Here is a 43994-nt window from a genome sequence, read left to right as displayed (position 1 = left end):
TAAACCAGGAACCCTTGTCACCATTGGCATGGAAATATTTGTCGCCAAACTCGGGATAAATACACAAAAAAATGTTCTGTTTATTGCAATTGAAGTCGAGGGTGTAAAATAATACAATAAACACAGAAATGATTTTGAATACCGGTGGATAGAGATGACTGCTTCGACAGCGCTGTACAGGAGCTATGCCGACCACCTCCGGGAAAGGTACGGCGAAAAAGTGTATAAACTCCCCGTAAACCTCCCGGGCACATGCCCCAACCGCGACGGAGTCCTGGGGACGGGCGGCTGCATTTTTTGCGACGAGGAAGGTTCCGGCTTTGACGCCCTGCCGAACACCATGAGCGTCAAAGAACAGCTCGAAGAGAACAAGGCGTTTTATACCAGGCGTTTTAACGCCCGCCGGTTTATTGCCTATTTCCAAGCCTTTACCAATACCTACCTGCCGCTGGAGAGTTTCAAGGAGAATATCCGGGCCGCCAGCGAAGTGGAAGGGCTGGTCGGCATATCCGTATCGACCCGGCCCGACTGTGCCGGGGAAAGCTATCTTGAGTTTCTTGGCGAAATCTCGCGGCAAAAAAAACTGGACATCACCGTGGAACTGGGACTGCAGACGGTCAATTACCACACGCTGAAAAAGATAAACCGCGGGCACACCCTGGCTGAGTTCATTGATGCCGTCCTGAGAATAAAAAAGCATGGTTTTGCCGTCTGCGCCCACCTTATCCTCAATCTTCCCTGGGACGACGAGACGGATGTGGTGGAGAACGCCAGGGTACTATCGGCGCTGGAAATAGAATATGTCAAGCTTCATTCGCTTTACATCGTGAAAGGGACGCCCTTGGGGGACATGTACGAGAAAGGCGAAATCAGCTTGATCAGCCTTGACGAGTACGCCGGCAGGGTGGTCCTGTTTCTGGAAAACCTGCGGCCGCAAACGGTTATCCAGCGCCTCGCCGGGAAAGGGCCCAGGGACGGCGTGCTTTTCTGCAACTGGGACACGAGCTGGTGGAGGATTAAAAATTTGATTGAAGAAAAGATGAAACGGCTCGGCACATACCAGGGAAAGGAGTTCAATTACCTGTACGGGAAGGCCTTGGAGAAATAATTAAATAAGATGCAGCGAAAGGAGAGATGGCCTGATGCGAGATTACCAGCCGTGGGATGATTCCTGGCGCGAGCAGCTTGTTTATATCATGCTCCCTCATGAAATCGAAGCTCCTGTGGAAATGCCCTCCAATTTTACTTACCCCATTTTCCTGGACGCCTTCGAGAGGAGGGTAGGAGGCGATGACTTCTGGAAGGCCATTGCCGGCTCCATGGTCTATGTTCTGGGGCACCAGCCCGGGCACGCCGATGCCGCTTCCTATATCCACTGGCTCAATGCCTACAACCCGAACCTGGCCAAAGAACTCATTTACGACGGGGCTGAACAGTTTTCCCGCAACAACCTGGAATCGGCCGTCTGGCTTTTCCAGGCCGCGGTCCTGCTTGATCCCCAGCGGGCCGAGGCGCACTTCAACCTGGGGCTGGCGTACAACCAGATGGGGCGTAACTTAAAGAAGAAGAACAGGGAAAAAGATGCGGAAAGCTGCTTCAGGCAGGCCGTGCAGTACCTGGAAAACGCCGTGGAGATCGATCCGGGCTTTCGGATGGCCTGTTGCAGCCTGGACCTTGCCTGTGAGCACCTTGGTCTTGAGGAAGAAAGCAGCAGGCGCATGGAGAAAAGGACATGAGAACGGAGGTTTGACGTGGGACAGAAAGGTTATGTGCAGGTTTACACCGGAAACGGCAAAGGCAAGACGACGGCAGCCATCGGCCTGGCCATCCGGGCGCTGGGAGCGGGGAAAAAGGTGCTTTTTCTCCAGTTCATGAAGGCCAGGGCATATAGCGAGCACAAAGTACTTCCGGGAATATCGCCCAATCTCACCCTGGAGACGGTGGGCAAGCCGTTTTTTGTGGTCAAGGAAGGGTCGATGCCTGAGGAAGAGCTGGCCAAATGGCGCGAGAAGGCGGTTATATTCCCGCCGGGTCAGCCTCCACGGGAATACGTAGAACTGATTAACCGGGGAATGGAACGGGCCGCGCAGGCCGTGAAAAGCGGCGAATACGACATGGTGGTGTTGGACGAACTGAATGTGGCCCTGCATTTTGGCCTGGTTGACTGGGAAAAGGTAAAGGACCTTATCGAGAAACGGGCCGAAGGCGTAGAGCTTGTCCTGACGGGGCGCGGCGCTACACCGGAGCTGATTGAGAAGGCGGACCTGGTTACGGAGATGAGGGAGGTTAAGCACTACTATACCAGGGGTGTGGAAGCGAGAAAGGGTATCGAAAACTAGCGTGGACAGCACCCGGGCAAGGAGGAGCAGAAATAATGGATTTGCTGATCAGAAAGGCCAGAGCCTTTGGTTATCAAGGGATTGTGGATATTGCCGTCAAAGGGGACAGGATAGCGGATATTGGCGAGAACCTGCAGGTTGCCGGGAAAAGAGAAATAGACGCGGGGGGAAAATTTGTTTCCCCGGGGCTGGTCAATCCCCATGCCCATCTTGACAAAGCCCTGCTTTATGACCGTTTTTCTCCTAATCTCAGGCGCGGCACCCTGTCGGAAAAAATCGTCGCCACCCGGGAGATCAAAAAGACGATGACGGCGGAGGATGTCAAAAACCGCTCCCTGCAGGTGATAAAAATGGCCGTAAAAACCGGGACTACGGCGATCAGGACTTTTGTCGAAGCGGATCCCCTGGTGGAAATGCGGGCGGTTGAAGGCATGCTCAGCGCCAAAAAGGAAGCAAAAGAATGGCTGGACCTTCAAACCATCGCTTTTGCCCAGGAGGGCTGGTTTAATTCCCCAGGCTCCATGGAAATGGGATGCGAAGAGTATGTTATCGAAGCACTGAAAGCAGGGGCCGATGTAATCGGCGGTAATGTCAACAGGGGAGTATGGCCGTCAAGCCCGGAAAAGCAGGTTGACCGGATGTTTCAAATAGCCAGGGAGTTTGACTGCGATGTCGATATGCACCTGGACAACGCGGACACCCCCGAGGCCTTCGCCCTGCCCTATGTCGTGCAAAAAACGGTTGAATGCGGCTACCAGGGAAGGGTGGCGGCAGGACACGTCATAGGAATTGCCCATGTGGAAAAAAAGGTGAGAGACGAGACAATAAAGAAGGTCAAAGAAGCGGGCCTTTCCGTCGTTGTGCTGCCCCAGCGCATCAGGCTCACCTGCGTGCGTGAACTGGTGCAGGGCGGCGTCAATGTCGCCGTCGGGACCGACAACATCCGCAACACTTTCGCCTTTTTGGGCAGCGCCAATCTTGTTTATTTCATGCTGCTGCTGGCGGAACTGCTGGGAGTTCAGACGGATGAAGAGCTTGTGGAAATCTACAAAATGGGTACGGTTAACGCGGCCAGGGCCATGAGGCTGAAGGATTACGGCCTGGAAAAGAATAAAAAGGCGGACCTGGTGGTATTTGACGCTCCCTCTGCCCAGGAAACAATCATCAACCAGGCCCAGTGCCTTTATGTGATCAAAAACGGCAGGCTGCTGGTGGACGGCGGCCGTTGCCTGATCTGAACTCAAGGCCCAAAACACAAGCGTTATTTAGCAAGGCCGGGTTTATGCTTCCCGGTTCTTCTTTTTTGCAGCAGCCAAACAACGGCAAGCAAGATGAGACCCGCTATGTCGGTATGGGCGCCCGGGTCGATCAGGGAAACGCCCCCGATAAAGAGGAGCAGGCGTTCATACCAGCGGCCGTTGGTGACAAAATACCCTGTTGTCGCCCCGCCGATGCCCAGCATCCCGATCAGGGCGGTGGCCAGCGCTTTCAGTATCAGGAGGAGGAAAACCAGGGTTGTCGCGCCTTCCGGCCTGACCAGCACCAGGACGGGAGACAGGACAAAAATGTAGGGGACAAGGTAGGCCGCGGCGCCGAGCTTGGATGCCTCTACCCCGGTTTTTAAGGGGTTCGACTGGGCTATTCCGGAACCGGCAAAGGCGGCCAGGGCCACGGGAGGAGTGATGTCAGCCACGATCCCGAAATAAAAGACAAACAGGTGGGCGGCAATGGGGGCTGCTCCCAGCTTGACCAGGGCGGGTGCGGAGACGGTGGCCTGGATGATGTAGTTTGCTGTCGTCGGCACGCCCATACCGAGGATAAGAGAGGCGATCATCGTCAGGAACATGGTCAGGTGAATGCTGCCGCCCGCCAGGGAGAGGAGGCCGCCGCCCATCTTTAAGCCCAGCCCGGTCAGGGTAATGACGCCGACGATGATCCCGGCCGTGGCGCAGGCCGCAACGACGGGCAGGGCAGACCTGGCTCCCTCTTCCAGGGCTTTGATGATATTCCAGAGCGATATCCGGGTCTCTTTGAGGATCATTGACGCGCCTATGCAGAGCAAAACGCCGATAAACGCGGCAATCATAGGAGTGTACCCCTTTATCAGGAGCCATACTATCCCGATGATGGGAGTGGATAGAAACCATTTTCTTTTTAATTCCCGTTTCCAGTCGGGAAGTTTTTCCCTGGCAATGCCGGTGAGCCCCGTTTTTACTGCTTCCAGGTGCACAGTGATGAAAATGCCGGTAAAGTAAAGAACTGCGGGGATGGCGGCCGCCAGGGCGATCTGGCCGTAAGGGATGTTCAGGAATTCGGACATGACGAAGGCAGCGGCTCCCATGATCGGGGGCATCAACTGCCCGCCTGTTGAGGCGGCTGCTTCAACCGCCCCGGCAAATTCCGGGCGATAGCCGATGCTTTTCATGAGGGGAATGGTCACCGAACCGGTTCCCACCGTGTTGGCGACGGAGCTGCCGGAAACCGTGCCCTGGGCGGCGCTGGCCACTACCGCCGCCTTGGCCGGCCCGCCGACCGCGCCTCCGGTCACTCCCACGGCAATGCTGGTCAGCCAGTCCCCGATACCGGTCTTTTTAAGAAAGGTCGCAAAGAGCATAAATAAAAAAATGAAGGTGGACGAAACGGCAATGGGAATTCCCAGGATGCCTTCGGTGCTGATCCACTGGAACACGGCAATCCTTTTGATGCTCAGTCCCTTGTGCGCCATAAAACTGGGGAAGTAGCTGCCGAAATAAGCGTAGAGCAGGAAAAAGACCGCCAGGGTGACGATGACCGGCCCGGCGATTCTTCTGGTGGCCTCCAGGACAAGCAGGACGGCGATTACGCCGACCGCTGCGTCCAGCTGCGTGTAAACTCCCGCCCGCCAGACCAGTTCCTCGTAAAAGACGACGTGGTAGGCGGAGACTGCAAAGCCCAACAAGGCCAAGATATAATCATAAAAAGGTATCTTGTTGCTCGTGGAACCCCTTTTGGCCGGGTACAGCAGGAAAATCAGCATTAATGCGGCCCCGACGTGCGGGGCTCTCTGCAGCGTGGAGGGAAACACCCCGAAAGCCGCTGTGTATAACTGGGCAAGCGCCCATAACACCGCCAGTATAAAGCAGAATGTTGCCACGGGTCCTTTCAAGCGGCGGTACGCAAATTCACGGTCATACTTGGCCAGAATTTTTGCTGATGTTTCTTGATCGATCATCTCGTGGTTAGTCATTTCTCCTGGAGATTGCTCAACCAATTTCTGAGCCATATTTCAACCTCCTTAAGTAAATACTGGAACGGGGGGGTTCTTACCAGGCCAATATGCACGTATCCTCCCGGCCGGTATACGTCTTTAAGCCGGACTTCTTTTCCGTCATACCTGAGGGTGTGATTGGCGGTGATAGCCCCGATGACGACAGGGACCCTTTCAAAGTACCGGTCATAGTTGGTAACGATGTACTTACCGCCGGAGATGGTCCACTTTTGATTGAACTCGGGACGTGCCGGAAGGTTGGGCCCAAAGTCGTCAAAAACCATCCGGACGAGCGGGATCCTGCCGGGCGCTTCCAGTTTATAGGTTTCAATCACGGGCTGCAGGGTCACCGAGTGGGTCCAGGCCACGTCAAAAATTTCTCCTTTTTTTGCCGGCTGCTGGTAAACAAGCTCCTCAGTGCCGTCAACCCTTACCTCTAATACATATATGGGCCAAAAGCATATTATTGTCAAGACGATCAAGGCAGGTATAATAAATACTTTTTTCATAAATAGGAGGCCGGACATAGAAGTTGCCCGGCCTCCACCCCCTGTCAGTTTAGTCAATAGGTTTAATGCTGTCAGGGACTTTTATTCCCTTCTCGACGAAGTATTTGTAAGCGCTTTTGTGCAGAGGCGTTGTGATGCCGGAGAGAGCGGTTTCCAACCTGCCGGCTTTCAGTTCGTCGGCCATCCATTGAGCGGCGGCGTGTGCTTGAGCCACTTCGGCAGTTTTTTCATACCAGATTTTGGTGATGTCGTACACGACATCTTCCGGCAAATCAGGCTTTACATACAGGGCGGCCATACAGTTGATGGTATACTTGTCTTCCGTATTGCCGTACGTTCCGGCCGGAATTTTATACTGGCTGAAAAACGGGTACTTGGCCTTGATCTTGTCAAACAGTTCGCCTTTGATTTCAATGATTTCTATCTTGCGGGCGGTCATGATGTCTTGAATCGCGGCGGCCGGGCAGCTCAAGACCCCGAAGTTGGCCTGAAGCTGGCCGTCTTTCATTTTGTTGGCCGCATCGCCAAACGCGGCGAATTCGGCTTTGATATCCTTCTTGATGTCAATTCCGGCTTCGGCGAACACCGCTTCGCTTAAGACGGCCGTGCCGCTGCCGACGGGACCGACGGCAACCTTTTTGCCTTTAATGTCCTTAAGACTTTTAATCCCGCTTTCTTTTAAGGCAACGCCCTGGTAAACCTCGGGATAAATGACCCCTATAGTCCTGAAATTCTTCAGGGGCGACTTGAACGAACCCTTGCCGTTCCAGGCGTCGTCAGCAATGTTGTTCATTGCCATGCCCAGGTCGACTTCACCGGCGTTAACACGGTTGATGCTTTCCACCGATGCCCCGCCCGGCTGGGATGTTATCTGGGCATTGGTGAGATACTTGCTCCAGGTATTGGCCATGGCCCCGCCCAGGGCAAAGTATGTTCCGCCCGTAGAGCCGGTTATAATGTTGAGCTGCAGTTTTTTGGGCGCTTCTGGTTTGGGTTCCTCCTTTTTAGCCGGGGCGCTGCCGCTGCAGGCGGTAACAGCTATGCTGGCGATAAACAGCAGGAGCACAAGCACGGCCATTTTTCTTTTGGACATAAAGATACCTCCTCCTCCCAAGATTTATTTGTGAATCATATACTTCATTATACAATAAAGGATGCAGGAAATCCATCTTGTTTTAAAAAATTCTTAATATGAAAAAAAGACCTGTAAAACAAGTCTATTCTTTTAAAATTGACAGAAGTAAGAGCATAAGAGAAGAAGTCGTAAAAAAATAATAAATTTTTAATCTGATGATGGAATTCCTTCATAATATAATGTATAATGAAGGAAAAGTAATCATGCCGGGAGGAAGAGTGTTATGGATAATGTTTTTTACCGCAACCTGAAAAGGAATTACCCTGAGATCGCCTGCGGGAAAGGCATATACCTGTATGATAAGGAGGGGAACCGCTATATCGACGCCTGCGCCGGTGCAGCCGTTTCCAACCTGGGCCACGGTCATCCCCGTATTATTAAAGCCATGACCGAACAGGCGGAAAAGATTGCTTTCTGTCACCTTTCCCGGTGGACTTCGGCGCCAATTAAGGAGCTTGCGGACCTTGTCGCCAGCCTGGCTCCCGGCACACTGAACAAGCTGTACCTTGTTTCCGGGGGATCAGAAGCGACGGAATCCGCCCTGAAAATGGCCCGGCAGTATTACCTGGAGCGGGACGGGAAGTCTGCCAAGTACCGCATCGTCTCCCGCTGGCACAGTTATCACGGGAACACCATCGGCGCTCTTTCCATGACCGGCGACAGGCGCCGGAAAAAATACACGCCGCTCCTGCTGGATTTCCCGCACATCGCCGCGCCGTATTGCTACCGCTGCCCGTTCGATAAGCAGGTGGAGACCTGCGGAGCGCATTGCGCCCTTGATCTGGAGAGGGTATTAAAAACGGAAGGCGCAGATTCAATAGCGGCCTTCATTGCCGAGCCGGTGGTGGGCGCGGCGAGCGGCGCGCTGGTGCCTCACAGGGACTATTTCAGGGTTATCCGCCAGATCTGCGACCACTACGATATACTCTTTATTTCCGACGAGGTGATGGCCGGGTACGGCAGAACGGGTTTCATCTTTGCCATTGAGGATTTTGGCGTAATACCGGATATGATCTGCTCGGCCAAGGGAATGAGCGCCGGATATTCTCCCCTGGGCGCTGTCCTGGCCAAAGACGAGATTTATGACACATTCAAGCGTGGGTCGGGCGCTTTTGTCCACGGGCACACGTATGGAGGGAACCCGCTTTCCGCAGCTGTGGCGGTAGCGGTCATCAAAACGCTCATCGAGGATAATATACTGGAAAACGTGCGCGCTGTAGGGGATTACATGCTCAAACAATTGCAGGAAAAACTTCTTCCTTTTTGGTTCGTGGGCGATGTGCGCGGCAAAGGACTGCTGCAGGGTGTTGAATTGGTCAAAGACAAGGCGACAAAAGAACCTTTTCCCGCATCGCTGGGCCTGGCGGAAAAGATTACCGTTACCTTGATGAAGCACGGGGTTGTCGTTTATCCCGGCGGCGGGATGGCCGACGGTGAAAACGGTGACCAGTTCCTGCTCGCGCCGCCGTTGATTATTACGAAAGAAGAAGTTGACGAGCTGGTGGAGAGGATGGAGGCGGGTTTTGCCGAGTTCGCGAACACACTTGCCGGATACAGGTGATAAACAAGAAACAAAGGAGGGCCTTGTGGATGGAGAACAAGGTAATCATTACGGTTGCGCCTACGGGGAATGTCCCGACCAAGGAAATGAACCCAAATTTACCCGTTACTCCGCAGGAAATAGCCGACCAGATTTACGAGTGCTGGGAGGAGGGGGCCGCGGTGGCCCATATACATGCCAGGGACAGGGAAGGCAAGCCGACTTCGGATGTCAACGTGTATCGTGAAATACTGGCCTGCCTTGAGGCGAAAAGAAACTGCGATATTATTACCCAGCTTTCCACCGGCGGGCGCGCGGGCAAATCATATCAAGAAAGGGGCCAGATGATCTGCCTTGCGCCGGAGATGGCCAGCCTGGCGACCGGCTCGTCGAACTTTCCTACGTCGGCCAATTTCAACGACCCCGAAACCATTGCCTACCTGGCTGGTGAGATGAAAAAATACGGCGTCAAACCGGAGATCGAGGTCTTTGACACCGCCATGCTGTTCAACGCTTTGCAGCTGGTAAAAAAGGGTGTGCTTGAATGGCCTCTCCAGATCAACCTGGTCCTGGGCGTCCCGGGTTCCCAGCCGGCGAGCGCGAAGCAGCTCTTTTTCCTTTACGAAAATTTACCCGAGGGTGTGACCTGGACCGTCTCCGCCATTGGCAAAGACCATGTTTCTCTTTCCGCTGTAGCCCTTGCGCTGGGCGGGAGCGTTCGTGTAGGGCTGGAAGACAACATTTATTACCGCAAGGGGGTTCTGGCCACAAATGTTGATCTGGTTCGCCGGGTAAAAAAAATCGCGCTGGCTATGGGGCGTGAAATAGCAACTCCCGCGGAGGCCAGGCAAATACTGGGCTTGAAAAAAAGGCAGCACTAGTCGCCGTTGCCCGTGTAGTAGATTTTGAAAGTATCCCATATTTCTTCCAGCATGCTTAAAGCCTGCGCCGTTTTTTCGCTTTCCTGGGTGCCGACCGCGATAATGAGGGCGTTGATCACGCTTAAGGGTGCGACAAAAGAGTCGATGAACGAAGTCATCGCGCTGTGGGCGGTAAGAACGTAGTGCGCGTGTTCAGCCAGCGGGGACGTTACCGAATCGGTTATGGCAATGGTGCGGGCCCCTTTTTCCCTGGCGTATTTCAACCCTTCGATGGTTTGCCTGCTGTAGCGGGGAAAGGAAATGCCGATGGCCAGGTCTTCGGGTCCTATTGCTACCAGTTCTTCGAAGAATACCGACATGCCGCTGACAACCCGGCAATTTTTCAGGATGAGGTTAAGGTAAAAGTGAAGAAACTGCCCCAGCGAAGTGGCGCTTCTCAGGCTGATAATGTAAATGCTGCGCGCTTCGATGATTTCATTGACCGCCTTTTTAAAATCCTGCGGGTTAATCTCTTCCATTGTGCGCCTGATATTGTTTATGTCCGTGTTAAAAACCCTTTCCAGGATATTCCTTTGCTTGCTTTCCAGGGAAAGGTGCAGCCTCTCAACTGTAGAAATCTTGTTTTTTACCATGCACTGGAGGTCTTTTTGAAGCTGGGGGTAACCGTCATATTCGAGGGAGGTGGCAAAGCGAATGACGGTTGATTCGCTTACCCCAAGGGTTTCACCAAGCTGCTGCGCGGTCATGAAAGCAGCCTGGTCATAGTTCTCCAGCAGGTAGCCGGCGATCAGTTTATGGTTGCTGCTCATTTTCTGGTAATGGTTTTGAATGCGTTTTCTCAAAGTTGTGTCCATATTGGCGCTCCTAATTTAATAAATCATGATTATGCGCTTATCGGTTTAAAACCGGGGCTGCCATGAATTTTTCTTTTTAAGTATCAACATGAGAACCACTCCCGAAAGAAAGCCGCCTATATGCGCCCAGTAAGCCACGTTGTTTCCCATGATGCCAAGGCTTGCCACGCCGTTTATGACCTGGAGCAAAAACCAGAACAGGAGAAAATAGATAGCGGGAATATCGCGGATCGTTATAAAGAAGAAAATAAAAAGGAGCGATGTAATCCTGGCCCTGGGGAAGGTTATGATATAGGCTCCCAGGACGCCGGCTATGGCGCCGCTGGCCCCTACCAGGGGGATTGGTGAACCGGGATTCAACAGGATATGGGCAAGATTGCCGGCAATACCGGCCAGTAGATAAAAGAGGATAAAGCGCGGCCGCCCAAGCCGGTCCTCGATGTTGTCGGCAAATATCCAGAGATAGAGCATGTTGAAGATTACGTGAAACCAGCTGCCGTGGAGAAAAGTTGACGTGACCAGCGGGTGATGGAAGAAGACGGCCAGGGGATTGAGCCGCAGTTGTTCGGTAAACCGCGCGGGGACAAGGGCGTACTGGGAAATGAACCTTCCCAGCTCCGCCTGGGTGCTTGTGTCCTGGAGGTAATATACGTACAGGTTAATTGCGATCAAGGCGACCGTGATCACGGGAAAAGAACGGGAACGGGTACTGTCGCGAAGAGGGATCATAAATTATCAACTCGCTTTGCTGGTTCTCTATGACAATATTATACACAAAAAGCCCGGTTTTGCTTTCAAAAAGATTAATTTTGCAAAAAATGAAGAGCGATCACTTTCGCTCTTCATTTTTTTCGTCAAATAGTGTTTTCTCTGTACTTTTTTCTTGCGGTGACAACTGCCTGCAGCTGTATATCCAGTCGCATGTTTTGGCGTATTCAGCCGGCGGTTTTGGAACCCGGTATTCTTTTTTTACCCAAATCCAGCCTTCCATGACAACGCCTCCTTAGTTCGTGAGGTTTGTTATTTCTCTACCATCATTATATGAATCAAGCCGGGCGAAAGGTGCAAGGGGGTTTATCCAGGCATGGTTTTTTGAAAAACAGCCGGAAAATTTGCAAAATATAGCAGTAAATTTTTTTAATATTATACTTTACAGGCAAGACTGCGATGTTTTATAATCAATACCAAATCATAATCAAAACAAATCATTTGGTAAGTGCCAATCAGTTGTGAGCTGAGCTGAGTTGAGATGAGTTTAGACGAGTTAAGGCCAGTTACGGGGATTTGAGGACTGCGTACCGCTGTCCGCCGATTCCTCCATAAGTGTTTCTCGCTAAATGTAATCCAGGATGTTCAGTCCCGGATTATTTTTTTTCACCGGGCTGACCGCTTACCAGGAAAGAGGGAATCGAAATGGATGCTCTTAGCAAAGAAGAATTCCTGCGCAGGGCTGAGAAAGGGAGCGTCGTTCCGGTCTTCTGCCAGTATTCGGCGTCGTTTGACACCCCGCTCTCCATTTACTTAAAGATTAGAGAGGGTCCATACAGCTTTCTTTTGGAGAGCGTGGAAAGAGGCGTCCAGGTGGGCCGGTACTCCTTTATAAGCGCCGAACCGCGCCTTGTTTTCAAGGCTGTTAACGGCAAGGTCACCCTGCTGGAAAACGGCCGGGAAACCTCTTTTCATACTGAAGACCCCTTGCGGGAATTGGAAGGGCTGATGGCGGAAAGCCGCAGCGTCAGGGTTCCGGGTCTTGCCGGTTTTTCCGGCGGCGCTGTGGGCTACCTGGGATACGGGATGGCCCGCTATTTTGAAAAGCTGCCTCCCGGCAAAAACTGTGAAGAGGATTTTCCCGACTGCGTGTTTATGTTTGCGGACACCCTGGTAATTTACGACCATGTGCGGCAGGTTATCCAGGTCGTGTCAAACGCCAGGATCACAGGCGATCCTGAGCAGGATTACGAGCAGGCCGTGCAGAGAATCAAAAGCATTGCCCAGAAGCTGCGCCGGCCGGTTTGCACAGGCGAAGCAGGCCGGCCCGAAAACCGGCCTTCCGGCAGCCCATGCCGGGTTAGCTCCAACATGACCGCCGGGGAATTTGTGGAGATGGTTAAAAAGGCCCAGGAATACATCAGGGCCGGGGATATTTTCCAGGTTGTTCTTTCCCAGAGGTACATGACGGAACTGGAATGTGAGCCGCTCGAAATATACCGCAGCCTGCGCGCGATCAATCCTTCCCCGTACATGTTTTTTCTGGAGATGGATGACCTCAAGCTGGTGGGGTCGTCTCCGGAGGTGCTGGTCAAAGCAAGCGGGGGGGAGGCCGAGGTCCGGCCCATTGCCGGCACGCGGCCGCGGGGAAGAGATGATGCCGAGGAGCGCCGGTTGGAAGAAGAACTGGCCGGTGACGAAAAAGAAAAGGCTGAACACCTGATGCTGGTTGACCTGGGCCGCAACGACCTGGGGAGGGTTTGCGAGTACGGCAGCGTGAAGGTGGAAAAATTCATGGAGATTGAAAAATACTCCCACGTGATGCACCTGGTATCCAGGGTCAGGGGAACGCTGGCGCCGGGAGTCAACAGCTTTAAGCTGCTGCGGGCCTGTTTTCCTGCCGGCACTGTCTCCGGGGCGCCGAAAATCAGGGCCATGGAAATAATAGAAGAACTGGAAAAAACCCCAAGAGGGCCTTACGCCGGGGCGGTGGGGTATTTCGGCTACAGCGGGGATATGGACACCTGCATTACCATACGGACCGCCGTGATCAAGGGGAACCGGGTCTATGCGCAGGCCGGGGCAGGGATAGTAGCCGATTCCGACCCCCAAAAAGAAGACCTGGAATGCAAAAACAAGGCGAAAGCCATGCTCAGGGCCATCCAGGCGGCCGGGAAGGGGGAATGAGATGTGATCCTGGTTATCGACAATTATGATTCCTTTACTTACAACCTGGTGCAGTATTTCGGCATTTTGGGAGCGGAGGTCCTGGTGGTGCGCAACGACCAGATAGACGTCAAAAAGATAGAGCAACTTTGCCCCGAAAGGATCGTCCTTTCTCCCGGACCGGGAACACCCGCCGATGCGGGCATATGCACCGAAGCGGTGAGGCATTTTTCGGGGAAGGTGCCCATCCTGGGGGTTTGCCTAGGGCACCAGTGCATCGGCGAAGTTTTCCGGTTTCGCGTTGAGCCGGCAGGCGAACCCGTTCACGGCAAGACCTCGCTCATTCGCCATACAGGGAGAGGGCTGTTTGCCGGTATTCCCCGGGAAATAAGGGTAACCCGCTACCATTCCCTGGTCTTGCGGGAAAACGCCGGGTCCAATGACCTGGAGATCACGGCCAGGACGGAGGACGGCATTATCATGGCGGTGCAGCATAAACAGCATCCCACCTACGGGGTGCAGTTCCATCCCGAGTCGATCTGCACGGAATACGGCCTGGATATGCTAAGGAATTTTCTTGATGTCCAGCCTGTTCGGCGCCAATAGTTTCCAGAGGAGAGGAGAAAGTTGAGTGTGTTGAAAGAGATGATTGGTAAAATTGTAAGCGGGGAGGACCTCCAGTTCCAGGAAGCGCGCCAGGTCATGCTCCAGGTTATGAATGGGGAGGCAACCGGCGCGCAGATAGGGAGCCTGCTTACGGCTTTAAGAATGAAAGGTGAGACCGTGGAGGAGATCTCGGGGTGCGCCCAGGCCATGAGGGAAAAAAGCCTTTCCTTTTCTTGCCGGCATTCGCTGCTTGTCGATACATGCGGCACGGGAGGCGATTGCAGCGGGACTTTCAATGTATCCACCACCGCTGCTTTTGTGGTGGCGGGAGCGGGGGTTCCGGTGGCCAAGCATGGGAACCGTTCGGTTTCCAGTAAAAGCGGGAGCGCCGATTTGCTGGAGGCGCTCGGTGTGAAACTGGACCTTTTGCCCGGTGAAGTGATGTCCATCCTGGACCGGATAGGGATAGGTTTCCTGTACGCGCCTGTTTTTCATGTGGCCATGAAACACGCCAGCGGGCCGAGAAAGGAAATAGGGATTCGCAGCATTTTCAACATCCTGGGACCGCTGACTAACCCCGCCCGGGCCAATGTTCAGGTGCTTGGTGTTTATGAACCCGGCCTGACGGAGGTGATGGCCCGCGTCCTGGAGCGGCTGGGCGTAAAAAGCGCCTACGTCGTCCACGGGGACGGCGGTCTGGACGAGATTTCCAATACGGGACCGACGAAGGTGAGCTGCTTGAACAACGGCAGCATTAAGACGTTTTACATCCACCCGGAGGAACTGGGGTTTACCAGGGCAACCCTCAGACAGCTGCAGGGAGGAGACGCCAGGGAAAACGCCGGGATCACGCGCCGTGTTTTGAGTGGAGAAAAAGGTCCTCATCGGGACATAGTGCTGCTCAATGCCGCGGCGGCCCTGGCGGCAAGCGGGGTGGTCCGGGACCTTCCGGAGGGGGTCAGGGCTGCCGGGGAGAGCATTGACTCGGGAAAAGCCCTGGAAAAATTGGAGCAGCTTGTTGCGGCCACCGGCGGGACCGGCTCGGCAGCCCCTCTTCCCTGCTAGGCGGTGCAGAGCATGATCCTGGACGAGATCATCGCCTTTAAACAAGCAGAAGTGGCCAGGCATAAGGAACTGTTCCCGCTTGCCGAACTTGAGAAGAAGGTGGTTTTCAAAAAGAGGCGGGGGTTTAAGGAAAGCCTGGAAAAAGAGGGGGTCAGCCTTATCGCCGAGGTCAAGAGGGCTTCGCCTTCTAAAGGCTTGCTCTGCCGTGACTTTGACCCTGCCGGGATTGCGGCGTGCTATCATCAAAACGGCGCTGCAGCCGTATCCGTCCTGACTGACGAGCGTTTTTTCCAGGGCAGCCTGGCCCACCTGGAACAAGTCGGGGCGGCGGTTCCACTGCCCTTGCTGCGTAAAGATTTTATCATCGACGCTTACCAGGTCTGGGAGTCTTGCCTTTTTGGCGCGGACGCCGTTTTATTAATCGCGGCCGTGCTGCCAAGAAGAGAACTGGTTTCACTGCTTCGCCTGGCTCGCGAGCTTGAACTGGATGTCCTGGTTGAAGCGCATACCCGCCGGGAACTGGAAATGTCGCTCGAAGCCGGAGCGGTTGTTGTAGGTATAAATAACCGGGATCTGCGGACCTTCAGGACGGATTTGAACACAACCCTCGAACTGGCGGAGCTTGTACCGGATACCTGCCTGTTAGTCAGTGAAAGCGGCATTTCAAGCGCCGCGGACATCAAGCTCCTGGCCCAGGCCGGCGTGGATGCCGTCCTGGTGGGCGAGGCCCTGGTGACCAGCGCAGACATGGCTCAAAAAACGCGTGAAATTGCGGGAAGGTTGTGAAACTGTGGTTTGGGTAAAAATATGCGGGATCACCAACCCTGGCGACGCCGTTGCAGCGGCGGCGGCAGGGGCCAATGCCGTGGGCTTTGTCTTTGCGCCCGGCCCGCGGAAGGTCGACCCGGAGAAGGCAAGGGAGATTGCCGGGATGCTGCCGCCTGGAGTTGAAAAGATCGGGGTTTTTGTAAACGAAGCTCCCGGCTTGGTGGAGGAAATAGCGCGCTGCTGCAGGCTGACAGGCCTCCAGTTCCACGGCGGCGAGTCCCCGGAGTACTGTCTTGGTTTTCCAGGTTACCAGGTGATTAAAGCATTTTCCGTTCGCGCTAAACTGGACGGCGCCGCCATAGGGGAATACATACTAAAGGGAGCGGCCGACAGGGTCCTGCTTGATGCTTATGTTCCCGGGAAAAGCGGCGGCACGGGGATGACGTTTCCCTGGGAAGCCGCGCTGGATTATGACTGGAAAGGGACGCCGCTTATTGTGGCGGGAGGACTGACGCCCGGCAACGTGGGCCGGGCCGTCCGGATGGGCTGTTTTTTTGGCGTTGATGTGAGCAGCGGGGTGGAAAAGGAGCCCGGGATAAAAGATGCCGGTAAAATTGTGCAGTTTATCAAAGCGGCGAGGAGGGCTGCAGGTGAATAAGGTTGATAAATATTTCGGCGAATTCGGGGGACAGTTTGTCCCGGAAACACTGATGCCTGCTCTTGAGGAGCTGGAAGCGGCTTATTTAAGCCTGGCCAAAGACGGCGAGTTTCAGAAGGAACTGGCCTACTACTTGGAAGCCTACGCGGGGAGGCCTTCGCCTTTGTATTTTGCCAAAAGGCTGACAGAGTACCTGGGTGGGGCCAGGATTTACCTGAAAAGGGAAGACCTTAACCACACCGGATCGCACAAGATTAATAACAGCCTGGCGCAAACCTTGCTGGCCAGAAAGATGGGCAAGAGGAAAGTGATAGCCGAAACGGGAGCCGGGCAGCACGGAGTGGCCACGGCGACCGCCGCGGCTCTTTTAGGCTGCGAATGCCTGGTTTTCATGGGCGAGGAAGACGCAAGGCGCCAGGCGCTGAACGTTTTTCGCATGAAGCTGCTGGGCGCCGAAGTCGTGGAGGTGGCTTCCGGTTCCGGCACGCTGAAAGACGCGACAAACGAGGCCCTGAGGTACTGGGTGGCCCATGTTGAAGACACCTATTACTGCATAGGTTCGGTGGTGGGGCCACATCCTTATCCCAGGCTGGTGCGGGATTTTCAGAGCGTGATCGGGGAAGAGACGAAAAATCAGCTGGCGAAGCTGGAAGGCCGCCAGCCCGACTACCTGGTAGCCTGCGTGGGCGGCGGCAGCAACGCCATGGGCATTTTCCATCCCTTCGCCTGTTCGGACCAGGTCAAAAAGATCGGGGTGGAGGCTGGAGGATGCGGCCTTGACAGCGGCCGGCACGCCGCCGCCCTGACCGCCGGCAGCAAAGGCGTCCTGCATGGGGCCTTGAGTTATCTTCTCCAGGACGAAGACGGCCAGGTCATACCGGCGCATTCCGTTTCCGCCGGCCTCGATTACCCGGGGGTTGGGCCCGAGCACAGTTATTATAAGGAAAGCGGCCTTGCCCAGTACGTTGCCGTTACCGACAGGGAAGCGCTGGCGGCTTTTGAAACACTGGCCCGCCTGGAAGGGATCATTCCGGCCCTGGAAAGCGCTCATGCCCTGGCCTACGTGATGAAGCTGGCGCCTGGCCTGGAACCCGAAAAAATCGTGGTTGTCAACCTGTCGGGGCGCGGGGACAAAGATGTGGAAACCGTAAGCAAACTGAAAAAGGGGGAGAGACTGTGAATAAGACACCGATCACCCAAACGTTTGAAAACCTGAAAAAAAACGGCCGGAAGGCGCTGATCCCTTATGTGTCCTGCGGCGACCCCTCGCTGGAATTTACGGAAAAGCTGGTTTTGGGCCTGGAGGAGGCCGGGGCCGACCTGGTCGAACTGGGCATTCCCTATTCCGACCCGGTGGCGGACGGCCCCACCATCCAGAAAGCCTCCCAGCGCGCGCTGGCGGGAGGAGTGACCCTGGAAAAGGTCATGAGGACGGCAAGCCGCATCCGGCAGCAAGCCAGGCTACCCCTGTTGTTCATGGCTTACTACAACTCCATTTACCGTCCCGGCCCGGAAAGGTTTGTCGTCCAGGCTGCCGGGGCCGGAATAAGCGGGCTTATCGTGCCGGACCTGCCGCTGGAGGAAGCGCTGCCGTTAAAACGGGCTGCAAGCGGCGCAGGGATTGATCTCATCTTCCTGGCGGCTCCAACCAGCACCGCGGCGCGCCTGCAGAAAATCGCGAAACTGGCGGGAGGGTTCGTTTACTGCGTTTCCGTGACAGGAGTGACAGGCAGCAGGAAAGAGATGCCCGGCGGATTGGAGGAGTTTTTGTCCAGGGTCCGCGCCAGCACGGACCTGCCCCTGGCCGTTGGATTCGGCGTTTCCGGCCCCGAAAGCGCCGCCCGCATGGGAAGTGCCGCCGACGGCGTGATAGTGGGCAGTTCCCTCATTGAAAGAATTGAAAAAAATTTGCACCTTGTTCAAGAACAGCCGCAGCATGTGCTTGACGAGGCCTGCGCGTACATTAAAAGCTTGAGAGAAGCCCTGGACAGGGTTTAGTGGAATCAGACAGCCTGAAGGCTTAAAATCGATCCTTGGCCGCAAGACAAAAAGTTGTTGGGAAGAAAAATCTGTTTTACTTTATTACTGATTTGGAGTATAATGCATCCTAAAAGGATTTGAACAGGCGCAAATTTTGGCGGACCAGGATTAATGATGAGTGAAGAAAAACTCCATTCCATAGGAAAGAAAGCGCTTTTTTTGGCGCTCACCTCGTCGAAACCGGAAGAAGACGCTTTAAAAAAACGGCTTTTTGAAGAGGGCTATTCCTGTGCCGTTACCGGGGCGGGCGGAAACGTGACGGAAATGAAGCAAAAGATCGTCTCCGCCGTAATAGGGGCCTGCCTGAACAATAACGTGATTAATAAACAGCCTGAAGAAATGCACGCGCTTATTCATGCTTGTATTGAGGCGAAGGAAGGGATGCTCCTAGGAGCACCCAGTTCTTCCAATATGGCGGTGAAAATCGCCGCCGTCCGCTATGAAAAATGGCTGGCTGTTGCCATATACGGGCATTTTGCCATGCATACCATGACCAACCACGAGACATCGGGCCTGGGAATTATGCATATCTGAAACGGTAAAATAGTTATTCCAGTACTGCGAGTAAATTTTTTCAAGGAAAAACAAATATGATCAGGGGGTAAAAACCCTGGTAAGTAAGTGAGTATTTTGAGGAAACCGGAGGTTTACTTGGAATACTCATTTTTTTGCGATAAGGAGGTGGAAAGGAGAAGCGATTTAAACTGTCTCGTTATCTTGGAGGGTAGCATTGTTTGAACAGGTTGAAAAAGAGGAGGAGCAATCGAAATGGAAAAAATGGTGTTTGGCCTAACAGTCACAGCAATTGGGATGGGTGTTGTTTTTATCGAGCTGATTTTCCTGGTTTATGTAATCAACGTGATCAGCTGGACATCAAAAAGAATGGATGGTAAAAAAAATGCGGCCCAGGTTAAAACGGTGAAAGCGGAGTCACAAGCGGAAGTTTCCGCTGCCGCTCTTGATACGGAGAAGGATGATGAAATAGCGGCCGTTATTTCTGCGGCGATTGCTTACATGACACAGGGGAGCACGGTGATCAAGGTAATCAGGCGCTTGCCGGGAGCAAACGCGCCTGCCTGGAGCGGAGCCGGACGCATGGAAACCATGAATTTGAGACAGATATGAGTTACTTGTTCTTGGCGTGTTTTTGCCGCCGTTCAGGTCAAAAAGCGCGGCGGCCTTCCCGTATCCTGTTGTCTCCCGCCGCTGTAGAACACCCCCGCTTCCAAAAGGAAACTGTTCCGCAAAAGGCTTGCTTCCCCGAAGCGGTTTTTGATGTTGCCGACGGCTCATCAATGGAGCTCCGGTTCCAGGACCTGCGTGACGCTGGCGAAAAAGGCGTTCATGTCGGCCAGGAGGATGGTGCGCGTACTTACCGGCCCCTTTTAAAAGGGTGTTGTGATCCCAGTATAAGTGAGCGAACATGTGTTCGTCAAGCGGGAGAAAACTGGAAAATTTAAAGGGAGGGATTTTTCAATCAATGTGGAATTCTAATAAATATAAGTAAGAAAACGGCTTAACGGTGAATTAACAAACGCCGGGAGGGGAACACCCGTGGCAAGCAAAGCGGCGGTTAATAAATTCTTGAGCCAGCGAAAGCTGGCCGTAATTGGTGTTTCGCGGAACAAAAAAAAGTTCGGCAGCCTGGTTTACCGGGAGCTCAAGGCCAGAGGCTACCGGGTATTTGCCGTCAACCCGAATGCGGAAAGCGTGGAGGGCGACCGCTGCTATGCCGGTATCAGGGAACTTCCCGAACCTGTTGACGGGCTGGTGGCGGTTGTGCCGCCGGCTGCGGCCGAAGAGATTGTGCGGGAAGCATATGCGGCCGGGATAAAAAATGTCTGGCTGCAGCAGGGGGCTGAATCGGAGAGAACGGTCCGTTTTTGTAGAGAAAAAGGCATCAACTGCGTTTATGGCCAGTGCATCTTAATGTTTTTGGAGCCGGTGCGCTTTCCCCACAGCCTGCACCGCTGGGTCTGGAAGCGGGTAGGCAGGTTCCCGCGGTGATTTTTACTTGAACGTCCGTAATTGCTCAAGCTGCTCAAGCAAGGAAAGGGGCCGTATGGGGAATGGCTGGAGAGAAAGTGCTGGGGGTCATTTCCGACACGCACGGGCTTGTCCGGCCCGGCGTGCTGGATTTATTCAAGGAAGCGGACCTGATCATACATGCCGGCGACATCGGCGGCGAAGAGGTCATCGAAAAACTGGAGCGCCTCGCTCCGGTGGTTGCTGTCAGGGGCAACTGCGACAGGGGCTGGTGGGCGCTCAAATTTCAGGAAACCGAAGTGGTCGATGCGGGCGACGGGCTGCTGTTATACGTATTGCATAACCTGGCCAGGCTGGAGATAAACCCTGCGGCTGCGGGATTCGGGGCCGTCATCTACGGTCATTCCCACCAGCCGGCGGAAATGCGAAAAGACGACGTCCTCTACCTGAATCCCGGCAGCGCCGGGCCGGTAAGGTTTACCCTGCCGGTAAGCGCCGCGCTTCTGGCGGTTAAAGAAGGCAGTATTAAGGCGAAGTTTTTTCACCTGCAGTATTGATTGCTCTGCAGGCATAACCTTAAAGAACGGCAGGCCCTGGAGTTTTTCAGTTCCAGGGCCTGCCTGTCGAATGTTTTATTTTGCGGATCAAGCCGGATGGCCGCGGCAAGGCCTTGCTGGCCGGCCTTGTTTAGAGGAACATCAGGCAAAGCCCGATTATAATCCCGCTGAACAGCATGGCCACCACGCAGTAGCCCATGATGTCGCGGGCGCCAAGACCGGCAATGCCCAGGGCGGGCAGTGCCCAGAACGGCTGGATCATGTTGGTCCAGGCGTCTCCCCAGGCCACCGCCATGGCGGTTTTGGCGGTGGAAACGCCGAGGTCAATACCGGCAGGAACCATGATGGGGGCTTGGACCGCCCACTGCCCGCCGCCGGAAGGAACGAAGAGGTTGACTATCCCCGCGCTGAGGAAGGTGAAGAGTGGGTATGTGAGAGGGGTAGAGATGTTTACAAACCACTGGGAAATAATGGCGGCCAGGCCGGATTTGGTCATCATCCCCATGATGCCGGCGTAAAAGGGGAACTGGAGGATGATGCCGGCCGTGCCCTTGGCCGCCTCAGCCAGGGCGTTGAGGAACCTGCGGGGGGTGCCGTGAAAGATGATGGCCAGGAAGAGGAAGATGAAGTTGACGATGTCAAGGTTGAGGCTGAAGCCCTTGGTGGCGAAATACCAGGCGATGTAGACGAGGCCCATCAGACCGGTCAGCCAGGAGATAACGGCGCTGTTCTCAATTTTGTCGGCCGGGGTGAGGGCGGCTTTCTGGACGGCGGCTGCCGGTTCAACGCCAGCCAGGAGGGCGGGGTCGATAGCGATTATTTTGTCTTCATCGGGCATCATGAACTTGCACAGGATGGGCAGGGTCACCAGCAGAATGATGACCGGCACCACGTTGAACATGGCGAAGATGGTTTCGGAAGTGGGGATGATGCCGATCGTCTTTTCCAGGAAATGCCCCTTGGTGGCAATGGTGAGGGGTACCGAACCGGAAAAACCGGCGTGCCAGATTAAAAAGCCGATGTAGCCGCAGGCGATGATCATCGGGTAGTCTATGCCCTTGACTTTCCTGGCCATTTCTTTTGCCAGCAGCGCTCCGATAACCAGGCCGAAGCCCCAGTTAATCCAGGCTGCGACCAGCGCGACCAGGGTGGTGGTCATGACGGCCTGCCCTGGGTTTTTCATCGCGCCGGCAATGGCGCTCAGGAGCTTTTTGAAGGGGGGACTGCTGGCCAGGGTATGCCCCGTGACCAGGACGAGGGCCATCTGCATGGAGAAGGCAAGCAGGCTCCAGAAGCCGTCGCCCCAGTGCAGGACCATCTGCAGGGGAGTCTTGCCGGCGATGACCAGACCCATAATGAAGACCAGGAAGGTTAGGATTACGGCAAACAGGTAAGGGTCTGGCAGGTAACGCTGGACCATTACGACACAGGCTCTTGTCAGTTTTTTGATCATTATTGTTGTTCGACCTCCTTAAAATTTGAATTTCGCCGCTTGTAATTGCAATAACCGTGCCAAGGCGGTCGCCGCGCCGGGCATGAAGCGCTCAGCCGCTGAATGCCGGGGAAAAAGGGAACATTACCTTGATAAAACGGTATAAAAGACGGCCGGAGTGCGCATTTATTTGCACACTCCGGCCGTTTCCACGAGAAGTTATTTGCATCACTCTTCCTCTGACAGCCCGTACTCGACAAGCTTGTAATACAAGGCCCGGCGGCTTATCCTCAGCCTTTCGGCGGCCCGGGAGCGGTTGCCGCCCGTTTCCTCCAGCACTTTCCTGATGATCTGTTTTTCGATGTCCGCCATCACGTCTTTTAAGGAACGTTCCCCCGGTGAAGGCAGTACTTCGGGCGGGCTGTTCTTGTACTTGTAAATGTTCTGCGGCAGGACCTGGGGAGTGATTTTTTTGCCGGCGGCCAGGATTACCGCGCGTTCGATGGTGTTTTCCAGTTCCCTGATATTGCCCGGCCAGTGGTAAGACTTTAGGACGGCCATCGTTTCCTCGCTCACCGGTATTACCGGGCGGTTCAGTTCAAGGCAAAAGCGCTGGACGAAGTATTCGACAAGGCGGGGTATGTCTTCTTTCCTTTCCCGTAAGGGAGGTATATGTATGGGAATGACGTTGAGCCGGTAAAAGAGGTCTTCACGGAATTCTTTGCGCGCCATGGCTTCCTCCAGATTCTTGTTGGTGGCGGCGATGATGCGCGCGTCTGTCTTCAGCGTTTCCGTGCTGCCGAGCCGTTCAAATTCCCTGTCCTGAAGAACGCGCAGGAGTTTGACCTGCACGGCCGGGCTGATTTCTCCGATCTCGTCAAGAAAAAGGGTCCCGCCCTGGGCCAGTTCGATTTTCCCCGGCTTGCGCGCGGTCGCCCCGGTGAAAGCCCCTTTTTCATAGCCGAACAGTTCGCTTTCCACCAGCTGTTCGGGCAAGGCTCCGCAGTTGATTTTGACGAATGGCCCCTGGGCGCGCGGGCCGCTGGCATGTATATAATGCGCCAGCAAGTCTTTGCCGGTACCGCTTTCTCCCCTCAGCAGCACGGTGGTGTCGTTCTTGCTGACGATGCCGGCCACCTGAAGTATTTCTTTCATGGCCGCGCTGTTGAAAACGATGCTGCCCAGGCTGTACTTGCCCAGTAATTCCTGGCGCAGCGCCACGAGCTGCGTGCTGAGATTGCGCACCTCCAGGGCCTTGCTGATGACCACTTTGATTTCATCCAAATTGAACGGCTTGGTCAGGTAATCGAAAGCCCCCATTTTCATGGCCAAGACAGCGGTTTCGATCGTGCCGTAAGCGGTCATCATGATGACCAGGACGGTCTCGTTTTCTTCACGGATGGCTTTAAAGGTTTCCAGGCCGTCCATTCCCGGCATCCTCACGTCGAGAAGGATCAGGTCCGGCGAAAACCGGCGGAAAAGGTCCAGCGCCTCCTGCCCGCCGCCGGCCGTAATAACCTTGTACCCCTCTTTTTTTAACAGGCTGCTTAACAGCGAACGGACATTGGGTTCATCGTCGGCCACGAGTATGGTATAAGAAGGGTTGTTAATCATGGTTTGGCACCTCCGCTTTGGCCGGCAGGTAAATTGAAAACACGGTGCCTTTGCCGGCCTGGCTTTCCACCTCGATATAACCGTGATGGATTTCCATGATCTTGTCGGCGACCGCCAATCCCAGGCCGGTTCCTTTTTCCTTGGTCGTAAAGAACGGGTCGAAAAGGCGGGGGATGTGCTCAGGCGGGATGCCGCAGCCGGTATCCTCAACCTGCAGGCAGACAAATGATGAAGGGGGCTTGTACGAAGTCCGCAGGGTGACCGTGCCGGTGTCTTTGATGGCCTGGATGCCGTTGAGAATAATGTTGATCAGGACCTGTTTGAACTGGAACAGGTCGATTTTGACGGGAGGCAGGCCGGGGGTAAGCTTGGTTTTGATGGTCACGTTTTTACGGATGGCGGGGTTGTTGATCAGCAGCAGGGTTTCCTCGATGACCCTGTTGAGGTCGGCGCTCAAAAACTGCGGCGGCAGTGGGCGGGAATAATAGAGCAGCTGGTCGATGAGGTGATTCAAGCGGTCGATTTCCTTGCTGATGATGCGGGTGAATTCATGGCGGGGGTCGTTGTGGTCAAAGTCGATTGCCAGGAGCTGCAGGTAGCCGGTAATAGCCGTAAGGGGGTTTCTCACTTCGTGAGCCACACCAGCGGCCAGTTCCCCGGTAACGGCCAGCCTGTCTGCGCGCCTGACCTGTTCTTCCAGTTTTTTTGTGTCGGTAAGGTCCCGCAGGATGACCAGGATGCCCATCTGCTCATCCCTGGCGCTCAAAAGGGCCGAGGTAGTGAGCAAAACAGGCAGCTGGCGCTCGTTTACTTTTATTGACAGTTCGTTATTCTGGTACAGTTCTCCCCGGAAAGCATTATCAAGGATGTTGATGATTTCCGGCCAGTCGTGGAACACATGGCGGTAGTGGTTGTCGATAGCCTCCCTGGCCGGTATCCCGGTCATGCGTTCCGCGGCCAGGTTGAAAATGGTGACCAGCCCTTGCCTGTCCAGGGTTACCAGGCCGTTCGGGGTGCTTGCCGCGATGTTCTCCGTGTGCTGCTTCATGTTGGTGAGGGCTTCGGACATTTCATTGATTGCTTTTGCTATTTCGCCAAATTCGCCGCGCAAGGGGGGAAAACGATAGGACATGTCCTTATGCAGGTTTTTAATTCCTTCCTTGATTTTTTCCACATCCCTGGCAATCGTGCCGGTCAGGAAATAGGAAAGTATAAGCGCGCAAAAAAGACCGACGATGATGGTCTCGTGGACTTTCTTATCCATCGCGCCGATCTGGGCTTCAATATCGGCGAGCAGCTCGTTTGACCAGATATACCCGATAATTTCGCCTTCCCTGATAATGGGAACCATGCAGTTCATGATCGGGCCGCGCACCAGCTTGCCGATCTGGACCATTTCTTTTCCGGTTTCCATGACGGTATAGCCCTGGTGGCCAGGGAAAATCGACTGGCCGATGGTGTGGGCGAATTCTTTCTCCGGCCCGTAAGTGAGGATGGCGTCCAGTTCCTTTGAGTAGTAGCCGATGCCCAATCCAGGGTGGGTGAGGGCCACCTCGTCAGTGTATTCGCGCAGGGCCTCGTTGAGTATTTTTATCTTGGTCAGCCGGTCTTTATTCAGCGCCCCTTTTTGAGCCAAAATATCATTGTATGTCCCGTCAAGGTGCTTTTCCAGCAGGCGGGCATAACCGAAAAGCTTGGCCTTTTTTTCATTGAGGAGGGCTGCTTCGGCCTGGTTGGTCATAAAGTACCCGGCAATGATGATGGGCAGCGTAACGGCAAAAAGAAGGATAATAATCAAACGGACCCTGATCGTGACATTAAACGGCACCGTCTTCACGTCCTTTTCTGGTGTGAAATTATTTTCACACCATACCATATTCGACTATTTATTGATAAATCCTGCGTCTCAACAGCAAAAGCAGGACGGCGGTGCCGGTCAGTTTTGTTTTCCAGGTCCTGGGGGCGGAAGCTGACTGGAATTACTCTCGCTGAAGTGGGGGATTTCATTTATGAAAACAGCCTGCTTCAGCCAGCCGCCGTCCTGGAGCCCTTTTTTGAAGGCGGCGAAGGCTTCGGGCGAAGAATTAAGCTGGTAGAACCAGGCGTTGTCCCGGCTGTCAAACCACGTGGCTATTTTAATATTAGGGTAGTTTTTGATCAGGGAAGCCATACACTTTTCAATCCAGTGGGCCTTGTCGCCCCCCGTCTCGTTGCAGCTGAATTCCGTAATCATAAAGGGCTTGCCGGGGTAATGCTCCAGGTAGTCGGCATAAAGCGGCTGGTAGATTTCGTCAAATTCACGCCAGGTATCCGCAGGATGGCTTGTTCCGTTGTTGTAGCCGGTCAGGCCGATCCAATCGACATAAGCGTCTCCCGGAATAGTACCGTTGAGGGTCGTTCCACTCAAAGTCAGGATAAGAGCGGTCGTGTGGATTCCAGACGAAGAGGGCGTTGCTTGTTCCCGTTTCCTTGAAAATATCGACGATGTGCCGCCAGGCCAGGACGTACAAATCGGTGTCCTTCCCATAAAACCAGGCGCACCAGGGGTCCCAGTCGCCGTTCATTTCATTAAGCGGCCTGATGAAGACGGGTTCCCCGATTTTTTTCAAGCCTTCGGCCCACTCTTTTATTATCGCGTCATATTTTCCGTCTATAATTTCCGGGATGGCAACCCAGTCCGTCTTACCGTCAAACGGCTGCAGCGTCAGCATGAGCACGCGCCCGTCCCGGTAGACATTTTCAATGGCTTCCGCGGGGAAGGGTTTATTGTCGGGAAATCTGCAGTACGTCATAAGGAATTCGAATTTATGGTTAAGGCGAACTTCGCTGTCCAGCATCCTGTCGTAAGAATCCGCGTTAAAAGGCACGCCGGGACAGAACCTGCCCCAGACAACCTCGCCGGGAGGTATTTCCAGGGTGACTTTTTTCCCGGTGTACCGGATATGCGGCGAGACTAAGGCGGTTCGTGCCGGCGCTTTGCCGGGCAGGGGTTTGGTGCTTTCCAGGAAGCTTTGGACCGCCAGTTCAAGGTCCTTTTCCAGTAAAAGGTAATAATCCTGCGACGCCTTGGCCCAGAAAGTAACCACCATGTTTTTACGTTTGCCGGTGACATGGACCTCCCGGTAATAATTGCGGTCATTGCCCAGGGAGGCAAGCGGCGGCCGGGAATAGACCAGGGCCGTCGTTCGGTATCCGTTCACCGTTTTGTTTTGCTTTTGCCGCAGGCTGAAACCAGCTTTGCCCAGGTAAAGCTGCCGGTTGCTGTATTCAATGTATGTTTCGGCCCGTACCCGGCTGCTTAACTCCTGGACGAACACCTTTAAAGTGCTGTAAGGGCTGGAAAAAGCAAAAAAAGTGCCGTCGCCGCTTGGCGGTTCGTCCGGGCGGTAGTTTGCCGGGAGGGAAAAAGAAAAGCCTTCTCCTTTGTATTTCTCTGCCAGGGGTGCAGCGGCTGCCGCAGTGAAGCAAGGCGAAACCAGCAGAAAGAACAGGGCGGCAGCGATTGAGAACAGCCTGTATTTCAAAAAATCTCCTCCTTTCCTTGCTATTATAGCACGATGTTTTAGACATGGTGACAGGCTGTTTCTCATATCAAATAATAATAAAGAACGTGAAAGTTGAGTTGGTGTTTGACCTTGAAACGAAAAATGACGAAATTTATTTTCACACTTGTTTTGCTGGCTGCGGCCTGGCGGTTTTTTTCCCTTTCCGGCAAAAACGAGCCGGGCTGGGAGAGAAACCAGGACAGCAAAGGCAGCAGGCTCTACGGCGAAGCCCTATCATGGGAAGAAGCGAAAACGCTCTTCCCAGTGTATGTCTCCGCTTATCTCACAGATGTGGATACGGGGAAAAGGTTCCAGGTACAGAGGAGAGGAGGGACTTACCATGCCGATGTGCAGCCGTTAACGGCAGAGGACACGCGGGTCCTGAGGGGAATTTACGGCGACAGGTGGAGCTGGCAGCGGCGGGCTGTGGTGCTGGAAGCCGGGTTCCGGCGAATAGCCGCTTCCATCAACGGGATGCCTCACGGCGCCGGAAAAATCAGGGGGAACGACTTTCCGGGGCATTTTTGCGTCCATTTCCTAAACAGCCGCACACACGCGAGTGGAAAGGTGGACACGGCACACCAGATGATGGTTTGGAAGGCCGCCGGCCAGCCGGAAAAACCGTTCCTCCAAGCCGGACCAGAACAGGCTGTCTGGCTGGTCTTTACGGCTTTCGACCAGGACGATGCAGGAATAGCCTCCTTGGGACTGGACGATTCGGAGGCAAGTTACTGGCTGGTGGGACAAAAAATGCTGGGAAGACTTCCCCGCATGGCGATAGATAAACTCTCTCTCCTCGAAAAAGAAGCCGGGGCTGACTGCAAGGTCTACCGGCTCCAGCTTTCCCTGTACTACCCTGGAGAAAGCGGAAAAAGAACAAGGTCTGGCGAAATTGCCGTAGCGCGTAACGGGCTGGCGGGACGCTGGCTCTTGAAAAGCGACAGCCTGCGGGCAATTGTCGACCAAAACTTGAAATAAATATTTTGCTTTAAAAAGAGGAACTTGCCCATGAAGTGCGGAATAACTTGAAAAGCAAATCTAAAATTCTGGCGAAATTTTATTAATTAGCGAGGTGTTTTCGTTGGTTCAAGAAGTGGCTGCAGGAATATACAGGATTGAAGTCCCGCTTCCGGGCAATCCTTTGAAGTATCTGAATTCATACCTGATCAGGGGCCGCGGTAAAAACCTCCTGGTGGACAGCGGTTTTAACAGGCCGGAATGCAGGGAATACCTGCTGGAAGGTCTGCGAGAACTTCAGGTAGACTTGAGTGAAACAGAGTTTTTTATCACGCATTGCCATGCCGATCACTATGGTCTTCTGGCCTCTTTAGCCGGCGGCGGTTCGCGCGTGTATTGCAGCAGGGCGGACGCGGAGTTGATCGACAAAATGAGGCAGAGGGCGTACTGGCAGAACATCGGTTCGCTGTTTCGCCTGCACGGTTTCTCCGCCGCCCACCTGGAGGAGGCCCTGAAAGACCATCCCGGCAACAGGTACGGTGCGGAGAAAAAAGTGAACTTTGCACATGTCGCCGACGGCGATGAGATCGCGGTGGGAGACTATGTGTTCACCTGCGTGCAAACGCCCGGCCATACCCCGCAGCACATGTGCCTTTACGAAGCCGGACAAAAAATACTGTTTTCCGGCGATCATATCCTTGACGACATCACGCCCAACATTTCCTTGTGGGAGGAAAACCTCGATTCGCTAGGCGATTACCTGAAAAGCCTGGATAAGGTGAGCGGGATGGAGATTGACCTGGTCTTGCCGGGCCACCGGAGATTGCTCGCCGGCTGCCGGAAAAGGATCGCCGAGCTGAAGGCCCACCATCAAACAAGGCTGGACGAGATCCTCGCCATCCTGCGGGATGGGGAGATGAGCGCTTATGAAGTAGCCAGCTGCATGTCCTGGGACCTCACTTTCCGCTCCTGGGAACAATTCCCCTTGGCCCAGAAATGGTTTGCGGCGGGTGAGGCCATGGCGCACCTGAAATACCTTCTTGACAGGGGTAAGGTTAAAAAAACGGCAAAGGACGGGACAGCGGTGTTTTCCTTGAAACGGTAACCAGCACAAAAAACGGAGCGGCCCAACAATGGTGGGCCGCTTTGCTTTTTGTGCTAAAATTCTTATGAGCGTCAGCGCCCTTCGGGGGCGTCGATGTTCCGGCCGGTGGCGTACTTTTGTTCCATTTTCCTTATTTCAGGGAGACCGATCAGCTTATTGAAGTCTTCAAAGGTGATCATTTTATCCAGGTAATTTTTGGTCGTGCCTTCCTTTTTCAGCGTCCGCATCAGGTCGGTGACGGCTTTGGCCGCCACGTAGGTGGAAGCCACGCAGAAGATGACCAGGTCATAGCCGATCTCCTCCAGTTCCTTGGCCGAAAGGAGAGGCGTCCTGCCGTGTTCCAGCATGTTGGCCAGCACCGGAACCTTGAAGCTTTTTGTGATCATCTTCATCTCCTCGATTGATTCCGGCGACTCGATGAAGAGGATATCCGCCCCAGCTTCCTCGTATAGTTTACCTCTTTCGAGGGCTTCTTCGATGCCGTAGTTGGTCCGGGCGTCCGTCCTGGCCATGATCATAAAATCAGGGTCTCTCCTGGCGTCGCAGGCGGCCTTGATCTTGCCCACCATTTCTTCCGCCGAAATGATCTGCCGGCCCATCATGTGGCCGCACTTTTTGGGAGCCACCTGGTCTTCCAGTTGGATGCAGGCTACTCCCGCTTTTTCGTACTCCCGCACTGTCCGGGCCACGTTGACGGCGTTGCCGTAGCCGGTATCGCCGTCGGCGATAAGGGGCACGGTTATCGCTTCCGCAATGTTGGAAGCCCGTTGCACCATTTCCGTCATGGTTAAAAGACCTACGTCCGGCTGGCCAAGGACGCTTGCCGATGTGCCGTAACCAGTCATGTAAACGGCCTCAAACCCCTCTTTTTCGATGATCTTTGCCGTGAGGACGTCATGGGTGCCTGGAGCAACAAGGATTTTATCCCTGGCCAGCAGCTTGCGGAGCTTTGTTGTTGTTTTTTCCATATTAAATGCACCACCTGTTGAAAATTTTTGCTATAAAAAATATATAATGCAATATTTGTGCCATTTGGAGAAAAAGCCTGTTTTCAATATTTCCAACGTAAACCTTGCCGGGGATAATGTTTAATTTTAAAAAAAAACCGGCGAGGTGAAACTAAGTTAATTTTTTCTCAATCGTACAAAGCGGGGAGAAAAATTGTATAATAATAAAGGACGGCAATCGAAAGAAGATAAAAATAGAGTAAAAATTAGCAATTTAAAATATAAACACTGAATCCAAATAAATATTTTATAACGGGGGGGCGGTTTGATGAGGAAAGTGCGGATCGGTTGTTTGACTTATGGCTTGCTGAACAATCTAACTCGCGATGCCATCGAAAAGATAAACGACCCGGATTTGGAGGTGACCATTTTTGAAGGCCTGATGGAAACCCTGCTGGCCAAGGTAAAGCAGGCTTACGAGGACGGCATCGAGGTTTTCGTGGGAGGAGGGGCCAATGCCGCCGTTGTTCGGGCTCACCAGTATCCTGTGGTCAAAATCCAGCTGACCGCCGTCGACTATATCGAGGCGGTACTGAAGGCCAAGGCCATGGGTGAGAAGATTGCAATGGTCAGCTACCAAAAACCGATTTTCTGCAACCTGCCGAAGCTAAAAAAGATTACGGGTGTGGAAGCGGTGCCCATAGTTTTCCGGGAACGCGCCGAACTTGAGGAGCGGCTTAAGGCCGCGGGGATTGACGTGGTAGTCGGAGCAAGCCTTTCCAATGAAATAGCGGAGTCGCTGCATATTCCCAGTATCTTGATTTATCCCGGAGAAGAAACGATTATCAGCGCCATCAAGGAGGCCAAGCAAATGGCCCTTGCCCTGCGCAAGGAAAAAGAGCGCACGAAGACCATGGAAGCCATACTCGACTTCTCGCAAGGCGGAGTGATTGCCACTGACTCATCCGGCTGCGTAATAATTTACAATCCTAGCGCCGAAAAAATCCTGGGAGTGAATGCCGGCAAAGTCCTGGGACAGCCGGTTTCCGAAGTCCTTCCGGAAATAAGCATGGACTGCAGCGGTGGATCTGTCAACCCTGTGATCGGAGCGGTGGAAAACGTAAACGGTATTGAAATTGTGGTCAACAAAGTGCCCATTGAAATCAACAGTTCGGTTGTGGGGACCGTGGCGACTTTCCAGAAGGTGTCCGAAATCCAGAAAACCGAGCAGGCAATTCGCCTGCTTACCAAGCAAAAGGGGTTCACCGCCAAGGCCACTTTCGCCAACATCATCGGCAAGTCAAAAATACTGCGGGAAGAAGTGGAAAAAGCCAAGCTGTACGCCAAAACCAATTCCAACATCCTCATTTACGGGGAAACGGGCGTGGGCAAAGAGCTTTTTGCCCAGAGCATTCACAATTACAGCGCCCGGCAAAACAGGCCTTTCGTGGCCATCAACTGCGCCGCTCTGCCTGAAAACCTGCTGGAGAGCGAACTGTTCGGGTACGAAGAGGGTGCGTTCACCGGCAGCCGTAAAGGCGGCAAGACAGGGCTTTTTGAGATAGCCCATGAAGGGACCATCTTTCTCGACGAAATCGGGGAAATCTCGCGGGGCCTGCAGGCGCGGCTGCTGCGGGTTTTGCAGGAAAAAGAAGTAATGAAAGTGGGCGGGGACCGGGTCATACCTGTGGATGTAAGGATTATTGCCGCTACAAACATCAGGATCGAGGACAAGATACCGCACGATTTCCGCGACGACCTTTATTACCGGCTGAACGTTTTTCACCTGACCATCCCTCCCCTGCGGCAGCGCAAGGAGGATATCGTCGACCTGTTCATGCATTTCTTGAAAAAGTATTTTAACGTGAAATATTTTACCGATAACATCGCCGAATGCGCCGGGCAGGTTTTGACTTCCTATTCCTGGCCCGGGAACATCAGGGAACTGCAAAACGTGGCGGAGAGGTTCAGCCTGTTTTTCAAGAATAAAAGCATGGACGCCCTGAACGACGATGTGATCAGGGAAATGGTTATTTCATCGATAGAAGAAGACAGGCTGTTTGATGATATTGTCAGGCAGTACAATTACCGGCCGGACAAGAAGGGAAAGGACCTTTCCCCGGCGCTCGTTGATAAGCTGGAATCCATTTTTCCCCGCCAGAAGGCGAAAATAGCCGAAAAACTCGGTATAAGCCGGACGACCCTGTGGAGGAGCGCTAACATTTCCTAAAAGAGATTAAAAAATGTTTCATTTTTAAGGTGAGAAAGGGCTGCTGAAACACGCCCTTTTTTACATATCCCGCAAAAGGGATGGGTTTTCAGTATGGCATAATTTTTGCATCTTAAAATAAATTGCGTAATGTTGTGCTGATAAAAACCTGGCTTGTCAAAAGCAAAATGAGGTGAGCCGCTAGTGGGAAAAACCATAGCTGAAAAGATACTGGCAAAGAAAGCGGGGAAAAGGGAAGTTTCGGCGGGCGATATAGTCGTGGCCGGGGTGGACTGCGCCATGATGGACGACATCCTCGGTCCCAGGGTGGAAATAGCCGCCGAGATGAAAAGGCTGGGAGCTTCCATCTGGGACAAGGACAGGGTCGTGATAATATCTGACCATTATTCGCCGGCTGCCAACGTCAAGCAAGCCGATATACTCGCGTTTACCAGGAACTGGGCGCGCGAATACGGGATAAAAAACTTCTTTGAGGGGCGGGGACCGTGCCACCAGGTGCTGGCGGAAAACGGATTCGCCTTGCCCGGCACACTGCTGGTGGGGACCGATTCTCACACCTGCACGGCCGGGGCTTTCGGGTGTTTCGGCACCGGCATAGGTTCAACCGAAATGCTCGGTGTGCTCATCACGGGTGAAATATGGCTACGGGTCCCGGAAACGATGAAATTCGTCTGGAACGGCGTTCCCGGCAGGGGCGTGATGGCCAAAGACATGATCCTGAAAAGCATCGGAGACATCGGCCATGCCGGGGCTACCTACAAGGTGATGGAATTTAGCGGTAACGCCGTCCGCAGGTTGCCGCTTGACGAGCGAATGTGCATCACCAATATGGCGGTGGAGGCGGGTGCCAAAACAGGCATGATCGAACCGGATGAAAAAGTTTTTGAGTACCTGGAGTCCATTGGAAAGAGAGATTACAGCCGGGAGATTGCCAGCGACCCGGACGCCGTTTACGCCAGCGAAATGTATTACGATGCGGGCGAGCTCGCTCCGATGGTGGCTTGTCCCCACGAAGTGGATAACGTAAAACCGGTCGATGCTGTATCAGGGATAAAAATAGACCAGGCTTACTTGGGGTCCTGCACAGGCGGCCGTTTGAACGACCTGGAGGTGGCCGCGGAAATACTGCGGGGTAAAAAGGTGGCGCCTTACTGCCGCCTGCTGGTAAGCCCGGCTTCGCAGGATGTCTGGCTGAAAGCTTCCAAGGCGGGTATCCTTGACACGCTGGTGGAAGCGGGAGCGGTGATCCTGGCGCCGAGCTGCGGGGCCTGCTTGGGTGTACATTCCGGGGTTTTGGGTGCCGGAGAGTGCTGCATTTCTTCAACCAACCGCAATTTCAACGGCAGGATGGGCAGCCAAGAGGCTCAGGTTTACCTGGCTTCGCCCGCCACGGTAGCCGCCTCGGCGCTGGAAGGGCGGATCGCCGACCCGCGCCGTTACCTGTAAAGGGGGATTTTAAAATGGAAGAATACATCATCAGGGGGCGAGTGCACAAATACGGCGACAATATCAATACGGACCTGATCTCGCCTGCCCAGTACATGGAGCTTTCTTATGCGGACATGGCGGCCCACGCCATGGAGGGGGTGGATCCCGATTTCCCCAAAAAGATGCGCCCCGGGGATATCATCGTGGCGGGAAAAAATTTTGGATCCGGTTCCAGCAGGGAGACGGCGCCCATAGCTTTGAAACACGCCGGTGTGGGTGCGGTGGTGGCCGAATTTTTTGCCCGCATCTTCTACCGCAACGCCATAAATATTGGGCTGCCGGTGATCGAATCGACGGCAGCGGCGCAGGTTAACGATGGGGACGAACTGGAGATTTATCCCCTGACAGGGATTATTAAAAATATTACCCAAAACAGCGAGTACCGCGGGTCCGTCCTCCCCGGCCCGATCCTGGAACTGATCGAGGCGGGAGGGCTTGTTCGGCAGTTGGAAAAAAGAACGGGTTTTAAAAGGTAAAGACTATTAAGGAATGGGAGGGAAGATTATGCATCCACAGATGACGCCTTACCGGGTGGTAATCCACCGGGGAGGAACGAGCAAGGGAATCTTCATCAAGAGGAACGAGCTTCCGGCCGATCCCGAAAAAAGGGATAAGGTGATCAGGGCGATCTTCGGCAGCCCCGACTTGAGGCAGATCGACGGCCTGGGCGGCGCGGACGTCCTGACGAGCAAGCTAGCCATTATCGGGCCGCCGACCCGGCCGGACGCTGACGTGGACTACACCTTCGCGCAGGTCAGCTTCGAGACCGACTTTGTCGACTTCGGCGGGAACTGCGGCAATATCTCGGCAGGAGTCGGGCCTTTCGCCATCGACGAGGGTATGGTGGAAGCGAAGGAGCCTGTCACCAAGGTGCGCATCCACCAGACCAACACCAACAGCATCATTATTGCTGATGTCCCGGTAGTGGGCGGGAAAGCCGCCGTCGAGGGCACCCACAGGATCGACGGGGTACCCGGAACCGGGGCCAAGATCATGCTTGACTTTTCCGATTCCGCCGGGGCAATTACCGGGAAACTCCTGCCCACCGGTAATTCCAAGGATGTCCTGGATGTGGCCGGGTACGGCAAATTTGAAGTCTCAATAGTCGACGCCGCCAACCCCCTGGTATTCATCGAAGCAAAAAGCCTGGGGATGGTAGGTACCGAGACGCCCGCCGAGATCGAGGCCGACAAGGAACTGATGAAAAAGATCGAGGCCATCCGCGGCACGGCTACCATCAAGATCGGCCTGGCCAAAACACTGGAAGAAGCGACGAAAAAGAGCCCGTATATACCGTTTTTCGCTATTGTCAGCAAGCCGGCCGCGTACAAGTCTTTCTTAACAGGCGAAACGGTAAACGCTTCCGACGCGGATATTGTTTCTCGCCTTCTCTTCATGCTGCGCATGCACAAGACTTACCCCGGCACGGGGACCGTCTGCACGGGAGCAGCGGCCAGAATACCCGGCACCATTGTTTACGACCTCTTGTCCGGCGAAGCGAAGAAGAAGACGCTTCTCAGGATCGGTCATCCGGGCGGCGTGATTGAAGTTGAGGCCAAGGCTGAAATCACGCCTGAAGGGGTCAAACTGCAGCGTGCGGCTTATGACAGGACGGCGCGCCGCATCATGGAAGGATATGTTTGGGTGAAGAACAGCGTTCTTTAGGGTGATAAACGCGACAGGGAGTGATAACCATGAATCCAAGCGCTGCGCTGGCCTCGTTAGTCAGCCGAACCAGGTACGAAGATATTCCGGCGGAGGTCATCACCCGCGCCAAAGAGGTGATGCTCGACACCCTTTCTTGCGCGGTGGCCGGTTACACCGTCGCCCCTGAAGAGTGCCGCTGGATCATTGAACTTGTCAAGGAACTGGAAGGCAAGCCGGAGGCGACGGTCTGGTTTGACGGATTTAAGACCTCGGTCCTCAATGCGGCCCTGGCCAATGCCACCATGGTGCACACGGTAGATTTTGACGATACTCACCTTGATTCAGTATCGCACCTGGGGGCCGGCCTTTTAGGGGCAACATTGGCCCTGGCTGAAAAAACGGGAGCCACGGGGAAAGAGGCCTTGGCGGCTTTTATCCTCGGTTTCGACGTGGGGGCGCGTGCCGGCAACTCCGTGAACGGCACGGGCAGAACACACTACAAATACTGGCATCCCACCGCCACGGCCGGCACCATCGCCGCATCCGCCGCCGCCGCCAGGCTCATGGAACTAAATGAAGAAGAGGCCGAACAAGCCATTGGCCTGGGGGTGGACCAGGCGGCAGGCTTCAGGTACTGTATCGACAAGGGCGACTTTTCCAAGAGCCTGCATCCCGGCTGGGCGGCAATGCGGGGCGTGATGGCCGCCATGATTATCAAAAAGGGCGCCAACGGGCCTAAGGGACTTTTGGAGTATGAAACAGGTTTTTGCAATGCCATGTCCGCCTCTCCGCAGGTCGGCGAACTGACAAAAGGGCTGGGCAAGGAGTATTTGATCATGCAGGACGCGGTAAAACTCTATCCCACCATCCACTGCAGCCATACCGGGATTGAGGCGGTCCTGGACATCGTCAGGGAGAACGACCTGAAAAAAGACGACATCAAGGCGATAAACCTGAGTATTACAGAACTGGCCAAAGGGCAGGGGATCACCTATAACCCGGAAAGCGTGCTGGCAGCCAGGTTGAGCATTCCCTTCTGCGTGGCCTCAGCGGTGAACAGGAGGCAGGTCACCCTCGGCGACTTTACGGAGGAAACACTAAATGATCCGGATTTCCGGGAAGTGATGAACAAGACGTTTATCGAGCCGAACCCGGAATTCAACAAAAAATATCCCCGTGGCCTGGTGACCCGTGCCGTGGTTGTGACCAAAGACGGCAAAAAGTACGAGAAGATGCACGTTTACCCGAAGGGGCACCCGGAAAGGCCGGCTACAAAGGACGACCTGCTCCAGAAATACCGGTCCCTGACTTCTTTGACCTGGCCGCAAAAGAAAGCGGATGATGTTTACCAGGCCGTTATGGAGTTGGAAAAACTGGATAATATCAAAAAACTGGTGGAGATGTTTTAAACGACGGCGGATGCAGCCTGGTAGGCCCGCTTGCGGGCCGGCAGGGTGAAAAAGGGGAGGTAATCAGCAATGCTGTTTACGGAAAGACTGGCGGATTTTGTATGCGGGACCTCGCTGGATAAAATCAAGCCGCTTGTCCGGGAAAAAGCCAGGGACTTCTTTGTCGACTGCCTGGGCTGCATGCTGGCGGGGTCGCAAGAGCCTGCCGTGGAGATAGCCTGTAATTATGTGCAAACGATGGGCGGTGACCCTGTTTCAACAATTATTGGCCGCGGAAGAAAGAATTCCCCCTACCATGCTGCCCTGGTTAACGGGGTTTCCGCCCACGTTTTAGATTACGATGACGTAAGTTCAAGCATGACCGGGCACCCGAGCGTCGTGGTGCTCCCTGCCGTGCTGGCCGTGGGCGAAGAGGCCGGGATCACCGGGGGAAAAGCGCTGGAGGCCTATATTATAGGGGTTGAGGTGGCCTGCGCCATCAGCCGGGGCTTCAACCCCAGCCATTACAGCAGGGGCTGGCATACGACGAGCACCCTGGGCATATTTGGCGCCGCCGCGGCGGCGGGCAAAATAATAGGCCTGAACAGGGAACAGATGGCCAATGCTTTGGGCATAGCCGCCAGCGAGGCCTCGGGACTGAAAATAAATTTCGGCACCATGACCAAGTCCTTTCATGCCGGGAGAGCGGCGGCAAAAGGGCTGATGGCCGCTTTGCTGGCCGGGCAGGGGTTTACCGCCTCGCCTCGCGCCTTTGAGGGAGAGGCGGGGTTTGCCAAGGTGACCACGGAGAAATACGACCTTGAGCGCATCGTGGACACGATAGGCAGTCCTTTCGAATTTGAATCCCCCGGACTGTCGATCAAGCCGTATCCTTCCTGCAAAGGCACACACAACGGGATAGACGCCATGCTCTTTTTGGCCAGGGAATACGACCTGAAACCACAGGAAGTGGAATCCATTGAGTGTGGAGTGCAGCCCGTGGCCAACGATATCCTGATTTATCCCCGGCCCCGAACGGGGCTGGAAGGAAAGTTCAGCATGAATTTCTGCGTGGCCCTTGCCCTGCTGGAACGGGAAGTGAAACTGGAGCATTTTGTCGACAGCAAGGTGCGGGAACCGCAGGTCCGGGAAGCAATGGAAAAAGTGGCCATGCACGTCGACCCGGAAATGGCCAAGGTCGCCTATTTCAGGGGCACCTGGGACACCGAGGTGAAAGTGAAGCTGAAGAACGGCAAAACGTACAGCAAAAAAGTGGTGGATGCCAAGGGCGATCCCGGCAATCCCCTGACCGAGGAGGAACTGTTTGACAAGTACAGGGACTGTGCGCGGTTAGCCCTTCCACAGGAGAAAATAGAAAAGTCGGTTGCCTTGCTTAAGAACCTGCCTGGCCTGCCTGGCCTCAGCGAGCTTGTCGACCTTGTCGCATCCAGAAATTAGCTGCCCTTTTTTTTGGCCAGGAGGCAGGAGAAAGACACGTTTTATCCGAAATATGTCGAAATGTGTCGAAATATAAAAGAAGGCGAGGGTAGAAAATGGAAAAATACCAGGTAATACCCATCAACACGGGTGAGTTTCAGGCTGCCGAGAAATCAAACTTCACTTACCAGGTCGATGCGGGCGTCAAGATTATTGCCCCGCTTACCGCTTTCCTGGTCAAGGGGAAAGACAAGCTGGTGCTGGTGGACACCGGCGGGAGCGACGAAGAGTGGGCCAGGAAATACCACCATCCCATCAAGCAAAGCGAGGACCAAAAACCGCTCAACGCTTTAAAGAAGCTTGGGGTAAGGCCCGAAGACATAGATTTCGTGGTTGACACCCACCTCCACTGGGACCACTGTTTCAACAACGCCCTTTTCACCAAGGCCAAGATTTATGTGCAGCAAAAGGAGCTGGAGTATGCCATCAGCCCGCTGCCGCCCCATTATGTGTATTACGAGTCTTACCAGATCGGTATGTATCCCCAGTGGCTGAAGAGCATGGAGAGGATGGTGGCCGTTGAAGGCGACTATAATCTCCTGCCGGGTATAGACTTAATATTCCTGCCCGGACACACCCCAGGTTTTCAGGGCGTTCTCGTAAACACGGAGGCAGGTAAATGCATGATTGCCGGAGACACCCTGCCGCAGTACGAAAACTGGACGGGCAACCCTCATGCCAGCCACCTGAAACGCATCGTCTCGGGCATCCATGTTAATCTTTTCGACTATTACCGGACCATGAAGAGGATCGAGGAACTATCCGATTACATTCTGCCGGGGCATGACCTGAAAGTGTTCGAGAAGGCTGTTTATCCCTAAGGATTAGGCCGGAAGCCCGCCGGCGGGAAAACATGATCGTGACAATGTTTAAATATTAAAAAAACGAACAGGAGGCGACAAGATGGCAAAGGTTGTGGTCATGGGATCCGGGACCATGGGTTCCGGGGTGGCCGAAGTCGCGGCCATGGCCGGGCACGAGGTGCTGCTCCTTCCGTACCGGGTTTTTCTCAAGGTTGCCGAAGGGAAGACCTCCGAGGCCAAAGAACTGCTAGGGAACAGCACCGGCCAAATCAAGGCGGACTTTGACAAGGCGGTCAAGAAAGGGAAAATGAGCGAAGAGGAAGAGAGGGTCCTGCTGGGGAGAATAAAAGGCGTTACCGATTTTGCAGTGCTGGCCGGTGCCGACTGGGTCATCGAATCGGTCCAGGAGGACCGCGAAATCAAAAGAAAGGTGTTCGCCAAACTTGATGAACTCTGCGGTCCTCAAACGAAGTTTGCCACCAACACTTCAGCCCTCAGTCCGACCGAAATGGCCGCGTGCACAAGACGTCCAGACCGGTTTTTCGGCCTGCACTTCTTTAACCCTCCTCCCGCTATGCCGGTTCTGGAGGTTGTAAAAGCGGCGACCACCAGCGAGGAGGTTTTTGCGGAAGCGCTTGAATTTGCCAGGTCGCTAGGCAAAAAACCCATCGTTGTCAACGAATCACCGGGCTATGTTTTAAACCGCATATTGATGCCGCTGATCAACGAGGCGGCCTTTGTCCTGATGGAAGGAGTTGCCAGCGCCGAAGACATTGACGCCGTCCTTAAACCTGTCTCCGGCATGCACCTGGGACCGCTGGCCATGGGGGACTATATAGGGTTGGACGTGCTCCTGGCGATTATGGAAACCCTTCACCGCGACCTGGGCGACGACAAGTACCGTCCCTGCCCGCTGTTAAGAAAGCTGGTGCGGGCGGGCTATCTCGGCAAGAAAACGGGAAGAGGGTTCTATATTTACCAGCAAGACAAGTAAAACGAAGGAGGAAAAAAGATGAAAACTGGTGCGGAATATGTTGAATCTCTCCGCAGGCTGAAACCGAATGTCTACATCATGGGAGAAAAGGTGGATTCCGTGGTGGACCATCCCCTGGTCAAGCCCCACATCAACAGCGCCGCCCTGACCTATGACCTGGCGCATGACCCGCTTTACAAGGACTTGATGGTTGCCAAATCCCACCTGACGGGGAAGCCCATCAACAGGTTCACCCATATCCACCAGAACACGAACGACCTGGTGGTCAAGGTCAAGATGCTCAGGATGATCGCCCAGAAAACGGCCAGCTGTTTCCAGCGCTGCGCCGGCTTTGACGCCATGAATTCGGTGTACAACACGACCTACGAGGTTGACCAGGCCCACGGGACGGAGTACCACCAGCGGTTCAAAGAGTATCTCAAATACGTGCAGGAAAACGACATCATCCCGGCCGGTGTGATGACCGACTCCAAAGGCAACCGGATGTTGAAGCCCAGCCAGCAAAAAGACCCCGACCTTTTCGTACGCGTGGTCAGCAAAAACAAGGACGGGATCGTGATAAGAGGGGCCAAACTGCAGCAGACAGGCATAGTCAACGCCCATGAGTTCATCATCATGCCCACCACGGCCATGGGCCCGGAAGACAAGGATTACGCGGTGAGCTGCGCCGTTCCGGTGGACGCGCCGGGTGTCACCCACGTTTTCGGCCGGCAGACCAACGATGCGCGCAGGTATTTTGAAAAGGACGCCGACATCGACCTGGGCAATGCCAGGTACGGCATGGTCGGCGGCGAAGCCCTGACCATCCTGGAGGATGTATTTGTTCCCTGGGAGAGGGTCTTCCTGTTCGGCGAAACGGAGTTTGCCGGTATGATGGTCGAGCGGTTCGCTTCGTTCCACCGGCCCAACTACGGCGGGTGCAAGGCCGGGGTGGCAGATGTCATCATCGGGGCGGCCAAGGCTATCGCCGATTACAACGGGACGACCAGTGCCGCCCATATCCGGGATAAGCTTTCGGAAATGGTCCATCTTAACGAAACCCTGTACTGCGGGGCCATCGCCTGCTCTGCGGAAGGCGTTACTTTGCCCTCGGGCGGCTGCTTTGTGAACAACATGCTGGCAAATACAGTAAAGCTCAACGTTACCCGCTACATTTATGAAATCGGCCGCCTGGCTCATGACATCGCCGGGGGAATCCTGGCGACCATGCCCTCCGAACACGACCTCAAGAACCCTGAGATTGGACCGAAGATCCGCAAGTACTACCAGGGGGTTGCCGAGGTGCCTACCGAAAACAGAATGAGGATGGTCCGCCTGCTGGAAAGCCTCACCGGCGGGACCGCTCAGCTGGAGTCCATGCACGGCGCCGGTTCGCCGCAGGCCATGAAAGTTATGATTACCAGGCTGGCCAACCTTGACCAGAAGAAAAAGCTGGCGGAAGAGCTGGCGGGGATTAAGAAATAAATTTCATTTGAATGTCCGTATTTTGGTGAAGGCGGTGTTGTTATGGGAGCACTAAAACTGGAAAAGAAAGGGAGGGTCGGGCTTCTCACCGTAAACCGTCCCGAAGTCCTCAACGCTTTGAATGCCGGCGTGATCAAGGAGCTTGACGAGTTGATCGCCGCCCTGGAAAAGGATAAAGAAATCAAGGTGGTGGTCATCACCGGGGCGGGCGACAAGGCGTTCGTGGCGGGGGCGGACATCGCCGCCCTCCAGGGGATGTCCCCTTCCCAGGCCCAGGAGTTTGTCCGGGAGGGGCAGAGGGTTTTCGGCCGGATTGCCGAAAGCTCCAAACCTTATATAGCCGCGGTGAACGGCTATGCCCTGGGCGGGGGCTGCGAGCTGGCCATTGCCTGCGATATTCGCATAGCCGGTGAAAACGCCAGGTTCGGGCTGCCGGAAGTAAAGCTCGGCCTTATTCCAGGCTTCGGCGGGACGCAGCGGCTTCCTCAAATTATCGGCAAGGCCAGGGCAATGGAATTGATCTGGTCGGGCGACAACTTAAAGGCGGAAGAGGCCTTCCGCATCGGCCTGGTGAACAGGGTCGTGCCGAAGGAGAAAGTCCTGGAGGCCGCCCTGGAACTGGCCGGGCAGCTGGCTGCCAAGAGCATGATCGCCCTGTCCCACATCAAGAAAGCCGTGCTGTCGGCTGGCTCCAACCTCGAGGAGGGGTTGTTTTACGAAGCAAGGCTGTTTACGGGGTGCTTCGAATCCGCAGACGGCAGGGAAGGCATTTCCGCTTTTTTGGAAAAAAGGGAAGCAAAATTCCAGGACAGGTAGATTAATAATTTCAAGACAAATAATAAAGAGGTGATCAAGATGAGACTTAAAGACAAGGTAGCCATTGTTACAGGATCGGCAAGCGGTCTTGGACTGGGTATCGTTAAGAGAATGGCCCGGGAAGGGGCAAGGGTGGTGGTGGCTGACCTCAATTTTGAAGGGGCCAAAAAGGCAGCCGCGGAAATCGAGGCCTCAGGCGGCCAGGCCATGCCCTATAAGCTTGACGTGACCAAATACGACCAGGCCTGCGCCATGGTTAAAGATGTCCTGGAAAGGTGGGGACAGATCGACATCCTGGTCAACAACGCCGGCTGGGATAAGTTCGGCCCGTTTGCCGATTCCACTGAGGACGTCTGGGACAAGATCATTGCCATCAATTACCGGGGCAACGTGAACTGCTGCCATGCCGTCTGGAAATACTTCCTGGAGCGCAAGTATGGTAAAATCATCAACATCGCCTCCGACGCCGGACGCGCCGGTTCCTCCGGGGAAACAGTCTATGCGGGAACCAAGGGAGCCATTATTGCCTTTACCAAGTCGCTGGCCCGCGAGGGCGCCAGGGCGCAGATAAACGTGAACTGCATCTGCCCCGGTCCCGCCGATACGCCGCTTTTTGCGGAAATGAAGGAAGAAAGGCCCAAGCTGGCCGAAGCCCTGCTCAAAGCCATACCCTTCGGGCGCCTGGCAGTACCCGAGGACATTGCGGCGGGAGTGGTCTTCTTCGCCAGCGACGAGGCTTCCTATATCACCGGCCAGACCCTCAGCATCAGCGGGGGACTGACCATGATGTAATTTCAAAGGGAAGAAGGTGCCCTAAAAATAAGGAGGTGATGCCTATTGAGATAATTTATGATTAAACCCCTTTAACAGGAAGCGCATTTTATTAAAAAAGGAGGAGGAAAATTATGTCAGACTTGCAAACCAATGCAAGCATGAAACCCGAATCAGAACGTATCACGCGGTACATGTGGATGGTCCTGTTTGTCGCCTTGTGCGGGTACATTTTTG

Annotated in this window: 43 protein-coding genes; 30 read left to right on the top strand and 13 right to left on the bottom strand. The window is 54.4% G+C overall.

Annotated elements, in window-relative coordinates; all coding sequences use genetic code 11:
- Nucleotides 1–154 precede the first annotated feature (154 nt).
- From NUV48_10425 to NUV48_10410, 4 genes are read left to right on the top strand one after another with little or no spacing between them, the layout of a single operon-like run.
- Complete coding sequence (locus NUV48_10425) at nucleotides 155–1108, top strand: TIGR01212 family radical SAM protein (protein MCR4442554.1); 954 nt, start codon at nucleotides 155–157, stop codon at nucleotides 1106–1108.
- Nucleotides 1109–1142: 34 nt separating this feature from the next.
- Nucleotides 1143–1736 (top strand): tetratricopeptide repeat protein, encoded by a 594-nt coding sequence (locus NUV48_10420; protein MCR4442553.1) that lies wholly within the window; start codon nucleotides 1143–1145, stop codon nucleotides 1734–1736.
- Between the two features lie 15 nt (nucleotides 1737–1751).
- Nucleotides 1752–2339: a cob(I)yrinic acid a,c-diamide adenosyltransferase gene (locus NUV48_10415; protein ID MCR4442552.1), complete on the top strand. Its 588-nt coding sequence runs from the start codon at nucleotides 1752–1754 to the stop codon at nucleotides 2337–2339.
- A gap of 35 nt (nucleotides 2340–2374) precedes the next feature.
- Nucleotides 2375–3577: an amidohydrolase family protein gene (locus NUV48_10410; protein ID MCR4442551.1), complete on the top strand. Its 1203-nt coding sequence runs from the start codon at nucleotides 2375–2377 to the stop codon at nucleotides 3575–3577.
- A 23-nt stretch (nucleotides 3578–3600) separates the two neighbouring features.
- On the opposite strand, the gene NUV48_10405 is transcribed toward NUV48_10410, so the two are convergent.
- The 3 genes from NUV48_10405 to NUV48_10395 are packed head-to-tail and all read right to left on the bottom strand — an operon-like array spanning nucleotide 3601 to nucleotide 7188.
- Nucleotides 3601–5601 carry a TRAP transporter permease gene (locus NUV48_10405; GenBank protein MCR4442550.1) on the bottom strand — a complete coding sequence of 667 codons (2001 nt, stop codon included), beginning with the start codon at nucleotides 5599–5601 and terminating at the stop codon, nucleotides 3601–3603.
- Nucleotides 5562–6113 carry a DUF1850 domain-containing protein gene (locus NUV48_10400; protein MCR4442549.1) on the bottom strand — a complete coding sequence of 184 codons (552 nt, stop codon included), beginning with the start codon at nucleotides 6111–6113 and terminating at the stop codon, nucleotides 5562–5564. Before NUV48_10400 ends, NUV48_10405 begins: the two co-directional genes overlap by 40 nt.
- Before the next feature lie 31 nt (nucleotides 6114–6144).
- On the bottom strand, nucleotides 6145–7188 hold the full coding sequence (locus NUV48_10395; GenBank protein ID MCR4442548.1) for a TAXI family TRAP transporter solute-binding subunit: 1044 nt from the start codon (nucleotides 7186–7188) through the stop codon (nucleotides 6145–6147).
- Nucleotides 7189–7453: 265 nt separating this feature from the next.
- On the opposite strand from NUV48_10395, the gene NUV48_10390 reads away from it, so the two are divergent.
- On the top strand, nucleotides 7454–8791 hold the full coding sequence (locus tag NUV48_10390) for an aspartate aminotransferase family protein (protein MCR4442547.1): 1338 nt from the start codon (nucleotides 7454–7456) through the stop codon (nucleotides 8789–8791).
- A 29-nt stretch (nucleotides 8792–8820) separates the two neighbouring features.
- Nucleotides 8821–9651, top strand: coding sequence for a 3-keto-5-aminohexanoate cleavage protein (locus NUV48_10385; protein ID MCR4442546.1), 831 nt, complete (start codon nucleotides 8821–8823; stop codon nucleotides 9649–9651).
- Here NUV48_10385 and NUV48_10380 read toward each other — a convergent pair.
- From NUV48_10380 to NUV48_10370, 3 genes are all read right to left on the bottom strand, one after another.
- Nucleotides 9648–10505 (bottom strand): MurR/RpiR family transcriptional regulator, encoded by an 858-nt coding sequence (locus NUV48_10380; GenBank protein MCR4442545.1) that lies wholly within the window; start codon nucleotides 10503–10505, stop codon nucleotides 9648–9650. The genes NUV48_10385 and NUV48_10380 overlap by 4 nt on opposite strands.
- A 45-nt stretch (nucleotides 10506–10550) precedes the next feature.
- Nucleotides 10551–11234, bottom strand: coding sequence for a rhomboid family intramembrane serine protease (locus NUV48_10375; GenBank protein MCR4442544.1), 684 nt, complete (start codon nucleotides 11232–11234; stop codon nucleotides 10551–10553).
- 100 nt (nucleotides 11235–11334) lie between these two features.
- On the bottom strand, nucleotides 11335–11496 hold the full coding sequence (locus NUV48_10370) for a hypothetical protein (protein ID MCR4442543.1): 162 nt from the start codon (nucleotides 11494–11496) through the stop codon (nucleotides 11335–11337).
- A 422-nt stretch (nucleotides 11497–11918) separates the two neighbouring features.
- Here NUV48_10370 and trpE point away from each other — a divergent pair, with 422 nt between their 5' ends.
- The 11 genes from trpE (at nucleotide 11919) to NUV48_10315 (ending at nucleotide 21059) form a co-directional block, all read left to right on the top strand.
- A complete protein-coding gene (trpE, locus tag NUV48_10365; protein MCR4442542.1) occupies nucleotides 11919–13400 on the top strand; it encodes an anthranilate synthase component I in 1482 nt (493 codons plus the stop codon).
- 3 nt (nucleotides 13401–13403) lie between these two features.
- On the top strand, nucleotides 13404–13985 hold the full coding sequence (locus NUV48_10360; protein MCR4442541.1) for an aminodeoxychorismate/anthranilate synthase component II: 582 nt from the start codon (nucleotides 13404–13406) through the stop codon (nucleotides 13983–13985).
- A gap of 27 nt (nucleotides 13986–14012) precedes the next feature.
- A complete protein-coding gene (trpD, locus tag NUV48_10355; GenBank protein ID MCR4442540.1) occupies nucleotides 14013–15050 on the top strand; it encodes an anthranilate phosphoribosyltransferase in 1038 nt (345 codons plus the stop codon).
- A gap of 12 nt (nucleotides 15051–15062) precedes the next feature.
- On the top strand, nucleotides 15063–15836 hold the full coding sequence (gene trpC / locus NUV48_10350) for an indole-3-glycerol phosphate synthase TrpC (protein MCR4442539.1): 774 nt from the start codon (nucleotides 15063–15065) through the stop codon (nucleotides 15834–15836).
- Nucleotides 15837–15840: 4 nt separating this feature from the next.
- Nucleotides 15841–16476 (top strand): phosphoribosylanthranilate isomerase, encoded by a 636-nt coding sequence (locus tag NUV48_10345; GenBank protein MCR4442538.1) that lies wholly within the window; start codon nucleotides 15841–15843, stop codon nucleotides 16474–16476.
- On the top strand, nucleotides 16421–17656 hold the full coding sequence (gene trpB / locus NUV48_10340; protein MCR4442537.1) for a tryptophan synthase subunit beta: 1236 nt from the start codon (nucleotides 16421–16423) through the stop codon (nucleotides 17654–17656). Before NUV48_10345 ends, trpB begins: the two co-directional genes overlap by 56 nt.
- Complete coding sequence (gene trpA / locus NUV48_10335) at nucleotides 17653–18474, top strand: tryptophan synthase subunit alpha (GenBank protein MCR4442536.1); 822 nt, start codon at nucleotides 17653–17655, stop codon at nucleotides 18472–18474. The genes trpB and trpA overlap by 4 nt, the downstream gene beginning before the upstream one ends.
- Before the next feature lie 153 nt (nucleotides 18475–18627).
- The gene (locus tag NUV48_10330; GenBank protein MCR4442535.1) at nucleotides 18628–19050 is read left to right on the top strand and encodes a HutP family protein; all 423 of its coding nucleotides are present in this window, start codon (nucleotides 18628–18630) and stop codon (nucleotides 19048–19050) included.
- 234 nt (nucleotides 19051–19284) lie between these two features.
- Nucleotides 19285–19641: an OadG family protein gene (locus NUV48_10325; GenBank protein MCR4442534.1), complete on the top strand. Its 357-nt coding sequence runs from the start codon at nucleotides 19285–19287 to the stop codon at nucleotides 19639–19641.
- Nucleotides 19642–20070: 429 nt separating this feature from the next.
- The gene (locus NUV48_10320) at nucleotides 20071–20523 is read left to right on the top strand and encodes a CoA-binding protein (GenBank protein ID MCR4442533.1); all 453 of its coding nucleotides are present in this window, start codon (nucleotides 20071–20073) and stop codon (nucleotides 20521–20523) included.
- Nucleotides 20524–20585: 62 nt separating this feature from the next.
- Entirely contained in the window at nucleotides 20586–21059 is a 474-nt protein-coding gene (locus NUV48_10315) for a metallophosphatase family protein (protein MCR4442532.1), read from the top strand.
- Here the strand turns inward: NUV48_10315 and NUV48_10310 are convergent.
- From NUV48_10310 to NUV48_10285, 6 genes are all read right to left on the bottom strand, one after another.
- Nucleotides 21044–21208, bottom strand: coding sequence for a hypothetical protein (locus NUV48_10310; GenBank protein MCR4442531.1), 165 nt, complete (start codon nucleotides 21206–21208; stop codon nucleotides 21044–21046). The two genes, NUV48_10315 and NUV48_10310, sit on opposite strands and share 16 nt — an antisense overlap.
- Nucleotides 21190–22512, bottom strand: a complete 1323-nt coding sequence (locus NUV48_10305; protein ID MCR4442530.1) for a short-chain fatty acid transporter — start codon at nucleotides 22510–22512, stop codon at nucleotides 21190–21192. Before NUV48_10305 ends, NUV48_10310 begins: the two co-directional genes overlap by 19 nt.
- Nucleotides 22513–22719: 207 nt before the next feature.
- Entirely contained in the window at nucleotides 22720–24105 is a 1386-nt protein-coding gene (locus NUV48_10300; GenBank protein ID MCR4442529.1) for a sigma-54 dependent transcriptional regulator, read from the bottom strand.
- The gene (atoS, locus tag NUV48_10295; protein MCR4442528.1) at nucleotides 24098–25933 is read right to left on the bottom strand and encodes a two-component system sensor histidine kinase AtoS; all 1836 of its coding nucleotides are present in this window, start codon (nucleotides 25931–25933) and stop codon (nucleotides 24098–24100) included. Before atoS ends, NUV48_10300 begins: the two co-directional genes overlap by 8 nt.
- 108 nt (nucleotides 25934–26041) lie before the next feature.
- On the bottom strand, nucleotides 26042–26512 hold the full coding sequence (locus NUV48_10290) for a hypothetical protein (GenBank protein MCR4442527.1): 471 nt from the start codon (nucleotides 26510–26512) through the stop codon (nucleotides 26042–26044).
- Entirely contained in the window at nucleotides 26403–27629 is a 1227-nt protein-coding gene (locus NUV48_10285; GenBank protein MCR4442526.1) for a glycoside hydrolase family 26 protein, read from the bottom strand. Before NUV48_10285 ends, NUV48_10290 begins: the two co-directional genes overlap by 110 nt.
- A 111-nt stretch (nucleotides 27630–27740) precedes the next feature.
- Between NUV48_10285 and NUV48_10280 the strand changes: the two genes are divergently transcribed.
- Together NUV48_10280 and NUV48_10275 are read left to right on the top strand one after the other, a co-directional pair.
- Entirely contained in the window at nucleotides 27741–28628 is an 888-nt protein-coding gene (locus NUV48_10280; GenBank protein MCR4442525.1) for a hypothetical protein, read from the top strand.
- Nucleotides 28629–28731: 103 nt separating this feature from the next.
- Nucleotides 28732–29712: an MBL fold metallo-hydrolase gene (locus tag NUV48_10275; protein MCR4442524.1), complete on the top strand. Its 981-nt coding sequence runs from the start codon at nucleotides 28732–28734 to the stop codon at nucleotides 29710–29712.
- A 71-nt stretch (nucleotides 29713–29783) separates the two neighbouring features.
- Here the strand turns inward: NUV48_10275 and NUV48_10270 are convergent, their stop codons facing one another.
- On the bottom strand, nucleotides 29784–30680 hold the full coding sequence (locus NUV48_10270) for an oxaloacetate decarboxylase (GenBank protein MCR4442523.1): 897 nt from the start codon (nucleotides 30678–30680) through the stop codon (nucleotides 29784–29786).
- 307 nt (nucleotides 30681–30987) lie between these two features.
- Here NUV48_10270 and NUV48_10265 point away from each other — a divergent pair, with 307 nt between their 5' ends.
- From NUV48_10265 to NUV48_10215, 11 genes are all read left to right on the top strand, one after another.
- Nucleotides 30988–32889, top strand: a complete 1902-nt coding sequence (locus NUV48_10265) for a sigma 54-interacting transcriptional regulator (GenBank protein MCR4442522.1) — start codon at nucleotides 30988–30990, stop codon at nucleotides 32887–32889.
- Nucleotides 32890–33072: 183 nt separating this feature from the next.
- On the top strand, nucleotides 33073–34335 hold the full coding sequence (locus NUV48_10260; protein ID MCR4442521.1) for a 3-isopropylmalate dehydratase large subunit: 1263 nt from the start codon (nucleotides 33073–33075) through the stop codon (nucleotides 34333–34335).
- A gap of 14 nt (nucleotides 34336–34349) precedes the next feature.
- Entirely contained in the window at nucleotides 34350–34853 is a 504-nt protein-coding gene (locus NUV48_10255; protein MCR4442520.1) for a 3-isopropylmalate dehydratase small subunit, read from the top strand.
- Between the two features lie 28 nt (nucleotides 34854–34881).
- Nucleotides 34882–36042, top strand: coding sequence for a proline racemase family protein (locus NUV48_10250; protein ID MCR4442519.1), 1161 nt, complete (start codon nucleotides 34882–34884; stop codon nucleotides 36040–36042).
- Between the two features lie 29 nt (nucleotides 36043–36071).
- The gene (locus tag NUV48_10245; protein ID MCR4442518.1) at nucleotides 36072–37433 is read left to right on the top strand and encodes an MmgE/PrpD family protein; all 1362 of its coding nucleotides are present in this window, start codon (nucleotides 36072–36074) and stop codon (nucleotides 37431–37433) included.
- A 69-nt stretch (nucleotides 37434–37502) separates the two neighbouring features.
- Nucleotides 37503–38870 carry an MmgE/PrpD family protein gene (locus NUV48_10240; protein ID MCR4442517.1) on the top strand — a complete coding sequence of 456 codons (1368 nt, stop codon included), beginning with the start codon at nucleotides 37503–37505 and terminating at the stop codon, nucleotides 38868–38870.
- A 95-nt stretch (nucleotides 38871–38965) separates the two neighbouring features.
- Nucleotides 38966–39730 carry an N-acyl homoserine lactonase family protein gene (locus tag NUV48_10235; GenBank protein ID MCR4442516.1) on the top strand — a complete coding sequence of 255 codons (765 nt, stop codon included), beginning with the start codon at nucleotides 38966–38968 and terminating at the stop codon, nucleotides 39728–39730.
- Between the two features lie 82 nt (nucleotides 39731–39812).
- Nucleotides 39813–40706: a 3-hydroxyacyl-CoA dehydrogenase NAD-binding domain-containing protein gene (locus NUV48_10230; GenBank protein ID MCR4442515.1), complete on the top strand. Its 894-nt coding sequence runs from the start codon at nucleotides 39813–39815 to the stop codon at nucleotides 40704–40706.
- A gap of 18 nt (nucleotides 40707–40724) precedes the next feature.
- Nucleotides 40725–42170 carry a 4-hydroxyphenylacetate 3-hydroxylase family protein gene (locus NUV48_10225; GenBank protein ID MCR4442514.1) on the top strand — a complete coding sequence of 482 codons (1446 nt, stop codon included), beginning with the start codon at nucleotides 40725–40727 and terminating at the stop codon, nucleotides 42168–42170.
- 42 nt (nucleotides 42171–42212) lie between these two features.
- Entirely contained in the window at nucleotides 42213–42986 is a 774-nt protein-coding gene (locus NUV48_10220; GenBank protein ID MCR4442513.1) for an enoyl-CoA hydratase-related protein, read from the top strand.
- 39 nt (nucleotides 42987–43025) lie between these two features.
- Entirely contained in the window at nucleotides 43026–43778 is a 753-nt protein-coding gene (locus NUV48_10215) for a 3-oxoacyl-ACP reductase FabG (GenBank protein MCR4442512.1), read from the top strand.
- Nucleotides 43779–43994: the final 216 nt, after the last annotated feature.

The organism is Peptococcaceae bacterium (assembly GCA_024655825.1).
Taxonomy (GTDB): domain Bacteria; phylum Bacillota; class Peptococcia; order DRI-13; family PHAD01; genus JANLFJ01.
This window is presented reverse-complemented; position numbering and strand designations above follow the sequence as displayed.

What these genes read in the sequence shown, in the direction of transcription:
- NUV48_10390 (MCR4442547.1), top strand. Translation starts at nt 7,454, where the DNA reads ATGGATAATGTTTTTTACCGCAACCTGAAAAGGAATTACCCTGAGATC.
- NUV48_10305 (MCR4442530.1), bottom strand. Translation starts at nt 22,512, where the DNA reads ATGATCAAAAAACTGACAAGAGCCTGTGTCGTAATGGTCCAGCGTTAC.
- NUV48_10380 (MCR4442545.1), bottom strand. Translation starts at nt 10,505, where the DNA reads ATGGACACAACTTTGAGAAAACGCATTCAAAACCATTACCAGAAAATG.
- NUV48_10330 (MCR4442535.1), top strand. Translation starts at nt 18,628, where the DNA reads ATGATGAGTGAAGAAAAACTCCATTCCATAGGAAAGAAAGCGCTTTTT.
- NUV48_10315 (MCR4442532.1), top strand. Translation starts at nt 20,586, where the DNA reads ATGGCTGGAGAGAAAGTGCTGGGGGTCATTTCCGACACGCACGGGCTT.
- NUV48_10225 (MCR4442514.1), top strand. Translation starts at nt 40,725, where the DNA reads ATGAAAACTGGTGCGGAATATGTTGAATCTCTCCGCAGGCTGAAACCG.
- NUV48_10405 (MCR4442550.1), bottom strand. Translation starts at nt 5,601, where the DNA reads ATGGCTCAGAAATTGGTTGAGCAATCTCCAGGAGAAATGACTAACCAC.
- NUV48_10410 (MCR4442551.1), top strand. Translation starts at nt 2,375, where the DNA reads ATGGATTTGCTGATCAGAAAGGCCAGAGCCTTTGGTTATCAAGGGATT.
- NUV48_10300 (MCR4442529.1), bottom strand. Translation starts at nt 24,105, where the DNA reads ATGATTAACAACCCTTCTTATACCATACTCGTGGCCGACGATGAACCC.
- NUV48_10375 (MCR4442544.1), bottom strand. Translation starts at nt 11,234, where the DNA reads ATGATCCCTCTTCGCGACAGTACCCGTTCCCGTTCTTTTCCCGTGATC.
- NUV48_10425 (MCR4442554.1), top strand. Translation starts at nt 155, where the DNA reads ATGACTGCTTCGACAGCGCTGTACAGGAGCTATGCCGACCACCTCCGG.
- NUV48_10270 (MCR4442523.1), bottom strand. Translation starts at nt 30,680, where the DNA reads ATGGAAAAAACAACAACAAAGCTCCGCAAGCTGCTGGCCAGGGATAAA.
- NUV48_10235 (MCR4442516.1), top strand. Translation starts at nt 38,966, where the DNA reads ATGGAAAAATACCAGGTAATACCCATCAACACGGGTGAGTTTCAGGCT.
- NUV48_10325 (MCR4442534.1), top strand. Translation starts at nt 19,285, where the DNA reads ATGGAAAAAATGGTGTTTGGCCTAACAGTCACAGCAATTGGGATGGGT.
- NUV48_10230 (MCR4442515.1), top strand. Translation starts at nt 39,813, where the DNA reads ATGGCAAAGGTTGTGGTCATGGGATCCGGGACCATGGGTTCCGGGGTG.
- NUV48_10220 (MCR4442513.1), top strand. Translation starts at nt 42,213, where the DNA reads ATGGGAGCACTAAAACTGGAAAAGAAAGGGAGGGTCGGGCTTCTCACC.
- NUV48_10395 (MCR4442548.1), bottom strand. Translation starts at nt 7,188, where the DNA reads ATGTCCAAAAGAAAAATGGCCGTGCTTGTGCTCCTGCTGTTTATCGCC.
- trpE (MCR4442542.1), top strand. Translation starts at nt 11,919, where the DNA reads ATGGATGCTCTTAGCAAAGAAGAATTCCTGCGCAGGGCTGAGAAAGGG.
- NUV48_10255 (MCR4442520.1), top strand. Translation starts at nt 34,350, where the DNA reads ATGGAAGAATACATCATCAGGGGGCGAGTGCACAAATACGGCGACAAT.
- NUV48_10385 (MCR4442546.1), top strand. Translation starts at nt 8,821, where the DNA reads ATGGAGAACAAGGTAATCATTACGGTTGCGCCTACGGGGAATGTCCCG.
- trpB (MCR4442537.1), top strand. Translation starts at nt 16,421, where the DNA reads ATGCCGGTAAAATTGTGCAGTTTATCAAAGCGGCGAGGAGGGCTGCAG.
- NUV48_10215 (MCR4442512.1), top strand. Translation starts at nt 43,026, where the DNA reads ATGAGACTTAAAGACAAGGTAGCCATTGTTACAGGATCGGCAAGCGGT.
- NUV48_10420 (MCR4442553.1), top strand. Translation starts at nt 1,143, where the DNA reads ATGCGAGATTACCAGCCGTGGGATGATTCCTGGCGCGAGCAGCTTGTT.
- NUV48_10400 (MCR4442549.1), bottom strand. Translation starts at nt 6,113, where the DNA reads ATGTCCGGCCTCCTATTTATGAAAAAAGTATTTATTATACCTGCCTTG.
- NUV48_10250 (MCR4442519.1), top strand. Translation starts at nt 34,882, where the DNA reads ATGCATCCACAGATGACGCCTTACCGGGTGGTAATCCACCGGGGAGGA.
- NUV48_10240 (MCR4442517.1), top strand. Translation starts at nt 37,503, where the DNA reads ATGCTGTTTACGGAAAGACTGGCGGATTTTGTATGCGGGACCTCGCTG.
- NUV48_10265 (MCR4442522.1), top strand. Translation starts at nt 30,988, where the DNA reads ATGAGGAAAGTGCGGATCGGTTGTTTGACTTATGGCTTGCTGAACAAT.
- NUV48_10245 (MCR4442518.1), top strand. Translation starts at nt 36,072, where the DNA reads ATGAATCCAAGCGCTGCGCTGGCCTCGTTAGTCAGCCGAACCAGGTAC.
- NUV48_10370 (MCR4442543.1), bottom strand. Translation starts at nt 11,496, where the DNA reads ATGGAAGGCTGGATTTGGGTAAAAAAAGAATACCGGGTTCCAAAACCG.
- trpC (MCR4442539.1), top strand. Translation starts at nt 15,063, where the DNA reads ATGATCCTGGACGAGATCATCGCCTTTAAACAAGCAGAAGTGGCCAGG.